The following is a 55903-nucleotide window of genomic DNA, read 5'->3' as shown; positions in this document are numbered from 1 at the left end:
TCCGCTTTGATTACGGCGGATGCGGCGCGAGCGAGGGCAGGTTCGAGGAACAGAGCTTCGCCGACTGGCGCGACGACGCGCTGGCGATGATCGATCAGGTCGCCGAAGGGCCGGTGGTGCTGGTCGGCTCGTCGATGGGCGGGTGGATCATGCTGTCGGCGGCGATCCAGCGGCCCGACCGCGTCGTCGCCTGCGTCGGCATCGCCCCCGCGCCCGATTTCACCGACTGGGGCTTTTCCACCGAGGAGAAGATGCGGCTCTTGCAGGAAGGGCGGATCGAGCGCGCCAACCCCTACGGCCCGCAACCGACCGTCTACACCAGCCGCTTCTGGCAATCGGGCGAGGCCAACCGGCTGATGTTCGGCGAGATCGCGATCGATTGCCCGGTGCGCTTCGTCCAGGGGCAGCGCGATCCCGACGTGCCGTGGCACCGCGCCGGGCGGCTCGCCGAGCTGATCCGTTCAGCCGATGTGCAGACCTGGCTGATCAAGGACGGCGACCACCGCCTGTCGCGCGACTCGGACATCGCGCTGATCGTCCGCGCGGTGGAGGATGTGTTGCGATGATCGCGCTGATCGCCCTGCTGCTCGCCGCCGAGGATCCCGCCGCGCATTGCGTGACGCTGACCCGCGGCGACCCGGCGGAAGCCGAGCGGATCGCCGAGCGCTGGTCGCTCGCCGGGGGCGGATCGAAGGCCAAACAATGCCTCGGGCTCGCGCTGACCGCGCAGTCGCGCTACGCCGACGCGGCGGCCGCGTTCGAGGCGGCGGCGCATCTCGCCGAGACCGAGAAGGACGCGCAGGCGGCGACCTATTGGGCGGAGGCGGGCAATGCGCGGCTCGCCGCCAATGATCCGATCAAGGCGCGCGCCGCGCTCGATGCCGCGCTGGCGCCGGGGGCGCTGACCGGGCTGCCGCTCGGCGAGGTGCATCTCGATCGCGCGCGCGCATTGGTCGCGACGGGGGACATGACGGGCGCGCGCGCCGATCTCGACGCGGCGACCCACGACGCGGCGGACGATCCGCTCGCCTGGCTGCTCTCCGCGACGCTGGCGCGGCGGATGAACGATCTGCCACGTGCCAAAAGCGATATCGCCGAGGCGTTGAAGCGCGCCTCGGACGACGCGCAGGTCCAGCTCGAAGCGGGCAATATCGCCGCGCTGGCGGGCGATGCGGCCGGCGCGAGGACCGCCTGGACCAATGCGCAACGGCTCGCGCCGAGCGCGCCGGCGGGGATTGCCGCCGGACAGGCATTGGCGCAATTCGATACCCCCACGGGAGCGAAATGATGAAATATCTCCACACGATGATCCGCGTCGCCGACCCGGACAAGACGATCGCCTTCTTCGAATTGCTCGGGCTGAAGGAAGTGCGGCGAATGGAGAGTGAGGCGGGGCGCTTCACCCTGATCTTCCTCGCCGCGCCCGAGGATATCGCCGCCAACGGCGAACGCGCGCGGGCCGAAGTCGAGCTGACTTACAATTGGCCGACCGAGGGCAAGGAACCGGAAATTTATACCGGCGGGCGCAACTTCGGCCATCTCGCCTATCGCGTCGACGATATCTACGCGACGTGCCAGCGGATCCAGGACGCGGGGCATATCATCCACCGCCCCCCGCGTGACGGGCATATGGCGTTCGTCAAATCGCCCGACGGCATCTCGGTCGAGCTGTTGCAGGACGGCGTGCTGCCGCCGCAGGAGCCGTGGGCGTCGATGCCCAATAGCGGGACGTGGTGAGAGTCGGTCCGGCAATTTCCCTTAGCGGCATATCGGCCGGCAGCGGGCCGCTCGCTATTCCTCCCCTGAAAGGGGAGGGGAACCAGCCGCAGGCTGGTGGAGGGGTGGACGCCGCAGGCGATGCCGCTCGAGGGGTATCGGCCCTACGCAACACCGCGCGGGGGGTATCAGCCGCAGGCGATGCCGCCCGCGGCTTCTACCCCTCCACCGTTGCTTCGCAACGGTCCCCCTCCCCCTCCGGGGGAGGAATGGTGAAACCGGCTGGTAATGGCCTTGAGTAAGCCCGACTTCTTCGCCGCGCTCGGCGCGCGCTATCCGGTGATCCAGGCGCCGATGGCCGGGTTCGGCGACGCGGCGCTTGCGATCGCGGCGATCCGCGGCGGCGGGGTGGGGTCGCTCGCCGGGGCGATGTTCGCCCCCGAGCGGTTGCTGAGCGAGGTGGCGACGGTGCGCGCCTCGGTCTCCGGCCCGCTCAACCTCAATTTCTTCTGCCACCACCCGCCGCAGGACGCCGACGACAGCGCGTGGCGCGCGTTGCTCGCGCCGCTCTATGCCGCCGAGGGGATCGAGCCGTCGGGCGACGCGCCCCCTGCGCGCCGGCCGTTCGATGCCGAGGCGGCGCATGTCGTCGAGGAAACCCGCCCCGAGATCGTCAGCTTCCACTTCGGCCTCCCCAGCCCCGATCTGCTCGCCCGCGTCCGCGCGACCGGCGCGCGCGTCATCGCCAGCGCGACCAATGTGGCGGAGGCGCGGCATCTGGCGACGGCCGGATGCGCCGCGATCATCGCGCAGGGGTTCGAGGCCGGCGGACATGCCGGGCATTTCCTCCACGGCCATCGCCCGGTCGGCACCTTCGCGCTGGTGCCGCAGATCGCCGATGCGGTCGACGTGCCGGTGATCGCGGCGGGCGGGATCGCCGATGCGCGCGGCGCCGCCGCCGCGATCATGCTCGGGGCGACCGGGGTGCAGGTGGGAAGCGCCTATCTGCCGACCGAGGAGAGCCTCGCCAGCGCCGTCCACCGCGCCGCATTGGGCGGGCCGGGGGCGGAGGACAGCGTGTTCACCAATCTGTTCTCCGGCGGGCTCGCGCGCGGCATCCGCAACCGGCTGATCGAGACCCTGGGCGCGGTCAACCCCGGCGCCCCGCCCTTCCCGACCGCCAGCGCCGCGCTCGCACCCTTGCGCAAACATGCCGAGAGCGCGGGGCGCGGCGATTATTCGCCGCTGTGGGCGGGGCAGGCCGCCCCGCTGTCCCACCAGCGCCACGCCGCCGCGCTGACCGAATTGCTCGGCGGCGCCGCGCTCGCCGCCCGAAGGAGCCTCGCATGACCAACTTCGACGTGATCCGCGTCCCCGTGCTCAACGACAATTACAGCTGGCTGGTGCACGATGCCGACAGCGGCGAGACGATGGTCGTCGACCCCGGCGAGGCGCAGCCGGTGCTCGATGCCGCCGCCGCGCGCGGCTGGACGATCGCGCAGGTGTGGAACACCCATTGGCACCCCGATCATGTCGGCGGCAATGACGCGATCGTCGCGGCGACCGGCGCCACGGTGATCGGCCCCGAGGCGGAGCGCGCCAAGATCGGCAAGCTCGACCGCGGCGTCGGCGAGGGCGATGTGGTGACGCTCGGCGCGCATCGCGCGACGGTGCTCGCGGTGCCGGGGCATACAGCGGGGCATATCGCCTTCCATTTCGCCGACGACGATGCGGTGTTCACCGGCGACACCTTGTTCGCGATGGGTTGCGGCCGATTGTTCGAGGGCGATGCGGCGCAGATGCTGACCAACATGCGCCGCTTCGCCGCGATGCCGCCCGAGACGCGGGTCTATTGCGGGCACGAATATACCCAGGCCAACGGCCGCTTCGCGCTGGTCGCCGAGCCCGGCAATGACGCGATCGTTGCGCGGATGGCCGAGGTCGACGCCGCGCGTGCGGCGGGCGAGGCGACCGTCCCGACGACGATCGCGCTCGAACGCGACACCAACCCGTTCCTGCGCGCGCCCGACGCCGAAACGCTCGCCGCGCGGCGGCGCGCGAAGGATGAATTTCGCGGCTGACCGTCCTATATTGTCGCCGCGGGGCATGAAGGAGTGTTGGTGATGCGTATGGTCCTTATTCCGCTGGCCGCCGCGGCGCTGGGCGCCGGTGCGGTCGCTATCGCGTCGTCGCCGTCGCAGGCCGATCGCGCGGCGAGCAACGAGGCCGCGTTCCAGAAGGAAGTCAGCGGCTTGACCCCGGGCAAGCCGGTCGACTGCCTCGATACGCGGTTCAACAACGCCTCGCTCAAGGCGATCGGGCCGCGGCTCATCTATCGCGTCAGCCCCAAGCTCGCCTATGTCAACGACACCGGCGGCGGATGCGAGGCGGTGGCGCGCGGCGATGCGTTGATCACCCGGCAATATAGCAGCCGGCTGTGCCGCGGCGACATCGCGCGGACGCGCGACATGACGACGCGGATCGATAGCGGCAGTTGCGTGATGGGCAGTTTCGTCCCCTATCGCGGCAGCTGAAATTCCGGCACGATATCCGCATGTAACAGGTCGCGCGCCGGATGATCCCGGCGCGCCGCCATGCGCTCGGAGATCATGATGACCAAAAGCAACGACCCCGGCCACGACGCGGTGGACGGGCGCACGGACCCACGCGTCGCGCCGCGCCCCGAGGTCGACCGGATCGGGGGTCGCAAGCTCAAGCCCGCGACGCTGATGATGGGGCACGGCTATGATCCGGCGCTGTCCGAAGGCGCGCTGAAGCCGCCGATCTTCCTCACCTCGACCTTCGTCTTCCCCAGCGCCGCGGCGGGCAAGCGCCATTTCGAGGGCGTCACCGGCAAGCGCCCCGGGGGCGCCGAAGGGCTGGTCTATTCGCGCTTCAACGGCCCCAATCAGGAGATATTAGAGGATCGCCTCGCGGTGTGGGAGGAAGCCGAGGACGCGCTGGCCTTCTCCTCGGGCATGTCGGCGATCGCCACTTTGTTCCTGTCGATGGTCAAGCCGGGCGACACGATCGTCCATTCGGGGCCGCTCTATGCCGCGACCGAGACGCTGATCGCGCGCATCCTCGGCCGGTTCGGGGTACATTGGCTCGATTTCCCGGCCGGGGCGACCCGCGCCGAGATCGACACCGTGCTGGGCAAGGCAGCATCGGGCAATGTCGCGCTGATCTATCTCGAAAGCCCCGCCAACCCGACCAATGCGCTGGTCGATGTCGAGGCGGTGGCGGCGAGCCGCGATGCGATCTTCGCCAATCACGCCGCCAAGCCACCGATCGCGATCGACAATACCTTCCTCGGGCCTTTGTGGCACAAGCCGCTCAAGCAAGGCGCGGATATCGTGGTCTATTCGCTGACCAAATATGCCGGCGGGCATAGCGATCTGGTCGCCGGCGGGGTGCTCGGGCGCAAGGAGCACATCGATACGATCCGGCTGATGCGCAACACGATCGGGACGATCTGCGACCCCAATACCGCGTGGATGCTGCTGCGCTCGCTCGAGACGCTCGAACTCAGGATGAGCCGCGCGGGCGAGAATGCCGCCAAGGTCTGCGCCTTCCTCGCCGAGCATCCCAAGGTCGAGCGCGTCGGCTATCTCGGCTTTCTCGAAGGCGGCAAGGACGAACGGCAGGCGGATATCTATCGCCGGCATTGCACCGGCGCGGGATCGACCTTCTCGCTCTACCTCAAGGGCGGCGAGGCGGAGGCGTTCCGCTTCCTCGACGCGCTGCGTATCGCCAAGCTCGCGGTGAGCCTCGGCGGCACCGAGACGCTCGCCAGCCACCCGGCGGGGATGACCCATTTGTCGGTGCCCGACGCGCGCAAACAGGCGCTGGGGATCACCGACAATCTGGTGCGCATCTCGATCGGGGTGGAGGATGCCGACGATCTGATCGCCGATTTCGCGCAGGCGCTCGACGCGATCTGAGCGGGTGCCTGCACTGTTACCCCGGTCTCACGACCGGGGTGACCCGTGACCCGTTCGCCCTGAGCTTGGCGAAGGGCTGCACTTTCTTCGTCGGCAGAAAAGGGCAGGGCTTCGACAGGCTCAGCCCGAACGAGGTTAGGCGGGCTCGGCGAAGCACAGGATCGACACCCCCGGCGGCATCGGGACGCGGCCGACGAGGTGGCGTTCGATGCGGAAGATCGTCTCGAACAAGCGGTTGACCGGCGCCGGCGGCGGGCTGTCGTCGCTGTCGTCGCGCCCGGTGAGCCGCCCGGCGACGCGCGCACCGGCGGCGAGCGGAAACAGCAGCGAATTGAAATAGCCGAGCTTGCGCGGGCGCAGCCCGGCGGCGGCGATCGCCTGTGCCAGCGTCGTCTTGGAATAGCGGCGGTGGTGGTGGTTCACCACGTCGTGCGCGCTCCACATCCATTGGTGTGCGGGCACGGTGATCAGGATTCGCCCGCCCGGCGCGAGCCGCTCGCGCATCGCGCGCAATGCCGCCACGTCATCCTCGATATGCTCGACCACGTCGAGCACCGCGATCAGATCGTAATGCGCCCTGGGCACGTCGGCGAGCGCGGGCAGCGGCGTGGCGCCAACCGGCTTGCCGAGTCGCTGGCTGGCGATGGCGCGCGCCGCGGGATCGATCTCGATCGCGTCGACCGCGCCGAAGCTGGCGAGCATCGGCAGATTGTGCCCGGTGCCGCAGCCGATCTCGAGGATCTTCGCGTCCCTGGGCAAATGCCCTTCGCGGGTGATGAAATCGGCGAGGATGTCGCGGCGCGCGCGATACCACCAATGCGTGCTGTCATGCTCCGCCATGCGGTCATAAACGCGGCGGTCCATCAGGCGAACACCCACAAACGATTGATGACGAAGGTGATGAGCGGGGTGAAGAACACCGCCGGCACCAGCGGCCACCACGTCGGGCCGTGCATCGGCCCGGTCAGCAGCCACACGAAGAAGGTGTTCATGCCGAGGCTCACCAGCGAGGTGGCGAAGAAACGCCCGCCGGTCCGCGCGAGATTGCCGCGCGTGCCGTGGCCGCGGAAGCTCCACCGGCTGTGCATGACATAGCCCGACAGCACCGCCGCGACATAGCCGAGCAGATTGGCCGCCACCGGCCAGGTCGCGCTGTTGGCGAGCGGCCATTCCTTCTGCCCATAAGTGGCGATCGGCCAATAGACCGCGGCGTAGATCAGCGTCGACAGCCCGCCGAAGAAGCCGAAGCGGACCAGCTGCCAGAAAATCTCGCGCGTCTCGGGTGATCGGATATGCTTCAGAACCGCTTCCACGCCTTGCCCTTTGCGCCGGCCGCGATACAGCGGCGAACCGGCAATTACCGGCCCCGCCGTCTAGTGGCGTCGGCCGATTGAGGAAAGTCCCCTTGATAAAGCGCGACGTCCCGTCGTCTCTCGCCCAGCTCGACCGGCATTGGCTGCGGCTGACGCTGCTCGCCTGGCTGGTCATCACGATCTGGTTCGTCGCGCAGCGCTGGTCGGCGATCCACTGGCTGTCGCTGGGCGACACCGACGACAATATGCGGCTGATGCAGGTCCGCGCATTGCTCGCCGGGCAGGGCTGGTACGATCTGCGCAACTACCGGCTCGATCCGCCGGTGGGCTTCAACATCCACTGGACGCGGCTTGTCGACCTGCCGATTGCCGGGCTGATCCTGCTGTTGCGGCCGTTCGTCGGCAATGCCGAGGCGGAGCGGCTGGCGTGCGGCATCGCGCCGCTGCTGCCGCTGTCGCTCGCGCTGGTCGGGCTGGCGGCGACGGTGCGGCGGCTGGTCGCGCCGCTGGCGTGGCCGCTGGCGATCGTGTTCATGCTGTGCTCGACCGTCGCGCTGCTGATGTTCATGCCCGAACGGATCGATCATCACGGCTGGCAGCTCGCGATGCTGAGCCTGACGGTCGCCGGGCTGTGCGACCCCAAGGGCGCGCGCGGCGGCGCGATCGTCGGCGTGGCCAGCGCGGTATCGCTGACGATCGGGCTCGAAATGCTGCCCTATGCGGTGATGGCCGGGGCGATCATCACGCTGCGCTGGGTGTGGCAGCCGGAGGCGCGCGACCGGCTCGCGACTTATGCGCTGACGCTCGCGGGCGGGTCCGCGGCGGGCTATGCCGCCTTCGCCTCTTACGCCAATCGCGTCGCGCGGTGCGACGCGCTGACCCCGGTGTGGCTCTCGGTGATGGTCGCCGCGGGCGCGATGCTGCTCGTGCTGGCGTTGGTCTCGCCGCAGCGGCGCGAGCTGCGTCTGGTGCTCGCGCTCGTCGCGGGCGGGGCGATCGCCGCCGGCTTCGCTTTGGTCTTCCCGCAATGCCTCGGCCGGCCCGAGCAGGTGTCGGACGAATTGTATCGCAACTGGCTGGGCAATATCCGCGAGGCCAAGCCGATCTACAAACACGCTTTCCGCACCGGTTTTCCGGTCGCCGCGCTGCCGGTGATGGGGCTGATCGGCGCGGGGCTGGCGACGTGGCGCGCGCGCCGCACCGCGGCGCTGGTCAATTGGGCGAGCGTGCTGCTGTTCGCTGCCTTCGCGGTCGCGATGCTGTTGTGGCAGATCCGCGCGGGGCCGGCGGCGCAATTGCTCGCGGTGCCCGGCGTTTCCGCGCTCGCCTGGCTGCTGCTGCCGCCGATGCTCACCCACCGGTCGATCTTCGTGCGGGTGCTCGGCCCGGCGCTCGGCTTCGTGCTGATCTCGGGGCTGTTCGCCGGGCTGGCGCTGCAATGGACGTCGATCGACAAGCCCACGCCCTATATCAACCGCGTCAACAAGGCGAACGGGCGCTGCGTGACGATGCCCGCAATGGCGCCGCTCAACCGCCTGCCGGCGCAGACCGTATTCACGTTCGTCGATCTCGGCCCGCGGCTGATCACGCTGACGCATCATTCGGCGATCGCCGGCCCCTATCATCGCAACGGCGACGCGATCCTCGATGTCCAGCACGCCTTCACCGGCTCGCCCGAGCAGGCGCGCGCGATCATGAAGCGGCACGGCGCGACCTTGCTGCTGCTGTGTCCGAACATGGCCGAATCGACGATCTATCGCGCGCGCGCGCCGGGCGGCTTCTACGCGCGGCTGGCCAATGGCGAACGCTTCCCGTGGCTGGTATCGGTGCCGCTGCCGGCGGACCTGCCGCTGCGCGCGTTCCGGATCGAATAGGGGCGCGGAGGTTCTCTCCCACCCGTTCGCCCTGAGCTTGTCGAAGGGCTGCCCTTCTTCCTTGGAAGAGAAGGGCAGGGCTTCGACAGGCTCAGCCCGAACGGGGAGAGGGAATCGCGCTAACGCCGCCCTCAGTGAAACTGCGCCTGCAGCCCGTCGATCACGAATTGCACCGCCAGCGCGGCGAGCAGCACCCCGAGCAGCCGCGTCACCACCGCCTCGATCTTCGGCCCGAGCACCCGCATCAGGCTCCCCGCGGCGAGCAGGGCGATCAGCGCGATCAGCAGATTGAGCCACATCGCCGCGAGCACGATCAGGCTGCGCTCGAGGCCGTCGCTCCGCGCCATCAGCAGCATCACCGAGGCGATCGAGCCCGGGCCGGCGATCATCGGCATCGCCATCGGGAAGATCGACACGTCCTCCGCCTCGGCCGGGGTGACCTTCGCGGCGCGGTCCTCGCGGCGCTGGGTGCGCTTTTCGAACACCATCTCCAGCGCGATGAGGAACAGCATTACCCCGCCCGCGATGCGGAAGCTCGCCAGCTCGATCCCGAGCCCGTGGAGCAGTTTCTCGCCGAACAGCGCGAACACCGTGAGGATCAGCGCCGCGACGCCGACCGCGCGGACCGCCATCGCGCGGCGATGCTCGGGCGTCGCCCCCGCGGTGAGCCCGGCGAAGATCGGCGCGCATCCCGGCGGATCGATCACCACGAAGAAGGTGACGAACGCCGAGAGGAACAGCTCGGTCATCAGATGGCGTAGGCCACGCCGAGCCGGCGGCTCGCCGACACCAGGGTGTTGCGCAACAGGCAGGCGATCGTCATCGGCCCGACCCCGCCCGGCACCGGGGTCATCGCGCCGGCGACCTCGGCGCAGGCCGGGTCGATATCGCCGACCAGCCCCGCATCGGTGCGGTTGATCCCGACGTCGATCAGCGTGGCGCCGGGCTTGACCCAATCGGGCTTGACCATCGCGGGGCGCCCCACCGCCGCGACGACGATATCGGCGCGGCGTACGACATCGGGCAGATCATGGGTGCGCGAATGCGCCACCGTGACGGTGCAGCTTTCGCGGATCAGCAATTGCGCCATCGGCTTGCCGACGATGTTCGAGCGGCCGATCACCACCGCGTCGCGCCCGGCGAGATCGCCGAGCTGATCCTTGAGCAACATCAGGCAGCCGTATGGGGTGCAGGGCACGAAGCCTTCGAGCCCGGTCGCCAAGCGCCCGGCGTTGACCGGGTGGAAACCGTCGACGTCCTTTTCGGGGTCGATGCTGGTGATCACCGCGCGTTCGTCGATATGCTTGGGCAAGGGCAATTGAACGAGGATACCGTCGACCGCCGGATCGGCGTTGAGCTGCGCGACCAAAGCGAGCAGCTCGGCCTCGCCGGTGCTGGCGGGCAGGCGATGCTCGAAGCTCTCCATCCCCGCCGCAACGGTCGCCTTGCCCTTCGAGCGGACATAGACCGACGATGCCGGATCGTCGCCGACCAGCACCACCGCCAGCCCGGGCCTGCGCCCGGCCTCCGCGAATATCCGTGCCGCGCCTTCCGCCACGCGGGCGCGCAGCCCGGCGGCGAATGCTTTTCCGTCGATCATCGTTGCCGTCATAGCGCCTCGCCATAAAGCGCGCGGGCGCGTTCGGCCAGCGCCCGCGTGTCCCCCGTGATCGCCAGCCGCTTGAGCCGCGCGGTTTCGCCGCCGGTCACCGTCACGTCGCGCTTCGCCACGCCAAAGGTCTTGGCGACCAACGCGATCAGCGCCGCATTGGCCGCGCCGTCGACCGGCGCGGCGGCGATGCGCGCCGCGAAATGCTCGTCCGTCCCGGCGGTCAACGCGTCGCGCCCGCCGCGCGGGGTGACGCGGATCGCGAGCGCGATGCCGCTATCGGTCTCGCGCCAGGCGCTCACAGCCGCTTGGCGCGCGCCGCCACGCCCTCCCCCGTCATTCCCGATCGGCGGCTCAGGCGCCGCCCAACACGATGCTGGCGGCGATATTGTTGAGGATGATGCGCAGGATCGCGATCGCCAGCAGCACCAGCGCCGGCGACAGATCGAGCCCGCCGAGATTGGGCAGGATGCGCCGGATCGGGCGGTAGAGCGGCTCGGTCAGCCGGTCGAAGCCATAAGCCAGGGTGCGGACGAAGTTCGACTGCATGTTGATCACGTTGAACGCGATCAGCAGCGACAGGACGAACTGGATCACGATCACCCACCAGGTGACATCGAGCAACACTTGCAGGATCTGGATGATGGTGAGCGTCAGCACGCGGCCCTCTTTACTTGTTGCGTTGCACCCCGACGCCTACCGCCCGGCGGAACAACTGTCGATGGGCAGCCGATATGGGGCGGCGTTCGCGCAAAGGAAAGGAGCCGCCGGCGCCACCGCCGACGACGGCTCTGTTGCAAGGCCAATGCGCCGCGATCAGGCCAACGCGCGCGCCGCGCGGCGGCGGTGGCGCATCGCGCCGGCGATCGCGCCGAAGCCGAAGATCATCATCGCCCAGGTCGACGGTTCGGGCACTGCGGCGGCGAGATTGTCGAACTCGAACGAATTGCCCGTCGAGGCAAAGGTCGCGCCGATGATCTTCGGCCCGCCGCTGGCGTTGAACGTGACAAGCCCGTTTCGCAGCGCATCGTTCGCGCCGCTGATCGTCGCTAACTTTCCGATGATCTCGCCACCCGTATAGGTGACATTGCTATTGTCGGACAGCAACAGCGTCAGCGTGTTGTAGCTGTCGACTGACCCGATGACGAACGAGAACAAGGTCGCCGGGGCGAAATCGACCGAATAGCTGCCCCCGGCGCGCAACGCAGCGAAATTGCCGGTGCTGCCGTAGAGCGGGCGCCTGCCCTTGGTGCTGAACGCGAACGCCTCGGTTCCGATCGAGGAATTCGGCGCGTAGCCGTCGAAATTCTCAATGATCGTCGCGCCCGCTGGCATCTCGCCCGAGCCCCCGACGAAAGTAACCGTCGGCGCCGCGAAAGCCGCCGGGGCGGCGAGCGCCAGCACGGCGGCGCTCAACATTGCGATCGTCTTCATCATGCGCTCCTTGAACCCCCGCACGAATACTTAATCTCCGATTTATTTAAGCGCGGGGCGGGGCGGGAGACCAATCAACTGTTGTAAATTCTTCGCCCTGTTTTGGGACGTTAACGGTAATCGCCGACCGAAATCGGGATTGCTTTTCCCGTCCCGACGGATCGGCGCGCGATAGCCGTCGCGCTGCCCTCACAAAAAAGCCGCCGACGCTGAGAGCGGCGGCTAAATCTTTTTTTGGCGGTCGTGCCGCGATCAGGCGAAGACGCGTGCGCCACGCCGGCGGTGGCGCATCGCGCCGCCAATCGCGCCGAAGCCGAAGATCATCATCGCCCAGGTCGACGGTTCGGGCACTGCGGCGGCGAGATTGTCGATTTCGAACGAGCTCTTTCCCGACATGAAGGTCGCCCCGACGATCTGCGGCCCGCCATTGGCATTATAGGTCACCACGCCGTTGCTCGTGGCGCTGGTGCGGTTGCCGCTCGCATAGGACAGCCCGCCGATGATCTCGCCCCCGGCATAGCTGACGCTGCTGCCGTCGGCCAGGAGCAGGTTCAGCGAGTTATAACTATCCAGCGATCCCAGCACGAAAGAGAACAGATTCGTCGGGCCGAAATTCACCGTATAACTGCCGTTGGCGCGTATCGCCGCGAAATTCCCGGTGCTGCCGAAAGCGGGACGCGCATTATTGGTGCCGGTCGGGTTGACGAACTGGGTATTGGTATCCGCCCACGAACCCGACGCATAACCCTCAAAATCCTGGAAAACCGTCGTTCCCGGCGCGGCCGTGCCCGTGCCGCCGGCAAAGCTGATCGTCGGCGCCGCATCCGCCGCCACCGACATGGCGGCCAGCGCAGCGGCCCCGAGCATTGCAATCGTCCTCATCACCCGACTCCTTGCGCAATCACGAAAGCCTAATCGGGTCTTCACTAGGTGATATGCAGCGGCGGAGGCCAATCAACTCTTGTAAAAATTCCTGACCCATTTTCGGACGTTAGAGATGATTGCGGCGTATAATCGCGCTTGCTTTCTCTTACCCGCGCCCGACTGGCGACGCCGTCGGACAAAACAAAGGAGCCGCCGGCGCGACCGCCGGCGGCTCCCCCGTTCTTACAATCGCGCCCCGATCAGGCGCGGACAGTCGCGCGCCGACGGTAGCGAACCGCCCCGCCAATCGCGCCGAAGCCGAGGATCATCAGCGCCCAGGTGGCCGGTTCGGGCACGCCGCCGCGCGCGAGATTGTCGATCTCGAACGAATTGCTCCGCGTGCTGAAGGTCGCGCCGACGATCAGCGGGCCGCCATTGGCGTTGTAGGTCACCACGCCGTTGCTCAGCGGGCTGTGCTGATCGCCGCTGATATACGGCAGGCCGCCGATGATCTGGTTGCCGAGATAGGTGACCGAGCTGTTATCGGCGAACAGCAGCGTCAGCTTGTTGAAGCTGTCGAGCGACCCGAGCACGAAGGAGAGGATGTTGGTCGCGGCGAAATTCACCGTATAGGTGCCGCCCCCGACGACCGACGCGAAATTGCCCGTGCTGCCAAAAGCCGGGCGGACCCCGAGGCTGCTGTTGGCATCGAAGGCATAGGTCTTGGTGCCGAGCAGCGTGCCCGGCGCATAGCTGTCGAAATTCTGGAAAACGGTCGTGCCCGCCGCCGTGGTGCCCGAACCGCCGTCAAAGTGAATCGTCGGCGCCGCATAGGCCGCCGGCGCCATGACCGCCAACACGGCGGCCCCCGTTAAAGCAATTATTCTCATCGTCTGCTCCCATTGCGCAAAGCTACGAGCTGGGACCTGATTCCGACTCGGCGGGGCAGCGTTTACCTTCTTTTTACGATTCCTAATTGGACGTTAACGACAATCGCACCCCAAAACAGGACGCGTTTCGAGTCACTTGCGACGAATCAACGTCCCCGCGCCGCGCCGCGTGAAGATTTCGAGCAACATGCCGTGCGGCACCCGCCCGTCGAGCACCACCGCGGCATCGACCCCGGCCTCGACCGCAGCGACGCAGGTTTCGAGCTTGGGGATCATCCCGCCCGAGATCGTCCCGTCGGCGCGCAGCCCGGCGATATCCGTCGGGGTGAGATCGGTCATCAGCTCGCCCTGCTTGTCGAGCACCCCCGCGACATCGGTGAGCAGGAAGAAGCGCGAGGCGCCGAGCGCGGCGGCGATCGCGCCGGCCATCGTATCGGCGTTGATATTATAGGTATGCCCGTCGGCGCCCGCGGCGATCGGCGCGATCACCGGGATGATCCCGTCCCTGACCAGCGAATCGATCAGCCGCCGGTCGACCGCCACCGGCTCGCCGACGAAGCCCAGATCGACGTTGCGCTCGATCCCCTGGAGCGGATCGGGCTGGGTGCGGCCGACCTTTTCCGCGCGGACCAGCCCGGCGTCCTTGCCCGAAATGCCGACCGCGCGGCCGCCGGCGTGGCTGATCCAGCTGACGATTTCCTTGTTGATCGATCCGGCGAGCACCATTTCGGCGACCTGCGCGGTTTCCGCATCGGTGACGCGCAGCCCGTCGACGAAGCGCGATTCGACCCCGAGCCGCTTGAGCATCGATCCGATCTGCGGCCCGCCGCCGTGGACCACCACCGGGTTGATCCCGACCGCCTTGAGCAGCACGACATCCTCGGCGAAATCGCGCTGCGCCTCGGGATCGCCCATCGCGTGCCCGCCATATTTCACGACGAAGGTCTTGCCGGCATAGCGCTGGAGATAGGGCAGCGCCTCGACCAGGGTTTCGGCCTTGGCGAGCAGATCGGGCGTGGGCGTGTGATCGGTCATGCGCGCGCGCTTAGGGTTCAAAGCCGATCAGGGCAACGCGCGATTGACTCCGCGCATCAGGCAACGGGCGCGCCGTCCAGCCTGCGCCCCAGCGCGACGAACAGATAGATCAGCCACGGCACGAGGATCACCGACAGCGTGACCTTGGCGAGCATCTGCCCGACGAGCAGCGCGCCGATCGGGAACACCCCCCAGAAAGCGATCGTGACGAACAGCAAGGTATCGACCACCTGGCTCAGCACGCTGGCGATTCCCGCGCGGAGCCACAAGAGGCGCCCGCCCTCGCCCTTCTTGAGCCAGGCGAAGATCGTGACGTTGAGCGTCTGCGAGGTGCCGTAGGCGACGATCCCGCCGAGCCAGATGCGCGGGGTGCCGGTCATCATCGTCTCGAACGCGGAGAGCCGCGCCGGCTCCATTTCCGGCGAGGCCGGCACCGCGAGCACGACGAGGGTGAGCAGCAGCGAAACGATCAGCGGCACGAAACCGATCCGCACCAGCCGGTTGGCGACGTCGCGCCCGTGCAGTTCGGCCACCGCGCTGGAGGTGACGACGAGCAGCAGGAAGGCGAAGATCCCCGCCTCCACTGCGAGCGGCCCGAGCGCGACCTGCTTGTTGCCGAGCACGCCCGCGATGCAGACCATGCCGCCGTAGAAGATCGAGAAGGCGAAAAGCGAAAGCGGGATGCCGCGGGAATTGCTCATCTTTGCCTGCTAGCAGAGCGAAAGCCGCGGAAAAAGGCGCGTTGGACACGACCAGAACAATTGACTTGTTGGAGAATGTTCTCCAAATGTTCTCGCCGCTCGAAGCAGCGGGGGCATAGATGATCGACAATATCGAGAGCGAGCGCCGGCGCGCCTTTGTGGTGTGGATGCGGACCGGGAGGTGGCCGGTTGCGCGCGGCGCAGACGGCAGGGAGGTCAAGTTCAATCCGTGGCACGACCCACGGACCGGACGCTTCACCTTTGCCGGGACTGGAAATTTTTTCGCACAGCGCTGGGACGGTGGCGGATTTACCGGCGGCGGGGCGGCGGCTTCGGCGGTGGCGGCGCTAGCGGGGATTGGGGACTTCCGGAAAAGCGGAAACAAGATGGGCGCGCGACCCGGGCGCGAGCGGGCACGCCGAGAGCGGTTATCACCAAGCCCGTCAACCGCGTTACGATCGTGCGCAATGGATATGCTTACCAACTCGACCCCAATGCGAAGGTGCGAGAGGTTTCAGGCGAGGTCGACATGGCGAAAAAACCGAGCCGCTCACGCTCGGCGCAAGCCCGTGCCGGTGGCGCCGACCGGCGGCCGACCGATGATGGTGGGCATTATGTCGGCGCACGCTTCAACGGCCCGACCGACGCGTTCAATCACTTTGCGCAGGACGCGAAAGTGAACCGCGGCCGTTATCGCGCGATGGAAGATCAATGGGCACGTGCGAAGGCCGAAGGGAAAAGGGTCTGGTTTAGGATCGTCCCGGTTTATGAGGGAGAATCACAGCGCCCATCCCTGATCAACGCGTGGTTCACAATCAATGACCGGGAGCACAGCATCCAGATCCCGAACGAAAGCGGAAAGAAAAGCGATGCAAAATAATGAAACCGAGCGCCTTCTCGCCGAGATCGGAAGCCTCCTTGCTGAGGATACCGAATATCCTCTCCACGCCACCCTATTGTACGCGCAACTCGATCGCGAGTACGTCGCTCCGTCGATTTATAAGAACCTTGGCGATCAGATTCTCTATCGATCACCTGACCTGAACAGCCTCGGCAGCGTGTTGTACGATCTTTGGGAGGCTCAGGATTCCGATCTGCGCTGGGCCGAGATCGAGTACCTTATCGAAAAGGGCAAATTTACCGCAAAATTCAACTATCCTGATGAAATGAGCGAGGAAGATTTGTATGATTTCGATCGACGCGAGCTTATCGTCCGCCAATATTTTGGCGACAAGCCAATCGTCTACCCTCCGATGCCCGACGATGATGCCACGCCGACCTACGAACTATGATCGCTACAATTCCAGCGTCATGAACCGATTGTGCGGGCTCGCGGGATAACCCCCGTAAGCCGCGCAATCGACGAACCCCGCCGCCTCGTACATCCGGTTCGCGGCGTCGAACATCGGCGCCGTCCCCGTTTCGAGGCTGACCCGCGTATAGCCGCGCGACCGCGCCAGCGCGATGAGGTGCGCGAGCATCGCCCGCCCCACCCCGCGGCGCAGATGCGCCGGCGCGGTGCGCATCGATTTGAGGTCGCCGTGTCCCGCATCGAGCGCGCGCAACGCGCCGATACCGAGCAATGCCTCCCCCTCCCACATCGCCCAGAAGCTGATGTCGGGGCGATCGAGCGCCGCCGCGCCCAGCGCATGCGCATTGTCCGCCGGGGTCGAGCCGCGCGCTTCGGCGAGGTGCAGTTCGATCAGCGCGCGGACCCGCGCATCGCCCAGCCCGCCCTCGCGCAGCTCCATCGCGTCAGATCCCGTCGATCATGCCGGCCAGCGTCTCGAGGCACGAGACGGCAAGGCCGCGCGACCGTTCCGGGCTCCAGCCGAACACCGGGTCGGCATTCACCGCATGATCCTTGAACGGCATTTCCAGCGTCACCGATACCGCGCCGAAGCGCTCGGCGAGCTGGTTGGTCGACATCGACAGATTGGCCTTGCCGGGCGCCGATTTCTCATAGCCCTTCTCGGTCTGGAAATCGGGAGTGGCGGCGGCGAGCCGGCGGCCGAATTCGTAGAATTTCTCGCCGTGCGCGTCGGTCCATGACGGGATGCCCTCGAACCCGGCGATGAAATTGGCGGCGATCGCCTCGTCGCCGTGGACGTCGATCGCGAAATCGACCCCGGTTTCGTCCATCGCCTTGAGGACGCACAATACCTCGGGGCTGCGCTCGGCGGTCGGGGCATGCCATTCGCGGTTGAGGTTCACCCCCGCGGCATTGGTGCGCAGATGCCCGCGGCGGGTGCCGTCCGGGTTCATGTTGGGGACGACATGGACGGTCGCCTTGGCGAGCAGATCGCGCGCGGCATCGCTGGTCAGCCAATCGAGCGCGCCGTCCATCCACCATTCGGCCATCGATTCGCCGGGATGCTGGCGGGCATAGAGCCACACCTGCCTGGCGCCGCTGCCGACGCGGAAATAATCGATCGGCTGGCCGTCGAGGCTGAGGCCGAGTTCGCGATGGACGACCCCCGGCCTGGCCGCGATACGCGCGATCAGATCGGCGTGCATCTCCATCGTATAGGGCGCGAAATAGGCGAACCAGGCGACCTGCGCGTCGCCGGTCCAGTCGAATTCGAGCGCGCCATGCGCGTAACGCGTCGGGATCATCCGCCATTGGCGGCGATCGGTCGAGACGCGCGCCTGATAACCCGGCCAGCCGAACGGGTAGGCCGAGCCCGCGGCATTGACGATGCGGAAGGTCACCTGCCGTCCGGCCAGCCCCGCGACGCGGAAATAGAACCATTGATAGAAATCGGACAGGTGATCGTTGACGATCTCCAGATCGATACGATCGCCGTCCTGCCCGATGACGCGGATATTGCCGCCGTCGAAGGCGGAATTGATGCTGAGGGTCATTTCACCTCGATAGTCCGCCCGCTCTCGCCGGGGAACCCCGTGAACAGCGCATGTGCGAGCCGCGCCGAGATCGCCTGGACGTCGGCATTGGGGGCGCTGGTGTCGGTCAGCGACTGCGCCTGCCCTTCCCACACCGCGTCGGCGCCGTGGCGGATGCGCACCGACAGCTCGGTGACGATCCCGACGCGCTCGCCCCCGCCGCCGACCGGGAAGCTCACCCCGCCGCCGAGCCCGACCCCGCCGCCGCGCCCGCCGCTGAACGATCCGCCGCCGATTCCGATCGTGAACGGAGAACGCTTGGGCGGCAGCGGACGCTCGGCGCGGGTGAAGGCGACGGTGGCGAGATACTCACCGCGCGTCCCGGGCGGCGGGCTGGTGAAGCCCTGGCGGAGCAATTCGGCCTCCACCGCCGCGGCATAGGTCTTATATTCGATGCTCGCGACGGTGCCGCCGGGGAGCGGCTCGACGGTGATCGTGCCGCGCGTCGCCATCGCATCATAATGATAGCGCGATACCTGCACCGGGAAGCTGGTCGGCGCGGTCGCGCACCCCGCCAGCCCGGCGGCGCCGAGCCCCACCACCATCGCGACGACCATCTTACGCATGCCCGAATCCTTCGTATCGGCCAAAAGCCCTGTTATCGGCCTCGTCTCGCGCGCTCCGGCTTGACTTGCAAGGCCCTCGGCACTAGGCGGCCACGCTTTCACGAGAACCTATTTTCAAGAAGCGAATCCACCATGAAGATCCGCAATAGCCTGAAGTCGCTCAAGGACCGGCATCGCGATAACCGCGTGATCCGTCGCCGCGGCCGTACCTACGTCATCAACAAGACGAATCGCCGCTTCAAGGCGCGTCAGGGCTGATCCAGCCCTGATTGCCGGTCGACGCGAGACGATGCCGCATCCCAGCAGCGTCATCTTCGACGTCGGCCACGTCCTGTACGATTGGGACCCGCGGGTCCTGTATCGGCGCCTCATCCCCGATGATGAGGCGCTTGACGTGTTCCTGCGCGACATCTGCACGCGCGAATGGCATTTCCAGCACGATATGGGCCGCGCCTTCGCCGACACCTCGGCGGAGCTGACCGCGCGTTTCCCCGATCATGCCGCGCTGATCGCGACCTGGGGACCGCGCTTCTCGGAGCAGATCCCGGGGCCAATGCCGGGGATGCCCGAATTGGTCGGCGATCTCGATTCGGCCGGCGTGCCGCTGTTCGCGATCACCAATTTCAGCCACGAATTCTTCCCGCCGTTCCGCGCGCAGGAAGCCGCGATGTTCGATCGCTTCCGCGATATCGTCGTTTCCGGCGAGGAGCGGCTGATGAAGCCCGACGCCGCGATCTACCACCTCGCGCTCGACCGATTCGGGCTGGCCGCGCAGGATGCGGTGTTCGTCGACGACCGCCAGGCCAATGTCGACGGCGCGGCGGCTGTTGGGATGCATGCGTTGCTGTTCACCGGCGCCGAGCGATTGCGCGCCGATCTCCGCGCGCTGGGCTTCGCCATTTAGCGCAGAAGCACTTGCAATCGGGCCGAAGAAGGCTTAGCGCCACCTCTTACCGGGAAATGTTATCTTATATCATGGAGTCGTCATGCGGCCCAGATTGCTTTCCGGTATCGCTTTCCTCGCGCTTTCCACCGCCTCGTCCGCTTATGCCGCGGACAATCCCCCGCCGGCCGACGCGACCGACGCCGGCCCCGCGGCGCCCAAGGACGTCGTCGTCACCGCGAAGCGGCTCGACGAAGCGCGCGCGCATATCCAGCCAAGCCTCGGCGCGACCAGCTATGGCATCGACACCGCCGCGATCAAGGCGCTGCCCGGCGGCGACAACCAGCAGTTCAACCAGATCCTGTTGCAACTGCCCGGGGTGGTGCAGGACGGCTTCGGCCAGTTCCACGTCCGCGACGATCACAACGGGCTGCAATATCGCATCAACGGCACCGTGCTGCCCGAGGGGCTGGCGGTGTTCGGCCAGACGCTGTCGCCGCGGCTGGTCAGCAAGGTCGATCTGCTGACCGGCGCGCTGCCGGCGCAATATGGCCTGCGCAGCGCGGGGATCATCGACATCACGACCAAGAGCGGGATGTTCTCCAACGGCGGCACGATGTCGATCTACGGCGGCAGCCACGACACGATCGAGCCGAGCTTCACCTATGGCGGGTCGAGCGGGCAGACCAATTACTTCGTCTCGGGCGATTATCGCCACGATGCGCTGGGGATCGAGAGCGTCGACGGGCGATCCACCCCGATCCACGACAATACCGATCAATATCAGGCCTTCGCCTATGTCGATCATATCCTGAACGATCACAATCGCGTGTCGTTTGTCGGGGGCTATTCGAACCAATGGTTCCAGATCCCCAACCCCGCGGGGCTCCAGCCCGACGGGACGTGGACGGTGGGCGGGCAATCGGCCTATCCCAGCGAAAAGCTCGACGAGCGCCAGCTCGAGCGGACCGCCTTCGGCCAGCTGAGCTGGCTCCACGACGACGAGCCGCTGACGATCCAGGCATCGCTGTTCGCGCGTTATTCCTCGCTGCGCTACCGCCCCGACGTGCTCGGCGAATTGCTGTTCAACGGCCAGGCGCAGGCGGCATTCAAGCAGGATCTGGCGATCGGCGGGCAGGTCGACGCGGTCTATCACCTCGGTGCCTCGCACACCTTGCGCGGCGGCGTGCTGCTGATCCACGATCACAGCACCAGCGACACGACCACCCATGTCTTCCCGGTCGATGATACCGGCGCACAGGCCGGCGAGCCGGTCTCGATCGTCGACGATAGCGCGAGCAACGCCACCACGTTCAGCGCCTATCTGCAGGACGAATGGAAGCTCGGGCCGACGCTGACGCTCAACCTCGGCGCGCGCTACGATCGCTATGCGGCGTTCCGCACCGAGCAGCAGCTCAGCCCGCGCGCCAATCTGGTGTGGCAGCCCAACGACACGCTGACCGCGCATATCGGCTATGCGCGCTATTTCGTCCCGCCGCCGTTCGAATTGGTCTCCTCGACCAGCATCGCCAAATTCGCCGGCACCAGCGCCGCGCCGGTCGTCCAGGACGACACCACCCCCTTCTCCGAGCGGCAGCATTATTTCGACGTCGGCTTCCAGGCCAAGCCGAGCGCCTATTTCACCTATGGCGTCGACGCTTACTACCGCATCTCGGAAAATCTGCTCGATGAGGGGCAGTTCGGCGCGCCGATCATCCTCACGCCGTTCAATTATGCCAAGGGTCGGATCGGCGGGGTCGAGGCGAACGCGACCTATATGCGCGGGCCGTGGAACCTCTACGCCAATTTCGCGGTGGCGCGCGCCAAGGGGCGGCAGATCGTCTCAAGCCAGTTCAGCTTCGCGCCCGACGAGCTCGCCTATATCAACAATCACTATATCTTCCTCGATCACGACCAGACCTATACCGGGTCGGCCGGGCTGACCTATTCGTTCAAGCACGGCATCCTCGCGGGAAGCGCACTGGGCGGGTCGATGATCTATGGCTCGGGGCTGCGCACCACCCCCGTGCTGGCCGACGGGACGTCGATCCCCAATGGCGGGCATCTCCCCGGCTATGCGCAGGTCAACCTGACCGCGAGCCACCATTTCGCGGGGCCGAACCTCGACGTGCGGGTCGATGTGATCAACCTCGCCGACCATAAATATGAGATCCGCGACGGCACCGGTGTGGGCGTCGGCGCGCCGCAATATGGCCCGCGGCGCGGGGTGTTCGTCGGGCTGACCAAGGCGTTCGGGGGGTGACTGCCATTCCTCCCCCGGAGGGGGAGGGGGACCGTTGCGCAGCAACGGTGGAGGGGTGGAAGCCGCGGGCGTCATCGCCTGGGGCCAATACCCCTCCACCAGCCTTCGGCTGGTCCCCCTCCCCTTTCAGGGGAGGAGTAGGAGCGGGCCGTACCGCGCAATGCGGCGAAACCGCATTTTCAACCGGGCCCTTACCCGTCATGCCCCTTCAATTCGTCGCCGATCAGCCGCACGACATGGAGCACGTTGGTCGATCCGGGCGTGCGGAACGGGACGCCGGCCATCACCACCACGCTGTCCCCCGCGGCGGCGATGCGGTGGCGCAGCGCCATGCGCTTCGACTTGGCGACCATCTCCTCGAACGATTCGACGTCGCGGGTATGCACCGCATGCGCGCCCCACAGGAGGCCGAGCCGTCGCGCGGTCTCCATCTTCGGGGTGAGGACGAGCAGCGGCACCGGCGTACGCTCGCGCGCGATGCGCCGCGCGGTCGAGCCCGAGGTGGTGAAACAGATCACCGCCTTGGCCGATACGGTGCGCGCGATGCTCTTGGCCGCCTCGGCCAAGGCATCGGCGGTGGTGGGATCGGGGCGCGTCTCGGTGAAATGGACGCGTTCGCCGTGCATCGGATCGCGCTCCACCGCCTCGCCGATCGCATTCATCATCGCGACCGATTCGATCGGCCAATCCCCTGCGGCGCTTTCCGCCGAGAGCATGATCGCATCCGCCCCGTCGTAGATCGCGGTGGCGACGTCGGACACTTCGGCGCGGGTCGGCGACGGCGATTTGATCATCGATTCGAGCATCTGCGTCGCCACCACCACCGGGCGGCCCATCCGGCGCGACACCTCGACGATGCGCTTCTGCAACGGCGGCACCGATTGCGGCGGCAGCTCGACCCCGAGATCGCCGCGCGCGACCATCACCCCGTCGCACATCTCGACGATCTCCTCGAGCCGCTCGATCGCCGCGGGCTTCTCGATCTTGGCGAGCAGCGCTGCCTTGCCGCCGATCAGCCGCCGCGCCTCGGCGAGATCCTCGGGCCGCTGGACGAACGACAGAGCGATCCAGTCCACCCCCTGCTCGCAGGCGAAGGCGAGATCGCTGCGATCCTTCACGGTCAGCGCCGCCATCGGCACCACCACGTCTGGGACGTTGAGCCCCTTGCTGTCGCTGAGCGCGCCGCCGACCTCGACGGTGGTGACGATGCGATCGGCATCATGCTCCACGACGCGCAGCACCAATTTGCCGTCGTCGAGCAACAATCGCGCGCCCGGCTCGATCGCCGCGAAAATCTCGCGGTGCGGCAGTTCGACGCGGGTCGCGTCGCCGGGCGCGGTGTCGCGATCGAGGACGAAGGTCGCCCCGGTTTCGAGCATCACCCGCCCGCCGGCAAAGCGCCCGACGCGCAGCTTGGGGCCCTGCAGATCGGCGAGGATCGTGGTGGGACGGCCGAAGCGCTTCTCCAGCCCGCGGATCGCCGCGATCACCGGAATCTTCGATTCCTGATCGCCGTGGCTCATGTTGATGCGAAAGGCATCCGCCCCCGCCTCGAACAGCGCAGCGATCATCTCTGGCGTGTTGCTCGCCGGCCCGAGGGTCGCAAGTATCCGAACCTTGCGGCTACGCGGGTTGATCGCTTTCGTCATCTGGCTCCTCGTCCCGATCGGGCGGTTGGATTAATGTTGGGGGAGCGGGCCGGTGCCGCACCGAAAATCCCGCTTGCGCGGGATTTCGGATGCGACCCTAAAGCCTAATCATGACCGATCAACCGTGGAGCAAGAATATGGACCCGATCGATGCGATCGACGACGCCACCGCTGCGGCGGCCTTTCGCCGACTGGTCCGCCACCTGCGGCATCGCGACGACGCGCAGAACGTCGATCTGATGGGGCTGGCGGGCTTCTGCCGCAACTGCCTGTCCGACTGGATCGGCGAGGCCGGCGCGCTCGAGCGCGAGGCGGCACGGACCGCGATCTACGGCATGCCTTATGCCGAGTGGAAGGCGCATCACCAGCAGGAGGCAACTCCGGAGCAGCTCCGCCGGATGGAGGAAAGCGTCGCGAAGAATGCGCGCGGCTAAGCGCCGCACCCACCGGGGGGTGACGAAGCCGCCAACGCGCTTGCCCAATCGGCCAGCTTTCCTCTAACTCATTGCTTCGGCAACGAAGGGATGCGCCGATGCATCCCCTGCCGAACGGGAGTTTGAGGGGAATGTTGAGGAAGTTGCTGATCGCGCTCGCGGTCACCACCGCGGCGCCCGCCGTCGCGCAGACCACCGCACCGACGAAGATCACCTATATCCACGCCGGCGCGCTGCTCGACCGGCCGGGCGAGGCGCCGCGCGGCAACAGCACGATCATCATCCGCGACGGGGTGATCGCCGAGGTGCGCGACGGCTTCGCGGTGCCCGCGGCCAATGCCAATCTGATCGAGCTGCGCGACAAATTCGTCTTGCCGGGGCTGATCGATCTCCACGTCCACCTCTGGGGGATCGGCGGCGATCCGATGCGCGCGCGGCTCGCGCGGCTCAACCAGGACGACGCCGACGACATGATGATGGCGGTGGTCAACGCGCGCAAGACGCTCGACGCCGGCTTCACCACGGTGCGCGATCTCGGCGGCAGCCCGCGCGGCGTCCGCGCGCTGCGCGACGCGATCGAGCGCGGCGATGTCGAGGGGCCGTCGATCGTCAACGCCGGCAATATGATCTCGATCACCGGCGGGCACGGCGACGGGATGAACGGGCTGGCCGAGGAATGGGCCGATGCGGTCCACCAGCACCAGATCAACACCTGCGACGGGCCGGACGATTGCCGCCGCGCGGTGCGCGCGCAGGTCGGGCTCGGTGCGCAGGTGATCAAATTCGCCGCGACCGGGGGCGTGCTGTCGAACGTCGCCGGCGGGCTCGGCCGCGCGATGACGCCGGAGGAGATGCGCGCGATCATCGACACCGCGCACGGCTTCGGGCGCAAGGTCGCCGCGCACAGCCACGCCGCCGAGGGAACCAAGGCCGCGCTCGAGGCCGGGGTCGACACGATCGAGCACGGCTCGTTCCTCGACGACGAGGCGATCAAGCTGTTCAAGGCCAAGGGCGCCTATCTTGTCCCGACGATGATCGCCCCGGTCACCGCGGTGCAGCAGGCGCGCAGCGGCGCGCTCCCCGCCAATACGATCCCCAAGGCCGAGGCCGCCGCCGCCGCGGCGATGGCGAGCCACAAGAAGGCGATCGCCGCCGGGGTGAAGGTCGCGTTCGGCACCGACACCGGAGTCTCCAAGCACGGCGACAATGCCAAGGAATTCGCGCTTTTGGTCAAGGCCGGGATGACCCCCGCCGCCGCGATCCGCGCCGCGACCGTCTCCGCCGCCGACGCGCTGGGGCGCGACGACCTGGGCGCGATCGTCCCCGGCAAGCGCGCCGACATCATCGCGGTTGACGCTTCCCCGCTGGAGGATGTGACGCGGCTCGAACATGTCGCATTCGTCATGCATCACGGGGTTGTCGCGCAGACGCCCGCTCCCTAATCCGCGCGGACAGATTTTGGAGTGATTCATGACCGACAATGTTTCCGCCGAGCAACTGCGCCTGTTCATCGAGCGTATCGAGCGGCTGGAGGAGGAGAAGAAGGCGTTCGCGGACGATATCCGCGACGTCTATGCCGAAGCCAAGTCGACCGGCTTCGACGCCAAGACGATGCGCGCGATCATCCGTTTGCGTAAGATGGAAAAGCATCACCGCGACGAGGCGGACGCGCTGCTCGAAACCTACCGGCAGGCGCTCGGTATCGTCTGAGCGCCGTTAGCAAAACGCGGTTTCACCGCATGTACGGCACCGGCGCGCTCCCCCACCCGGCCTCCCACGAGCATATCCAGATGGGAGGCCGGGCGGGGAACGGTCCGGCGCCGCACAATAACGAAGGAGAGGAATGCCATGCATATCTACGGGTCGACCGCGTCTCCCTTCGTCCAGCGCGTGCTGATGGCGGCGCGCGCCAAGGGGCATGAGATTGCGGTCAAGCCCCCGCTCGGCGGGCAGATGCAATCCCCCGAATTCCAGGCGATCAGCCCGATGGGGCGCGTCCCGGTGCTCGCGCTCGACGACGGCGGGCATTTGTGCGAATCGGCCGCGATCGTCGGCTATTTCGACGACACGCTCGACGGCCCCGCGCTGCTTCCCACCGACCCGCTGGCCCGCGCCCGCACGCGCGAACTCGTCTCGCTGGCGATCGGCGAGGTCGGGGTCGGGCTGCGTCCGCTGATGGTCCATCTCGTCTTCCGCATGGGCGACGCCCCCGATGTCGTCGCCGCCGCGCGCGCGACGATCGAAAAGGGGCTCGACGCGATCGAGAAATTGATCCCGGACGCCCCGGCGACAACCCCGACCCCGGCGGATTGCGCCCTGGTGCCGATACTGGCCCTGGCGCGGATCATCGATCCGATGGCGGGGACATGGGAGAGGGTGAAGGCGCACCCGCGGGTCGCGCATTATTTCGAGCGCGCGCTGGAACATCCGATCGCGCGCCGCACGATCGACGAGATGGAAGCCGGGTTCGCCGCGATCATGGCGCGCAACGCGGGATAGGGCACACGTCCCCTCCCCGTTCGGGCTGAGCTTGTCGAAGCCCTGTCCTTTTCTTCCGCGGAAAAGAAGTGCAGCCCTTCGACAAGCTCAGGGCGAACGGAGGTTGAGCCGCTAGTCCGCCGTGCGGCTGACGAGCAATTTGTCGATCCGTCGCCCGTCGAGATCGACCACTTCGAACCGCCAGCCCTGTTCGACGAAGCTCTCGCCTTCCGCGGGCAGCCGGCGCAGCACCGCGAGCGCGAGCCCGGCGACGGTGGCGTAATCGCGATCCTCCGGCAGATCGATCCCGAGCCGCTCCGCCAGCACGTCCGCCGCCGCAGTGCCCGCGACGAGCAGCGAGCCGTCGTCGCGCTCGACGATCGAGGGACCGTCCTCCAGATCGGCGTCCGAGGCGAATTCGCCCGCGATCGCCGCGAGCAGATCAGCCGGCGTGACGATCCCTTCGAAATGGCCGTATTCGTCATGGATCAGCGCCATCGGCACTTCGGCGCGGCGCAATGCGTCGAGCGCGTCCATCGCGTCGATCTGGTCGACCACCACCGGCGCCTTGCGCACCAGCCGGGCCAGATCGAGCACCTCGCCGCGGAACAATGCCGCGGCGATGTCGCGCGCCTGCACCACCCCGATCACCGCGTCGATCGACCCTTCGGCGACCGGCAGCCGGCTGTGCGTCGTCTCCAGCAGCCGCGCGCGGATCGCGGCATCGTCGAGCCCGGCATCGAGCCAGTCGACCTCGGTGCGCGGGGTCATCACCTCGCGCACCGGGCGATCGGCGAGCCGCACCACGCCGGAGATGATCGAGCGCTCATGCTCCTCGATCACGCCCGATTTGGAGGCTTCGGCGACGATCAGGTGGAGCTCCTCGGCGGTGACCTGATCCTCGCTGTCGCGGCTCAGCCCGAGCAGGCGGAAGACGAGCCGGCTGGTCGAATCGAGCAGCCACACGACCGGCTTGGTGAGCCGCGCCAGCCACGTCATCGGCACCGCCATCACCACCGCGATCGGCTCGGGCGAGCGCAACGCAATCTGTTTCGGCACCAGCTCGCCGACGATCAGCGAGGCGAAGGTGGTGAGGCCGATGACCAAGGCGAAGCCGAGGTTTTCCGCCGCGTTATGCCCCAGCCCCAGCGCCTCGAGCCGCGCCGCGGTGGGGTGGCCGAGGCTCGCGCCCGAATAGGCGCCGGCGACGATGCCGATCAGCGTGATGCCGATCTGGACGGTGGAGAGGAACTTGCCCGGATCGGCGGCGAGCGCGATCGCGGCACGCGCGCCGGGGCGGCCGGTACGCGCCATCGCCTCGAGCCGCGCCTTGCGCGCGGAGACGATCGCCAGCTCGCTCATCGCGAACACGCCGTTCAGCGCCACCAGCGCGAGGATGATCAGGACGTCGATCCAGGGGAACGGCGGTTGCATGGTCTCGGGACCATCTTTGGCGGTAAAATGCTGTGACGACAACCGGTGATCATCAGCATCTGTTCATCACGGCTACGGAACAAGCACCGGCAATCGCGGTTGTCTCCGCTCATATCGAACAAGGGGATCGTTATGTTCGTTCGTTCCAGGATCGCCGCTGGCGCCGCGCTCGTCGCGCTCGTCGCGACGACCGCCGCCTGCACCACCGACCCGGAGACCGGGCAGCAACGCATTTCCAAGACCGCGATCGGCGGGATCGGCGGTGCGCTCGGCGGCTATCTGCTCGGCGATCTGGTCGGCGGGCGGCACGATCGCACCGAGAAGATCGTCGGCGCCGGGCTCGGTGGGATCGCCGGCGCGGCGATCGGCGCCTATATGGACAAGCAGGAGCGCGAGTTGCGCCAGCGCACCGCGGGCACCGACGTACAGGTCGTCCGCCAGGGCGACGATCTGCTGCTCAACATCCCGTCGGGGGTGAATTTCGCGCATAATAGCGCGACGGTCGAGCCGCGCTTCCAGCAGACGCTCGACAAGGTTGCGGGGGTGCTGTCCGACGCGCAGAACAATCGCACCTATATCGACGTCTACGGCCATACCGATTCGACCGGCAGCGCGGCGTATAACCAGACCTTGTCGGAGCGGCGCGCGGCGGCGGTGGCGCTCTATCTCGAATCGCGCGGGGTGCAGGCGGCGCGCGTCGCGACGCGCGGCTTCGGGATGACCCAGCCGATCGCCTCCAACGAAACCGAGGAAGGCCGCGCGCAGAACCGCCGCGTCGAGATCAAGATCGTCCCGATCGCGCAAAGCGATATCGGATAAGCCGTCGCGCCCCCGTCATCCCCGCGCAGGCGGGGATCCATTCTGGCTGGCGGACCGACTCTTTCGCTGACCTGCGAGAATGGATTCCCGCCTTCGCGGGAATGACGTAAATCAGGGAGCGGGAGCGGCAACCCCATCTGCGAGGCGTTCGAGCAGCGGATGCGCCAGCAACGCCGCGTCGCTCGCGAGCAAGCCGATCTCGCGCCGGTGATCGAACTCCGCGAGCGGGCGCATCACCACCCCTTCGCCGCCGAACGACGCCGGCGCGACGGTGATCCCGAGCCCAGCCGCCACCAGCGCGCGCGCGCGGTCGTCGCTGGTGGTGCGTGCCGGAAAGAACGGCCGCACCCCGCGTGCGGTGAAATGCCGGCTCGTCTCGCCGAGCAATTCGCACTGGCGGCGGACGATCATCGGCTCGTCGACCAGTTCCTCCGCCGCGAGCAATTCGCGCGCGCTCAGCGGATGAGCCGCGGAAAGCGCGAGCAGATACGGCTCCTCGAACAGCACCCGCGCCGCGAAGCGCGGGTTGCCGCGCACGATCGTCAGCGCGGCGTCGATCCGCCCGCGGGTCAGCCGGTCGATCAATTCGCGCTCGCGCCCCTCGACCAGCTCGACCTCGCCCGCATCGCGCGGCAAGGCCGCGACGAAATCGGCGGTCCAGCGCGTCGGGGTGCTGGAGAGAATCCCGAGGCGCAGCCGCCCTGCCGCGCGCGCCGCCCCCGCCTCGCGCTCGGCCTGGAGGAATTCCGCCTCGATCCGCCGCGCACGCGCCACCAGCCGCGCGCCCGCCTCGGTCAGCGCGACGCGGCGGTTGCTGCGGGTAAACAATTGCCGCCCGAGCGACGCCTCCAATTTGGCGACCCCCGCCGAGAGCGTCGGCTGCGAGACATTGCACGACGCGGCGGCGCGCGAGAAATTGCCCTGATCGATCACCGCGAGGAAATAGCGCAGCAGATAGCGGTCTATCATAGATGCCATCTATAATGTGCCGCGCCACCTTTCAATTTTCCTCGCGCGCTTGGGGCGGGTAAACAAAGGCGCATTCTGGGCGGAGAGGTTAGAAGCGTGGAAGACCTGCATTCACTCGGCGAGACCGCCGACATGATCCGAGAGACGACGCGGCGTTTCGCCAGCGACCGGATCGCGCCGATCGCGGCATCGATCGACGCCGACGATTCCTTCCCCCGCCATCTGTGGCCCGAAATGGGCGCGCTCGGGCTCCACGGCATCACCGTCGAGGAAGAATATGGCGGGCTCGGCCTCGGCTATCTCGAACATGTCCTCGCCTGCGAGGAAGTCAGCCGCGCCTCGGCCTCGGTCGGCTTGAGCTATGGCGCGCATTCCAATCTGTGCGTCAACCAGATCCGCCGCTGGGGCAATGAGGAGCAGAAGGCGAAATATCTCCCCAAGCTCGTCTCGGGCGAACATGTCGGCAGCCTCGCGATGTCGGAGGCGTCGGCCGGATCCGACGTGGTGTCGATGAAGCTCAAGGCGACCCGCGTCGACGGCGGCTGGCGGCTCAACGGCACCAAATTCTGGATCACCAACGCGCCCTATGCCGACACCCTCGTCGTCTATGCCAAATCCTCCCCCGACGCCGGGTCGCGCGGGATCACCGCCTTCCTGATCGAGAAGGATTTCCCCGGCTTCTCGATCGGGCAGAAGATCGAGAAGGTCGGGATGCGCGGCTCGCCGACCGCCGAACTGGTGTTCGACGATTGTTTCGTCCCCGACGAGAATGTCATGGGGCCGGAGAATGGCGGGGTCGGCGTGTTGATGAGCGGGCTCGATTACGAGCGCGTCGTGCTGTCGGGGATCCAGCTCGGCATCATGCAGGCGTGCCTCGATGTCGTCCTGCCCTATGTCCGGGAGCGCAAGCAGTTCGGCAAGCCGATCGGCGCGTTCCAGCTGATGCAGGCCAAGGTGGCGGACATGTATGTCGCGCTCAATTCGGCGCGCGCTTACGTCTATACCGTCGCCAAGGCGTGCGATGCCGGGCGCACCACGCGGTTCGACGCGGCGGGCGCGATCCTGCTCGCCTCGGAAAGCGCGGTGAAAGTGGCGGGCGAGGCGATCCAGGCTTTGGGCGGCGCGGGCTACACCAAGGACTGGCCGGTCGAACGCTATTGGCGCGACGCCAAATTGCTCGATATCGGCGCCGGGACCAACGAGATCCGCCGCATGCTGGTCGGCCGCGAACTGGTGGGCGCGGCGTGAGCGCCCCCGTCCTCGACACCAAGCTGTCGCCGGACGGCGCCGACTTCCGCGCCAATGACGCGCATAATCGCGCCTTGGTCGAGCGGCTGCGCGCGGATGTCGCCAAGGCGGCGCTCGGCGGCAACGCGCGTAGCCGCGAGCGCCACACCGCGCGCGGCAAATTGCTGCCGCGCGATCGCGTCGAGCGGCTGCTCGATCCGGGCTCGCCGTTCCTCGAGATCGGCCAGCTCGCCGCCTGCGATCTCTATGACGGCGAGGTGCCGGGCGCGGGGATGATCGCCGGGATCGGCCGCGTCTCGGGGCGCCAGTGCATGATCGTGTGCAACGACGCGACGGTGAAGGGCGGGACCTATTATCCCCTCACGGTCAAGAAGCACCTGCGCGCGCAGGAGATCGCCGAGCAGAACCGGCTGCCGTGCATCTATCTCGTCGATTCGGGCGGGGCGAACCTGCCGCATCAGGCCGAGGTATTCCCCGATCGCGAGCATTTCGGGCGGATCTTCTTCAACCAGGCCAATATGTCGGCCAAGGGCATCCCGCAGATCGCCTGCGTGATGGGGAGCTGCACCGCGGGCGGCGCCTATGTCCCGGCGATGTCCGACGAGACGGTGATCGTGCGCAATCAGGGCACGATCTTCCTCGCCGGCCCGCCTTTGGTGAAGGCGGCGACGGGCGAGGAAATCTCCGCCGAGGAGCTGGGCGGCGCGGAGACCCACGGCCGCAAATCGGGGGTGGTCGATCATGTCGCCGAGAATGACGAACATGCGCTGACGATCGTCCGTGATATCGTCGCGACGCTCCAGCCCGAGACGCCCGCGACGGTCAACCGCCAGACCCCGCGCGCACCCAAATTCGCAGCCGAGGAATTGTACGGCGTTATCCCGCAGGACGTCCGCGCGCCTTATGACGTGCATGAGGTGATTGCGCGGCTGGTCGACGGCAGCGAATTCCACGAGTTCAAGGCGCTCTACGGCACCAGCCTGGTGTGCGGCTTCGCGCATATCTGGGGGCTGCCGGTCGCGATCCTCGCCAACAACGGCGTGCTGTTCAGCGAATCCGCGGTGAAGGGCGCGCATTTCATCGAGCTGGCGTGCCAGCGGCGCATCCCGTTGCTGTTCCTCCAGAACATCTCCGGCTTCATGGTCGGCGGAAAGTATGAGGCGGAGGGGATCGCCAAGCACGGCGCCAAGCTGGTCACCGCGGTCGCCACCGCCACCGTGCCCAAGATCACCGTGCTGATCGGCGGCAGCTTCGGCGCGGGCAATTACGGGATGTGCGGCCGCGCTTATAGCCCGCGCTTCCTGTTCACCTGGCCCAACAGCCGGATCAGCGTGATGGGCGGCGAGCAGGCGGCGAGCGTGCTCGCCACCGTCCACCGCGATGCGGAGAGCTGGACGCCCGAACAGGCCGAGGCATTCAAGGCGCCGATCCGCCAGCGTTACGAGGACGAGGGCAATCCGTGGCACGCCACCGCGCGGCTATGGGACGACGGGATCATCGATCCCGCGCAGACCCGCGACGTGCTCGGCCTCGCGCTCGCCGCGACGCTCAACGCCCCGATCCCCGAAGCGCCGCGCTTCGGCATATTCCGCATGTGATGGGAGAGGTGATGATCACCCCCTTGTTCGCCCTGCTGCTGCAGGTCACCCCCGTCGCCCCGATCGTCAAGGGCACCGCGCTGCCGCCGCCCGCCAACGACGATGCAGCGGTGATGGCGCCGATCCAGGCGTTGCTCGGCGCGATCGGCACGGGCGACGGCAATGCGGTGCTCGGCGTAACCCGCCCCGAAGGCAGCGCCACCGTCGCGAGCGAGGGTGCGCAACCCGGCGTACGCTCGTTCCGCTGGGCCGATTTCGCCGCACGGCTCAAGCCGTCGGGCGACAAGGTCGAGGAACGGCTCGGCACCCCGGCGATCGAGATCGACGGCAACGTCGCGATGGTCTGGGCGCCCTATACCGTCGCGGTCAACGGGCAGATTCATCACTGCGGCTATGATCATTTCGATCTGGTGCGCGAAGGAGGGACATGGAAGGTGCTCAACGTCACCTGGAGCCAGCGCACGACGGGGTGCGCGGCATGATCACGTCGCTCCTCATCGCCAATCGCGGCGAGATCGCCTGCCGCGTCATCCGCACCGCGCGCACGATGGGCATCCGCACCGTCGCGGTCTATTCCGACGCCGACGCCCGCGCGCTCCACGTCCGCATGGCCGACGAGGCGGTGCATATCGGCCCCTCGCCGGCGCGCGAAAGCTATCTCGTCGGCGAACACATCATCGCAGCGGCCAAGGCGACCGGGGCGGAGGCGATCCACCCCGGCTATGGCTTCCTCTCCGAAAACGCCGATTTCGCCGAGGCGGTGATCGCCGCCGGGCTGGTGTGGGTCGGGCCGAAACCCGCCAGCATCCGCGCGATGGGGCTGAAGGACGCCGCCAAGCGGCTGATGCAGCAAGCCGGCGTCCCCACCACCCCCGGCTATCTCGGCGACGACCAGAACCCCGATCGGCTCAAGGCCGAGGCCGATGCGATCGGCTATCCGGTGCTGATCAAGGCGGTCGCCGGCGGCGGCGGCAAGGGGATGCGCAAGGTCGATGCGGCGGCCGACTTCGCCGACGCCCTGCTGTCATGCCAGCGCGAGGCGGCATCGTCGTTCGGCGACGATCGCGTGCTGCTGGAGAAATATATCCTCTCGCCGCGGCATATCGAGGTGCAGGTGTTCGGCGACAGCCACGGCAATGTCGTCCATCTGTTCGAGCGCGATTGCTCGCTCCAGCGCCGCCACCAGAAAGTGATCGAGGAAGCCCCCGCCCCCGGCATGGACCCGGCGACGCGCGCGGCGATCTGCGACGCGGCGGTCAAGGCGGCGCGCGCGGTCGATTATGTCGGCGCGGGGACGATCGAGTTCATCGCCGACGCCTCGAGCGGGCTCCGCGCCGACGGCATCTGGTTCATGGAGATGAACACCCGGCTGCAGGTCGAGCATCCGGTGACCGAGGAGATCACCGGGGTCGATCTGGTCGAATGGCAGCTCCGCGTCGCGAGCGGCGAGCCTCTGCCCAAGCAGCAGGATGAGCTGTCGATCAACGGCTGGGCGATGGAAGCGCGGCTCTATGCCGAGGACCCGGCGAAGGGGTTTTTGCCCTCGACCGGGCGGCTGGAGATCTTCCGCGAGCATGAGGGTGTGCGGCTCGAAACCGGGGTCTATGAGGGCGCGGAGATCACCGGCTTCTACGATCCGATGATCGCCAAGATCGTCGTCCACGAGGAAACCCGCGAGGAAGCGTGCGAGGCATTGGCGCGGGCCTGTGCCGCGACCGACATCTTCCCGGTCAAGACCAACGCGCCGTTCCTGTGGCGCGCGCTCGACGACAAGGATTTCCGCGCCGGGCGGATCGACACCGGGTTCATCGCCGCCAAGGGCGATGCCTTGCTCCCCCCGGCCGAGCCGACCGACGATATGCTCAAGCAAGCGGCGGCCGCGTTGCTGGTGCAGGAATATTACGGCGAGCCGACATTGGTCTCGCCCGAGGACGGCGATCTGCTCGGCGCGTCGCAGCGCGAGCCGTGGCGCGGCGCGATCGGCTTCCGCCTCAATGCCGCGACCAATCTGCGCACCGCGGTCAATGTCGACGGGCGCGCGCATGTCGTCGATCTGCCCGCCGACTGGCGCAACGCGCCGGTCGTCGCCGAGCCGGTCGACGACGGCGTGGCGGTCAATGACGACGGCCTGTCGTTCCTCGCTGCCCCGGCGCGGGTGTCTGGCGCCGCCGCGGGCACCGCCGCCGACGGCGCGATCCTTTCCCCGATGCCTGGGCGGGTGATCGCGGTCGAGGTCGCCGCGGGCGACAGCGTGACGAAGGGGCAGAAGCTCCTCACGCTCGAGGCGATGAAGATGGAGCATTCGCTCGTCGCGCCATTCGACGGGACGGTCGCCGAACTGAACGCCACCACCGGCGGGCAGGTCAGCGAGGGCGCATTGCTCGCGCGGGTCGAGCGGGCGGGAGAATAATCATGGCGGGTCGCTATTTCGACCAATGGCAGATCGGCGACCGGATCGAGCATGAGATTCGCCGCACCGTCACCGAGACCGACAATCTCCTCTTCTCGACGATGACGCATAACCCGCAGCCGCTGCACCTCGATCTGGAGGCGGCGAAGGCGAGCGAGTTCGGGCAGATCCTCGTCAACGGCACCTTCACCTTCGCGCTGATGGTCGGGCTGTCGGTGGGGGATACGACGCTCGGCACGCTCGTCGCCAACCTCGGCTACGACAAGCTCGTCATGCCCAAGCCCGTGTTCATCGGCGATACGATGCGCGCGACCAGCGAGGTCATGGGCTTGCGCGAGAGCAAGTCGCGCCCCGATGCGGGGATCGTCACCTTCACCCACCAGTTGATCAACCAGCGCGATCAGGTGGTGTGCCAGTGCGAGCGCTCGGCGCTGCTCAAGCGGCGGCCGGGCTGATCCGTCCTAACGTCATGCCGGGCTTGACCCGGCATCCAGAATCGCAGGGGAAATCGCTTGTGGCTGTGGATGCCGGATCAAGTCCGGCATGACGACATAAAACGGGATGTCGGCCGCTCTAGCGCCGCGCCGCGAAGAAATCGCGCAGCAGCTCCCCCGCCTCACGATCGCCGATCCCGGCGAACACCTCCGGCCGGTGGTGGCAGGTCGGCTGCGCGAAGAATCGCGGACCGTGCTCGACCGCGCCGCCCTTGGGGTCGGCTGCGCCATAATAGAGCCGCGCGATTCGCGCGTGCGCGATCGCCCCGGCGCACATCGCGCACGGCTCCAGCGTGACCCACAGGTCGCAATCCTCGAGCCGCTCGCGCCCCAGCATCGCCGCCGCGGCGCGAATCGCCAGCATCTCGGCATGCGCGGTGGGATCGTGGAGCCGGCGCGGCGCATTGGCGGCGGTGGCGATCACCGCACCGTCGCGAATCACCACCGCGCCGACCGGGACTTCGCCCGCGGCAGCGGCCGCAGCGGCGGCATCGAGCGCGGCGCGCATCGGGGGCGGGAGCGGAAACATCGCCCCCCGCCTAATGCGCCGCGCCGCGCTCGGCCAGCGATCATGCGATATTGCCCGCCATCGGGTTGACGAAATCGCCGGGTCGCGGTAGGGGCGCCCACTTTCCGGGCAACCGAATTCAGGATCAAGATCATGTCGCGCATCTGCGAGCTGACCGGCAAGGGCCGGCAGGTGGGGCACAACGTTTCCCACGCGAACAACAAGACCAAGCGGACGTTCCTGCCCAACCTGCAGAACGTGACGCTGATCTCCGACACGCTGGAGAAGAGCGTGCGCCTGCGCGTCTCAACCCACGGCCTGCGCTCGGTGGAGCATAACGGCGGTCTCGACAATTGGCTGGTCAAGACCAGCGACGAGAAGCTGTCGCTGCGCGCCCGCCGCCTGAAGCGCGACATCGTCAAGAAGCGCGCCGCCGTCGCGGCCTGACGCTTCACGACGAATCGCTCGTCGTTACACGCGGCCCGTCCTCCCCAGCGGAGGGCGGGCCGTGTGGCGTTTTCCTTCCCACCGTTCGGGATTCGACAAGCTCGCCCGAACAGGGTGGCTAACGCAGCCGGAACTTCATCAGATAGCTCCGCCGGAACGCCATCTGATCATTGTCGGTGGTGATCCATAGCATCGTCGCGCCATTTTCGCGCGACACGGCAAGCCCTTCGCAATTCTCGCTGACCACCGGCGCCGCGAGCGTCGCAATCTCGCGCCCTGACGCGACCCCACCCGCGCGAATCGCCGCGCGCGGCACCAGCACCAGCTTCGCCGAAAAGCGCAGCCAGCCGAGATGCCGCCGGTTGAGCACCAAGAGATCGCCCGAGGGCAAGGCCGCCGCGTCGCTGGGATCATATCCCGCCGGCGGCCGATAGAAGAAGCGCGCCACCGGCGTCGCGCGCGAGGCCGGATCGCCGGCGAACAGCAACGCCGGGCGCAGCGCCCCGCGCCAGCGCTCGGCGATCACCACGAATCGCCCGTCGGGCAGCCGCGCGAGCGATTCGGCGCCGCTATTGTCCCACCATTTCGCCATCTCTCGCGGCGCGCGATGCGCCTCGCCGCGGCGGAGCGCGGCGTCGTAGCGCCAGATCGCATTGGCGCGCTCGAAGCCGACCCACGCCCGCCCGCTCGCCGGTTCGATCGCGAGCGATTCGCTGTCGCGATCCTCCTTGCTCCACCCGCTGCCCGGCCCGTCGCCGAGCGCGCCGGTCTCCGCCGCGGCCGCGCCGCGCGCGATGCGCAGCCGCAGCCAATTGCCCGAATCGCCCAGCAAGGTCGCCCGGCCGCGCTCGATCGCCAGCGCCGAAAACCCGCCGAACCCCGGCGCCGCGCTCGACAGCGTGACCGCGCCGACCGGCTCCAGCCGCCCGATACGCGCCGGCCAGCCGCCCTCGGGCACGTAGCGCACCACGCGCACCACCGCGCCGGGGGCGAGCCGCGTCACCGGATCGATCCCGCTCCAGCCGGGGACCACCGCGAGCACGGCAAGGATCGGGAACAACAAGGGGCGCATCCCGCCCCCGATAGCCGCGCGGACCCTGAACGGTCGATAACCGACGCATTCAGGATCGGTTCGCCGCGAATCGCGCAGATACGGTTTCAACGAAGCGGACCCTCCACTGGCGAGGCTTCGATCGGGAGACGTAAGATGTTCAAGAAACTGTCGCTGGCCGCTGTCGCGCTTTCGATCGGTGCGGCCGCCATGACCCCCACCGCCGCCAATGCGCAGCGTTATTACGATCGCGGCTACAACAACGGCTATTACGATCGCGGTTACGATCGCGGTTATTACGATCGCGGCTACAATGCGCGTCGTTACGACGACAACCGCCATTATTACCGCAACCGTCGCTGCTCGAACGGCGGCACCGGCACGGTGCTCGGCGCGATCGCCGGCGGGTTGCTCGGCCGCACGATCGACAATAGCGGCGATCGCCTCGCCGGCACGTTGATCGGCGGCGTCGGCGGCGCGCTCGCCGGCCGCGCGATCGAGCGCTCGGACAATCCCCGTTACTGCCGCTGAAGTTGAGCGGCAGCCCGGTTAACTCGCGTAGCGTATCGAGTTCCCTCCAGTAGCTTACCGAGGGCGCGGGCCCGACTTCCCCCTTAACCGGGAGACGTCGGGCCCGTTGTCGTTTGCGCGCGGCTTCGCTATATCGCGCGCATGCGCCGCCTCATGCGATCCCGGCCGACCACTACCACCCCCGGCTTCCCGGGGGCCCTGACGCGCGTCGGCTGACCGCGATCGGGCGCCTCCCCGGGGAACGGGGAGAGCAAGGCGCCCGCCCTCTCCTTCCTGCCGCTTTCCCCCGGGCGCCACGATGTGCATAAGCCCGCCAGAACCGACAGGACCTCACATGAACGACATGATTTCGATCTCGCTGCCCGACGGCTCGGTCCGCGCGATGCCGCTCGGCACCACGCCGGCGGATGTCGCCGCGGCGATCGGGCCGGGGCTCGCCAAGGCGGCGCTCGCCGCGCGGGTCGACGGCGAATTGCGCGACCTCAACCGCCCGATCGAGCATGACGCCAAGCTCGCGCTGGTCACCGCGCGCGACGAGGCCGACGCGCTCGAGCTTGCGCGGCACGATTATGCGCATGTGCTGGCCGAAGCGGTGCAGGAACTGTTTCCGGGGACGCAGATCACCTTCGGCCCGGCGACCGACGACGGCTTCTATTACGATTTCGCCCCCAAGGACCGCCCGTTCACCGAAGAGGACCTGCCCGCGATCGAGGCGCGGATGCGCGCGATCATCGCCGCGGACAAGCCGTTGCGCCGCGAGGTGTGGTCGCGCGAACAGCTGATCAGCCGCTGGAAGCAGCAGGGCGAGACGTTCAAGGCCGAATGGGCCGCCGAGCTCCCCGACGCCGAGGAGCTGACGGTCTATTGGTCGGGCGACGACTGGCTCGACATGTGCCGCGGCCCGCACCTCCCCTCGACGGGCAAGCTCGCGCCGGACGCATTCAAGCTGACGCGCGTCTCGGGCGCTTATTGGCGCGGCGACCAGAAGAACGCGATGCTCTCGCGCATCTACGGCACCGGCTGGCTCAACAAGAAGCAGCTCGACCAGCATCTCTTCCGGCTGGAGGAGGCGGCCAAGCGCGATCACCGCAAATTGGGGCAGGAGATGGATCTGTTCCACCTCCAGGCCGAGGCGCACGGCAGCGTCTTCTGGCACCCCAAGGGCTATATCATCTGGCGCGAGCTGGAAGCCTATATGCGCCGCGCGATCGACGGCGCGGGCTATCGCGAGGTCAAGACGCCGCAGGTGATGGACGCGCGCCAGTGGGAGCAATCGGGCCATTGGGGCAAATATCGCGAGAATATGTTCGTCATCCCCGACGAAGTGCCCAATACCGAGGATGAAGGCCCGATCGTCTCGGACAAGGCCGAGTGGATGGCGCTCAAGCCGATGAACTGCCCGGCGCACATCCTGATCTTCAAGCAGGGGATCAAATCCTACCGCGATCTGCCGCTGCGCCTGTACGAGAACGGCTGCTGCCACCGCAACGAGCCGCACGGCGCGCTCCACGGGCTGATGCGCGTGCGCCAGTTCACCCAGGACGACGCGCATATCTTCTGCCGCGAGGACCAGATCGTCGACGAGGTGCGCGCCTTCTGCAACCTCGCCGATCGCATCTACAAGGATTTCGGTTTCACTTATTCGATCAAGCTCGCGCTGCGCCCCGACAAGAGGTTCGGCACCGACGAGATGTGGGATCAGGCCGAGAACGAGCTGCGCGACGCGGTCGCGGCCGCGGGGCTCAACACCGCCGAATATGGCTGGGAGGAATTGCCCGGCGAGGGCGCTTTCTATGCGCCCAAGCTCGAATGGCACCTGACCGACGCGATCGGGCGGACGTGGCAGGTCGGCACGATCCAGTCGGACCGCGTGCTCCCCGAACGGCTCGACGCGAGCTATATCGCGGAGGACGGCCAGCGCCACCGCCCGGTGATGCTCCACCGCGCGATCTTCGGCTCGTACGAGCGGTTCATCGGCATCCTCGTCGAGCATTTCGCGGGCAAATTGCCGGCCTGGCTCGCCCCGGTGCAAGCGGTGGTCGCGACGATCGTGTCCGATGCCGACGATTATGCCGAGCAGGTCGCCGCCGAGCTGCGCAAGGCCGGGCTGCGCGTCGAGACCGATCTGCGCAACGAGAAGATCAATTATAAGGTGCGCGAGCACAGCCTGGCCAAGGTTCCCAACCTGCTCGTCGTCGGCAAGCGCGAGGCGGACGAAGGCACCGTCGCGCTGCGCCCGCTCGGCGAAGGCGCGAAACAGGAGGTGCTGACGCTCGCCGCGGCGATCGAGCGGCTGCGCGACGAGGTGCTGCCGCCCGACCTGGGCTGAAGCACCGCGGACCAAATCAGGATCGCCTAGCCCCGTTCGCCTGAGCCTGTCGAAGGGCGTCCCGCCGCCCCAGAATTGGGGCCGCCCTTCGACAAGCTCAGCGCGAACGGGGCAGGTCTTGCTCGGAATGCGTAGGGCAGTCGCATTGTCATTCTGTGACCAAAACGACGCAGCCACTGTAATAAAATGTGTCGGAGATGATGGGGTGGTGACACGCACCCCGATCACCGCATAACCTGTCCGAAGCGGCCATATAATTTGTTCAGAGCCGCAAACCGGGAGATGGATTATGCGCAGTGCTGTTCTGCCGCGTCTTTTGTCGTGCGCGGCGCTCTTGGCCTCGACCCCCGCCCTCGCCCAGCAACAGCCCAATCCGGCGGCCGCGCCGCGCGCGAGCGACAATCCCGGCGACATCATCGTCACCGCGACGCGCCGCGCCGAGGCGCTGTCCAACGTGCCGATCGCGATCTCCGCGGTGTCGGGCGAGACGCTCCAGAATACCGGCGCGACCGATGTGCGCGCGCTCAACCAGGTCGCCCCGTCGCTGCTCGTCTCGGGCGCGACGAGCGAGGTCAATTTCACCGCGCGCATCCGCGGGATCGGCACGGTGGGCGAGAATCCGGGGCTCGAAAGCTCGGTCGGGCTGTTCATCGACGGCGTCTATCGCAGCCGCACCGGGGTCGGGCTGTCCGAACTCGGCGATATCGAACGGATCGAGGTGCTGCGCGGGCCGCAGGGCACGCTGTTCGGGCGAAACTCCACCGCGGGGCTGATCAATATCGTCACCAAGGGGCCGGAGCTCGACGGTTTCCACGCCAAGGGCGCGGTGAGCTACGGCAATTACGATTATTGGCGGGTCGACGGCGCGCTCAACGCGCCGCTGTCGAGCAACGCCGCGGTCCGGCTCGACGGGGTATGGCAGAAGCGCGATGGCTATCTCAAGGCGCTTACCCCCGGCGAACCCGATATCAACGACCGCGATCGCTGGCTCGCGCGCGGCCAGTTCCTGTTCGAGCCGTCGACCGATCTCAAGATCCGGCTGATCGGCGATTATTCGAAGCGCAACGAGAATTGCTGCGGCGGCGTGCTGCTCGGCCCGACGCGCAATTTGACGCGGCAGCCCAACGGATCGGTCGCGGTCTCGCCCAATAGCTTGCTGCCCTTGCTCCAGGCGCTCGGCGCGAGTTACCCGGCGATCCCCGGCGGCGAGCGTTTCGTCTACGGCGTGCCCAATTCGCCCGGGGTGCCCTATACCTCGAAAAGCGAGGATTGGGGGCTTTCGGGCGAGATCAACTACAAGCTCGGCAGCGTCAACCTGACCTCGATCACCGCCTATCGCGATTACAAGAACAAGCAGGGGCAGGACGGCGATTTCAACGCGCTCGATATCCTCAACCGGCAGAATCTCGATCGCCGCTTCCGGCTGTTCAGCCAGGAATTGCGGCTGCAGGGCGAGGCGTTCGACGGCCGGCTCAACTGGCTGGTCGGTGGCTATTATTCGAGCGAGCGGCTCGATGTCTCCGACGACATCAAATATGGCAAGGATTACGAGCGCTACGCCAATTGCCTGCTGATGGCGCAGGCGCTGCCGAGCGCGCTGCTGCCGAGCAACCAATATTGCGTCAACGTGCCCGTGGTGCAGCGGACGATCGCCGCGCTGCCGCCCGGCACCGCCCGCTCGACCTTGCAGGCGCTGATCGCCAATCCGGCGCGCCCCGGCTTCGGCAGCCTCGCTGCGGTGCTCGGCCAGCCCAATATCGCGATCAACGGCACCGGCAGCAACGGCTCCAATTTCCGCCAGAACAGCTCGAACTATGCGATCTTCACCCACAATACCTTCGATGTGGTGCCCGACAAATTGATGCTGACGATCGGCGCGCGCTACACCTGGGAGCGCAAGAAGCTGCAAGGCGTGGCGATGCAGAACGACACGCTCTGCCCGCTGATCGTCAATTCGCCGTTCCAGTCGCTCGCCGCCTTGCCCTGCGTGATCAACGGCACCGCGCCGAGCATCGCGGCGGGGTCCCCCGGCACGCGCTTCAGCGACGGCGAATGGACTGGCACCGCGGTCTTGTCGTTCAAGCCGGTCGACACGCTGATGATCTACGCCTCGGCATCGAAGGGCTATAAGGCGGGCGGGTTCAACCTCGATTATTCAGCGCTCGATCGCACCTGCAACACCGCGTTCGACGCCGCCTGCGCGGCGCGGCTGGCGCTGCCGGCCAATATGCCGGGCAACGGCCGTCCCGAGGCCGCCGATCTCGCCTTCGCCAGCGAGAAGGTCAACGCTTATGAAATCGGCCTCAAATGGAAAGGGCCCGGGGTCGATATCAACCTCGCCGGCTTCTACCAGGAATATAGCGACTATCAGCTCAACACCTATAATGGCGTGAACTTCGAGGTCACCAACATCCAGTCGTGCCGCGATAGTCTGCAGGGCGCGGATCGCGATGCCTCGGCGCTGACCGGCGGCTGTTCGCCCGATCGGCTGCGCCCCGGCGTGATCTCCAAGGGGTTCGAGATCGAGGCGTTCCTGCGCCCGATCCGGCAGGTCTCGGTCAATATGGCGCTGACCTATACCGACGCCAAATATCGCGACAATCTGGTCGGCACCGGCGGGCGCCCGCTGTCGCCGGTGCTGTTCCAGCTCCCCGGCAACAGCGTGTCGAACGCGCCGCGCTACACCGTCACCACCGGGGTGAGCTGGTCGCCGCAGGTCAGCGACAAGCTTTCCGCGCTCTTCTACCTCGACGCGCGGCTGCAGAGCGACACCAACACCGGCTCCGATCTCGATCTCGAAAAGGTGCAGGACGCCTTCGTCGTGGTGAACGGCCGCATCGGCCTCTACGGCCCCGACAAGAAATGGGGCGTGGAGTTCTGGGCGCAGAACATCTTCAACCAGCGCTATTTCCAGATCGGCGCCGACATGCCGCTGCAAGGCAGCGGGACGTGGCGCTCGGTCGCCGCACCGGCGTCGAGCGGCTTCGCGGGCTCAGCCAACCAATTGTTCGTCGGATTCCCCGGCGAACCGCGCATGTACGGCGTCACCTTGCGCGGCGCGTTCTGACCGCCATTGCGCCGAGGACACGGCCGTCGCGACAAATATCGCGGCGGCCGTTTCGCATCTTTCGGTTTGGCCCGGGAAGCCTTATATCGCGCGCGATGAATCAGCAGGAGAAGTACCTATCCGTCCGCCCATGATGCGCCGCCCGATGCAGGCGCCGCCGATGAATGGCCCCCGTTTCAACGAGTGGATTCAAAGCCCCAAGGTCCGTGTGATCGACCATGAGGGCGAGAATCTCGGCGTGATGTACACGCGCGAGGCGATCGAACAGGCCCGCGAGGTCGGCCTCGACCTGGTCGAGGTGTCGCCCAACGCCGATCCGCCCGTGGCCAAGTTCCTCGATGTCGGCAAATATAAATACGAGGCGCAGAAAAAGGCGAACGCCGCCCGCAAGTCTCAGAAGACGCAGGAGATCAAGGAGATCAAAATGCGTCCGAACATCGACGACCACGATTACGACACCAAGATGAAGAAGGTCGTCGAGTTCATCGAGGAGGGCGATAAGGTCAAGGTGACGATGCGCTTCCGCGGGCGCGAGCTGAGCCACGGCCAGCTCGGCATGGCGGTGCTCCAGCGCGTCGCCGAAGCGGTTGCAGAAATCGCCAAGGTCGAAGCCTATCCGCGCATGGAAGGCCGCCAGATGCTGATGGTGCTGGCGCCGAAGTAAGGCCCGGTTCGGCAATCCCCAAGAATTGCCGAATCCCATTCACCACGCCCACGTCATTCCCGCGAAGGCGGGAATCCATTAGCGCCGCGGTTCCGATTCTATCGAGAGGCCAGCGACAATGGATTCCCGCCTTCGCGGGAATGACGGAGGGCCGCTAGGCCGCCAGTTCCGCCGTCACCCCCGCCGCCGCATCGAGCAGCCGTTTCTCCAGCGCCTTGACCCGCGCGCCGGCGGTGATCTTGTCCCCGGTCAGATCGGTCAGGTAGAAAGTATCCACCGCGCGCTCGCCATAAGTCGCGACATGCGCCGAATGGATCGTCACCTTCGACTGGAACAACGCGTGCGCGAGCTGGTTGAGCAGCGCCGGCCGATCGCGCGCATTGATCTCCACCACGGTGAAGCGGTTGGAAGCGTGATTGTCGACCAGCACATTGGGCACGATGCGGAAGGCGTCGGCGCGGACGCGCGGCGGCGCCTTGGCCTTCAGCCGGTCGATCAATTTGCCGCGATTGGCCAAAGCATCCTCGATCGCGGTGCGTAGCCGGTTGAGCTGCCCCGCCTCCTCGAACGGCCGCCCGAGCGGATCCTGGACGAGGAAATTGTCGAGCGCCATCCCGTCGCGCGTGGTGTGGATCCGCGCGTCGATGATATTGCCCCCGGCGAGGTGGATCGCCCCCGCGATGCGATAGAAGATCCCCGGGTGATCGGCGGCATAGACCGTCACCAATGTCGCATCGCGCCCCGGATAGATTTGCGCGTCGATCGCGAGCTGCGCATCGCCCGCCGCGGTGATGAAGCGCGCATTATACGCCAGCACATCCTCGGGCTCCGCGATCCAATAAGGCTCGGGCAGCCGCCGGGCATAAGCGCGCAGCGCCTTTTCGTCCCACCCCAGGCTCCGTGCGAGATTGGCCTGTTTCTGCTCGAGCCGCTCGCTGCGCCCGCGCTGCTTGTGGCCGAGCCGCAGCACTTCCTCCGCCGCCTCGTAGAGATCGGTGAGCAATTGCCGCTTCCACCCGTTCCACGTCCCCGGCCCGACCGCGCGGATATCGACCACGGTGAGCGCGAGCAGCATGCGCAGCCGCTCGGGCGACTGCACGACGGCGGTGAAATCGAGGATCGTCTTGAAATCCGAAAGGTCGCGCTTGAACGCGGTCGCCGACATCAGCAGGTGGTAACGCACCAGCCACGCCACCGTCTCGGTCTCCGCCGGGGTCAGCCCGAAGCGCGGGCACAGCCGCTCGGCCACCTGCGCGCCGAGCACCGAATGATCGCCCCCGCGCCCTTTGGCGATATCGTGCAGCAATACCGCAGCATAAAGCGCGCGGCGCGACACGATCTGGCGGAAGATCGCGGTCGAGAGCGGATGCTCGTCGGAAAATTCGCCATGCTCGATCTGGCTCAGCAAGCCGATCGCGCGGATCGTATGCTCGTCGACGGTATAATGGTGGTACATGTCGAACTGCATCTGCGCCACGACGCGCCCGAAATCGGGGACGAAACGGCCGAACACCCCCGCCTCGTTCATCCAGCGCAGCACCAGTTCGGGGTCGCGCGGGCTCGCCAGCACGTCGAGGAACAAGGCGTTGGCGCGCGGGTCGTCACGGATGTCGTCGACCAATTTGGCGTCGCGGTTCGCCGCGCGCATCGCCAGCGGGTGGATTTCCAGCCGGTGCAGATCGGCGAGCTGGAAAATCTCGATCAGCCGCACCGGATCCTCGGCGAAGAAATCGTCGCGCGGCAGCGCCAGCCGCCCGCGATCGAGCACGAAGCCGCCCAGCTTGCGCGGTCGCCGGCGGATCGTCGGCAACCCGAAGCGGCGCCCGCGCGCGGCGAATTGCTCGTCGAGATGCGCGATGAACACCCCGGTCAGCGTCCCCACCGTCTTCGCCTGCAGGAAATAATATTGCATGAAGCGCTCGACCCCCGAGCGCCCCGGCCGTTCGGAAAAGCGCATCCGCTCGGCGATCTCGCGCTGGACGTCGAAGGTCAGCCGGTCCTCGGCGCGCCCGGTGATGAGATGCAGGTGGCAGCGCACCGCCCACAGGAAATTGTCGGCGCGGTGGAACTGGCGATATTCGGCCGCGGTGAGCAGCCCCTTGCCCACCAGCTCGGCGGCGCGATCGACGTCGTAGATATATTTGCCGATCCAGAACAAGGCATGGAGATCGCGCATCCCGCCCTTGCCCTCTTTGACGTTGGGCTCGACGACATAGCGCGAATCGCCCATCTTGATGTGGCGCTGGTCGCGCTCGGCAAGCTTGTCGGCGATGAACTGGCGCTCGGTGCCGCGCTGCACCTCGGCCTTGAAGCGCAGCGCCGCTTCGTCGGCGAGCGCCTCGTCGCCCCATACGTAGCGCGCCTCGAGCAAGGCAGTGCGGATCGTCACGTCGCTCTTCGCCTGGCGCACCATTTCGTCGAGCGAGCGGCTCGAATGCCCGACCTTCAGCCCGAGATCCCACAAGGCATAGAGCATCGATTCGATCACCTGCTCGGCCCAGGGGGTCTGCTTCCACGGGGTGAGGAAGGCGATGTCGACATCCGAATGCGGCGCCATCTCGCCGCGCCCGTAGCCGCCGACCGCGAGTATCGCGAGCCGCTCGGCCGCGGTGGGGTTGCTCAGCGGATAGAGCCGCTGGGTCACCGCGTCGAACAGCACGCGGATCAATTGGTCGATCAGGAACGCCTGGCCGTTCGCCGCCTCCAGCCCGCGCGTCGGACGCTCGGCGAGCCGCCGCGCGATCTCCGCCCGGCCCGCGTCGAGCGCGAGCTTGAGCTCGGCGGTCACCGCACGGCGCAAGGTCCCTGGATCGGCGATGTCGAGCGCGGCAACGCGATCGGACAAGGCACGCCGGTCGATGATCGCGCGGCGGTGCGGCAGGTTATCGAAACGGCTCGACATATCGCGCCGGGTTACAGGAAAGCGCGGGGATGGTCGAACCTTCCTTCGTCATTCGCGCCGCCACTCCCCTCCCTTGAACAAGGGAGGGGCTGGGGGTGGGTTGGCAGGGGGCACCCGATCCGCCTCCTCGCCGGCCAACCCGCCCCCGACCCCTCCCTTCCATGTAGGGGAGTGCGAAAGCGCGGGCCACGACGCGGGCGTGAATCCCGCGTCGTCGGACGGGTTCGCTGGCGCGATCCGCCGGCCGTGCCGGGTGCTGCCGCGTCGCGGCACCGGCGCGCGGTGCGCGCCTGCACCCGTCAGTACATATGCTGCCCGCCGTTGATGCTCAGCGTCGATCCGGTGACGAACCCCGCCTCCTCCGAGCACAGGAAGGCGACGCCGCGCGCGATTTCCTCGGCCTGGCCCAAGCGGCCGACCGGGATCTTGGCGACGATCTTCTCGAGCACGTCGGCCGGCACCGCCGCGACCATATCGGTGTCGATATAGCCCGGCGCGATCGCATTGACCGTGACCCCGGCGCGCGCGCCTTCCTGCGCCAGCGCCTTGGTGAAGCCGTGGATGCCCGATTTCGCCGCAGCATAATTGACCTGGCCATATTGCCCGGCCTGCCCGTTGATCGACCCGATGTTGACGATCCGCCCCCATTTGCGGTCGCGCATCCCCGGGAACACCGCCTTGGCCATGTTGAAGCAACCGCCAAGGTTGGTGTCCATCACGTCCTTCCACATCTGGTAGGTCATCTTGAGGATCGTGCCGTCGCGGGTGATGCCGGCATTGTTGACCACGATGTCGATCGGGCCGAGTTCCGCCGCGACGCGCGCGCAGCCCTCCTGGCACGCATCGTAATCGGCGACGTCCCATTTATAGGCGGGGATGCCGGTCCGCTCGGTAAACTCCTTCGCACGGCTGTCGTTGCCGGCGTAATTCGCCGCCACCGTGACTCCCTTGTCGCGTAACGCGACGCTGATCGCTTCGCCGATCCCTCGCGTCCCACCGGTCACCACCGCAACACGTGCCATCGGATTCTCCCTCGTCACAGCCGAGCCCAAGGCTACGGGCGGGGAACCCAACCTTCAAGCTCCCGCGCGAGGATTGCCTGTAACATTTCCACACCGGGCGCGGACGCGTTGAGGCACGGCAGATAAGCGAACGACCGCCCGCCGGCGCCGAGGAAGGTCTCGCGCCCGCGGATCGCCAGTTCCTCCAGCGTCTCGAGGCAATCGGCGGAGAAGCCCGGCGCGACCACCGCGACCCGCGTCACCCCCTGCTCCGGCAGCGCGGCGAGCGTCGCATCGGTCGCCGGTTCGAGCCAGCGCGCGCGGCCGAAGCGCGACTGGAAGGTCACCGTCACTTGCCGCCCCAATGCCTCGCCGAGCAGCCGCGCGGTCTTGAGGCATTGGCAATGATAGGGATCGCCGAGCGCGAGCGTCCGCGCGGGCATGCCGTGGAAGCTGACGACCAAGGCCTCGGGCGCGAAATCGAGCCGCGCCAGCTCGGCCTCCACCGATTGCTTCAATGCCGCGATATAGGCCGGATCGTCGTGATAGGGCGGCAAGGTGCGGATCGCCGGTTGCCAGCGCATCGCGGCGAGCGCGGCGAAGGCGCGGTCGTTGGCGGTAGCGGTCGTCGCGGCGCAATATTGCGGGTAGAGCGGCGCGATCAGGATGCGCTCGCACCCCGCCGCCTTGAGCGCGGCGAGCCGATCGCCGATCGCGGGATTGCCGTAGCGCATCGCCCAATCGACCATCACCGCCGGGTCGAAGGCGTCGCGCAGCGCGGTCGCCTGCGCACGGGTGATCGCGGCGAGCGGCGAGCCTTGCGCGCTCCACACCTGCTGATAGGCATGCGCCGATTTGCGCGGCCGCGTCGTCAGCACCGCGCCGCGCAGGATCGGCTGCCACAGCCATTGCGGCAGCTCGACGACGCGCGGATCGGAGAGGAATTCGGCGAGATAGCGCCGCACCGCCTTGGGGTCGGGCGCATCGGGGGTGCCGAGGTTGATCAGCAGCACGCCGACGCGCGGCGGCGCGACCGGGGGATGATCGGCCGGGATCATGCGATCGCTCCGAACGGCAGGGTGCGCAGCCGCTTGCCCGCCACGGTGGCGAGCGCGTTGACCACCGCCGGGGCGACCGCGACCATCCCGAGGTCGCTGACCCCGCCGGGATCGGCATTGCTCGGAAGCAGCTCGACGGTGATGTCGGGCATGTCGGCGAGCCGCGGCAGCCCGAGGTCGCCCAGCCGGCGCGCGGTGACAAGGTTGCGATCGATCTCCACCGCGCTGGCGGTGGCCGCGGCGAGCCCGAAGATCAACCCACCCTCGATCTGCTGGCGGATCAGATCGGGGTTGACCTGCCGCCCGCAATCGACCGCCGCGACCAGCCGCTCGACCCGCGGGCTGCCCGAGACGTCGATCGACGCCTCCGCCATCACCGCGATATAGCTTCCCGCCATCGCGTGGCAGGCGATTCCCTGCCCGCTGCCGTCGCCGCCGCCGTCCCACCCGCCGAGCGACGCCGCGGTCGACAGGCAACGCGCGAGCCGCGCGTCGCGCAGCATCCCGATCCGCCACGACATCGGCTCCGCCCCGGCGCGATGCGCCAGCTCGTCGATGAAACATTCGGTGAAGAAACAGGTATAGCCGTGCGCGCCGCCGCGCAGATGCCCGCTGGGCAGCCCGATCTCCGCCGGATGATGTTCGACGAGGCATCCGCCGGTGCGGTACGACGGCACCGCCCCCGCGACCGCATAGCCGTCGGCGGCCTCGGGCAAGGCGCGTGCGGCCGCGACCACGGCGTCGCCCGGCATCAGCCGCATCGCGAGTTCGCGTCCGGTGGCGGGGGCGGCGATCTGTGCGCGCCAGCCGAGGATCGCGCCGTTGCCGCCGAGCCGCGCGGTCATCCGCGCGCGTGCCGGGGCGCGGACGCAATCGCGCGCCAGCGCCTCGCGCCGCGACCAGACGAGCTGCACCGGGCGCTTGGTCTTCGCCGCGACGATCGCCGCCTGCGCCGCGATATCGCATTCGAGCGCCGCGCCGAACGATCCGCCGATCAACGTCGGGTGGAGCACCACCGCCCCCGGCGCGATGCCGATCGCGCGCGCCGCCGCCTCGCGCGCTAGCCCGGGCGCCTGCGTCCCCAGCCACAATTCCAGCCGGTCGCCGTGATACCAGGCGGTCGCGCACGGCGGCTCGATCGCGGCGTGGAAAACGGGGGCGACATGATAGTCCGCGGTGACCCGGCCGGGGCCGTCCATCACCGCGGCGATGTCCCCCGTTTTGGCGAAGCGTTGCCCCGGCCGCGCCAGCGCCGCATCGAGCGCCGCCGCGATATGGCGATCGTCGACCGGGGCGCCGCGGGTCGCGAACCGCGGCGCGAGCGCGGTCAGCGCGCGATTCGCCGCCCACCAATTGCTCGCCAGCGTCGCGACCCAGCGCTCGTTCTCGATCACCGCGATCGTCCCTGGCACCCGCTGGGCGGCCGCCTTGTCGATCCGCACCAATCGGGAATCGCCGACCGGCCCCTGCATGATGCTGGCGAACACCATATCGGGCAATCGCACGTCGGCGGCGAAGGTCGCCGAGCCGTCGACCTTGGCCGGCACGTCGAGCCGCGGCACCGCCCGACCGGTCAGCCGCCCTTCGTCGCCGATCCGCATCGGCAGCTCGGCGGGCAGATCGAACGCTACCGCCTCCGCCGCCAGATCGGCGAAGCGCAACTTGTTTTTCCCCGCGGTGACGAAGCCGGCGTTCGTCTCGCACGTCTCCCAATCCGCGCCCCAGCGCTTCGCCGCGGCCTTGCACAGCAGCACCCGCGCTGCCGCTCCCGCCGCGCGCAGCGCGGGCTCGAACTGGCGGATCGAGGTCGACCCGCCGGTCAGCATCAGCGCGCCGCGCACGGCATGTTCGCGGCGCAACGCTTCGGGAATGCGATCATAGCTGCCGGCGAACAGGATGTCGGCGGCGAGCGGGTTGGCGTAGAGCGGGTTGAGCGGCGCGGGCTCGACCCCGATCGTGCGCCAGTCGGCGCCGAGCTCGTCGGCGAGGATCTGCGGCAGCGCGGTCCACACCCCCTGCCCGTGCTCGGCCTGCGGCACCGCGACGGTGACCTGCCCGTCGGTCGCGATCTTGAGCCACGCATTGTAGATCGTCTCGCCCGGCGCTGCGACGAGATTGGGCGCGAAGCTGCGCGGCCACACCGCCCAGGCGACCAGCAGCCCCAGCCCGGCCCCGCCGGTAACGAGCAGATTGCGTCGCGTGACCATCGCGTTAGCCACTAGGCGGGTGGCTCGACATCCGCCAGTCTTCTCGCGTCACCCCTTTGTGCTCCCGCCTTCGCGGGGACAAAAGGGGCCAGAGCATCCGCCTCTGCCTACCACCCCGGCGAAGGCCGGGGTCCAGCATCGGGCCGGTCGTAACTGGACCCCGGCCTTCGCCGGGGTGGTAAGCGCACGTGAACGGATCAGGCCGCCACCAGGGCACGATATTTCGCGCGCAGCGATACCTTGTCGATCTTCTCGGTCCCCAGCCGCGGCAGCGGATCGGCGACGATCCAGATCCTCGCCGGCACCTTGAACGCCGCGATATGCTTGAGGAGAAAGTCGGTCAGCTCTTCGGACGACAATGAAGCACCCTCGGCCGGATGGACCACCGCGCCGGGCACCTCGCCGAACTTCTCGTCGGCCAGCCCGAACACCGCCGCCTCAGCCACCGCAGGATGCTCGTAGAGCGCCGCCTCGACCTCCTGGCAGCTGATATTCTCGCCGCCGCGAATGATGATGTCCTTCTTGCGGTCGACGATGAACAGATAGCCGTCCTCGTCGAGATAGCCGATGTCGCCGGTGCGGAAATAGCCGTCGGCGGTGAAGGCCTCGGCGGTCGCGTCGGGGCGGCCCCAGTAGAGTTCGAAATTGGCCACCGAGCGGATACACACCTCGCCGCGCTGCCCCGTCGCGAGCGGCCGCCCGGCATCGTCGAGGATCGCGAGATCGACCAACGGCAGGGTCGGCCGCCCCGCCGAATTGGGCTTGGCGAGATAATTGTCGCGCAGATTGCCCGTTCCCACCCCGTTGGTTTCGGTGAGCCCGTAACCGATCAGCGGCGCGCCCTGCATCTCCTCGTGGATGCGGCGGACATGCTCCACCGGGCGCGGCGCGCCGCCGGCGGCGATGTCGGTCATCGTCGACAGATCATATTTGTGCCGGTTGGGGTGGGTGAGCATCTCGAAGCTCATCAGCGGCACCCCGACGAAATAGGTGATCTTCTCCTTCTCGATCAGCCGCATCGCCTCTTCGGCATCCCATTTCGGCATCAGCACCAACTTGCGCCCGATCGCGAGCGACATCAGCATCACCGGCACCTCGGCGGTGACGTGGAACAAGGGCACGTTGAGCAGGGTGGAGGGCTGGAGCGTGCTCACCTCGCCGTCCTGCGTCGCGATCGCCAGCATCATCATCGCCGAGGAGAGATAGTTGAACACCCCCTGCACCACCTGACGATGCGTCGAGAGCGCGCCCTTCGACCGCCCGGTCGAGCCCGAGGTGAACAGGATCGTCGCATGATCGTCCGGGCCGATCGCGGGGAGCGCGCCGACATCGCGGGTGGTGACCCCGGCCAACGCCCCGGCCAGCGGCAACGTATCGTCGAAGGTGACGACCTGCGCGCGGAGCCCCGCGATCGTCGCCAGCCGCGCGGCGCGCGGGCCGTCGGCGAAGACCAGCGAGCAATCGACATCCTCGATCGCCTCGCGGAACTCGTCGGCCTGCCACCAGCCGTTGAGCAAGGTGGCGACCCCGCCGGCCAGCAGGATGCCGAAATAGAGCGTGATCCACGCCGGCGAGTTGCGCGCCGCGATCCCGACGCGATCGCCCTTCTTCACCCCGAACCCGCCGACCAGCGCCGCGGCCACCTGGGTCGCGGCGGCATATACCGCGCCGAAGGTCAGCCGCTCGTCCCCCGCGACGAGGAATTCGGTCGCCTGATGCTCGTTGCAGAAATGCGCGACATAGGCCCCCAGCGTCGGCGGCGCGGCGGCGATCACCGGCAGCTTGCGGCCGAATCGCTCGATCTCCGTCAGCGCAAGCGGACCTCCCTCGGCGGTCATCGCAGCCATCACCGCGTCCATCTTGAGGTCCAGCTCGGTTTTCATGCGCCTCTCCGCTTGGTCTTGTCTCGTCGGGCCACTATGCAGGCTCCAAGCACGAGGGAAAAGCCTTGATCCTGTCTTTGTCAGCCGCCGCCGCCAGCCATATCCAGTTCACCGATCTGGGGCTCCACCCGGAGATTTTCTCGATCGGCTTCTTCACGCTGCGCTGGTACAGCCTCGCCTATATCGCCGGGATCGTCGTCGGCTGGTGGTATCTCTTGAAGCTGCTCGCCCAGCCGGGCGCGCCGATGGCGCGGCGCCATGCCGACGATCTGGTGTTCTACGCGACGCTCGGCATCATCCTCGGCGGGCGGATCGGCTATGTATTGTTCTACGCCCCCGATATGCTGCTCCACCCGATCCGCATCCTCCGATTGTGGGACGGCGGCATGTCGTTCCACGGCGGGGTGATCGGCACGACGATCGGGATCGTCGTCTTCGCGCGGAAGAACGGGCTCAACTGGCTGCGCATCCACGATTATGTCGCGTGCGTCGCGCCGTTCGGGCTATTCTTCGGCCGGCTCGCCAATTTCGTGAACGGCGAATTGTGGGGCAAGCCCAGCGACGTCCCCTGGGCGATCGTCTTTCCGCATACCGTCCCCGCCGGGATGATCGAGCCCGCGCGTCACCCGAGCCAGCTCTACGAGGCGGGGCTCGAGGGCGTCGTGCTGTTCCTCGTCCTGTGGTTCTTCTTCTGGCGCACCAAGGCGCGCTACGAGCCGGGCAAGCTCGTCGGCATCTTCGTGCTCGGCTATGGCCTCGCGCGCTTCTTCGTCGAATTCTTCCGCGAGCCCGATGCGCAATTCGCCGGCACCTTCTTCGCCACCACGATCCATATGGGGCAGATCCTCTGCCTGCCGATGATCGCGGGCGGGCTGTATCTGATCGCCACCGCCCCGGCGCGCCGCCGCCGCGTCGAGCCGATCGCGGGGAGCGACAGCGTCGCGTGACCCGGCCCACCGACGAAGCCCCGCTTCCCGAGCGGCTGGCGCGCGCGATCACGCTCGGCGGGCCGATCCCGGTCAGCCAATTCATGGCCGCCGCCAATGCGCATTATTATGCGACGCGCGATCCGCTGGGCGCGGCGGGCGATTTCACCACCGCGCCCGAGATCAGCCAGATGTTCGGCGAGCTGATCGGGCTATGGGCGGCCGATCTGTGGGACCGCGCCGGGCGCCCGGCGGACGCGCTCTGGGTCGAGCTCGGCCCGGGACGCGGTACGCTGACCGCCGACGCGCTGCGCGCGATGCGCGCGGCGGGTTTCATCCCCCCGGTCCATTTCGTCGAAACCAGCCCGGTGCTGCGCGCCGAACAGGCGAAGCGCGTCGCCGATGCCGTGTGGCACGATGACGTCGAGGACCTTCCCAGCGATCGCCCGCTGATCATCGTCGCCAACGAATTCTTCGATGCGCTGCCGATCCGCCAGCTCGTCCGCGCCGCGAACGGGTGGCACGAGCGGCTGGTGGCGTGTCAGGACGTGCTGTTCCTGCCGATCGCGGGCAAGCAGGTGCCGGATAGCGTGATCCCCGAGGGGCTGCGCGATGCCGCCCCCGGCGCGATCATCGAAACCTCGCCCGCGTCGGTCGGCATCATGCGCGTGCTCGCCGCGCGGATCGTCGCGCAGGGCGGCGCCTTGCTCGCGATCGATTATGGCTATCAGGGCCCGGCGATCGGCGACACGCTCCAGGCGGTGCGCGGCCATGCCTTCGCCAATCCGTTCGACGAGCCCGGCGAGCGCGATCTCACCGCGCATGTCGATTTCGCGACGCTCGGGCTGGTCGGCCACGCCAGCGGGGCGATCGCCAGCGGGCCGGTCGATCAGGGAGACCTGCTCCGCGCGCTCGGCATCGACGCACGCGCCGCGGCGCTGGCGCAGAAGGACCCGCGCGTCCTCGCCGACCGCGACCGGCTGGTCGAGGATATGGGGACATTGTTCAAGGCGCTCGCCATCCGCCACCCCGATTGGCCGCAACCGGCAGGATTCGCATGATCGACTATCGCACCCCGACCTCCGCCGACGGCCCCGCACTCGATGCGATGGCGCAGAAGATCTGGCACGACACCTTCGCGCCCTTCACCGCGCCGCAGAATATCGCCGCCTATCTGTCCGAGGCTTACGGCCCGAACGGCAAGTTGATCCGCGATCTCACCAACCCGGCGGTCAGCTGGCGCATCGCCTGCGACGGCGCGGCGATCGTCGGCTATGCCAAGCTCGTCCCGCCGTTCCTCCCCGATCCGGCGATGACCGCGGGGGCGGTCCAGCTCAGCCAGCTTTATGTCGCCGGCACCCACCACGGCGCGGGAATCGCGCAGGCACTGATGAACTGGTCGATCGAGACCGCGCGGGCGCGCGGCGCGACGGCGCTGCTGCTCACTGTCTATGAGGCCAATCCGCGCGCGATCCGCTTCTACGAGAAGCACGGCTTCGTCCATATCGGCGATTATGCCTTCCCGGTCGGCGATCAGGTCGATCGCGATCTGATCATGCGGCTGGCGCTGTGAGCGCGATGGCAAACAGCGTCGAGGTCAACCGCGCCGCCGCGCTCGCCGGGGTGGCGCACGGCTTTCTCGGGCGGCGCGGCGGCGTGTCGACCGGCGTCCACGGCGGGCTCAACGTCGGCACCGGTTCGACCGACACCCCCGCGGCGCTCGCCGAGAACCGCCGCCGCGCGACCGAGGCGGTGTTGCGCGGCGCAACTTTGGTGACGCTCTATCAGGTCCATTCCGCC

Annotated in this window: 56 protein-coding genes (2 of these 56 cut by a window edge); 32 read left to right on the top strand and 24 right to left on the bottom strand. The window is 67.6% G+C overall.

The features are described from left to right. The 7 genes from NED98_RS19070 to NED98_RS19040 form a co-directional block, all read left to right on the top strand. Positions 1 to 566: the 3' portion of an alpha/beta hydrolase gene (locus NED98_RS19070; protein ID WP_179513236.1), read on the top strand. 139 nt of this gene lie to the left of the window's left edge; the window shows 566 of its 705 coding nt (coding positions 140-705); its start codon lies beyond the left edge, outside the window; the stop codon is at positions 564 to 566. Then, positions 563 to 1288, top strand: coding sequence for a tetratricopeptide repeat protein (locus NED98_RS19065; protein WP_265314065.1), 726 nt, complete (start codon positions 563 to 565; stop codon positions 1286 to 1288). The genes NED98_RS19070 and NED98_RS19065 overlap by 4 nt, the downstream gene beginning before the upstream one ends. Then, positions 1285 to 1737, top strand: coding sequence for a VOC family protein (locus NED98_RS19060; protein ID WP_179513234.1), 453 nt, complete (start codon positions 1285 to 1287; stop codon positions 1735 to 1737). The genes NED98_RS19065 and NED98_RS19060 overlap by 4 nt, the downstream gene beginning before the upstream one ends. Before the next feature lie 273 nt (positions 1738 to 2010). After that, a complete protein-coding gene (locus NED98_RS19055; RefSeq protein WP_265314064.1) occupies positions 2011 to 3066 on the top strand; it encodes an NAD(P)H-dependent flavin oxidoreductase in 1056 nt (351 codons plus the stop codon). After that, on the top strand, positions 3063 to 3797 hold the full coding sequence (gene gloB / locus NED98_RS19050) for a hydroxyacylglutathione hydrolase (protein WP_179513232.1): 735 nt from the start codon (positions 3063 to 3065) through the stop codon (positions 3795 to 3797). The genes NED98_RS19055 and gloB overlap by 4 nt, the downstream gene beginning before the upstream one ends. A gap of 42 nt (positions 3798 to 3839) precedes the next feature. After that, complete coding sequence (locus tag NED98_RS19045) at positions 3840 to 4250, top strand: hypothetical protein (protein WP_265270174.1); 411 nt, start codon at positions 3840 to 3842, stop codon at positions 4248 to 4250. Positions 4251 to 4328: 78 nt separating this feature from the next. Beyond that, positions 4329 to 5660: a cystathionine gamma-synthase family protein gene (locus tag NED98_RS19040; protein ID WP_432423346.1), complete on the top strand. Its 1332-nt coding sequence runs from the start codon at positions 4329 to 4331 to the stop codon at positions 5658 to 5660. 135 nt (positions 5661 to 5795) lie between these two features. On the opposite strand, the gene NED98_RS19035 is transcribed toward NED98_RS19040, so the two are convergent. Both NED98_RS19035 and NED98_RS19030 read right to left on the bottom strand, forming a co-directional pair. Further along, positions 5796 to 6524 carry a class I SAM-dependent methyltransferase gene (locus NED98_RS19035; RefSeq protein ID WP_265270177.1) on the bottom strand — a complete coding sequence of 243 codons (729 nt, stop codon included), beginning with the start codon at positions 6522 to 6524 and terminating at the stop codon, positions 5796 to 5798. Continuing rightward, complete coding sequence (locus NED98_RS19030) at positions 6524 to 6973, bottom strand: GtrA family protein (protein WP_265270179.1); 450 nt, start codon at positions 6971 to 6973, stop codon at positions 6524 to 6526. Before NED98_RS19030 ends, NED98_RS19035 begins: the two co-directional genes overlap by 1 nt. A 92-nt stretch (positions 6974 to 7065) precedes the next feature. On the opposite strand from NED98_RS19030, the gene NED98_RS19025 reads away from it, so the two are divergent. Beyond that, positions 7066 to 8847 (top strand): AcrB/AcrD/AcrF family protein, encoded by a 1782-nt coding sequence (locus NED98_RS19025; RefSeq protein ID WP_265314062.1) that lies wholly within the window; start codon positions 7066 to 7068, stop codon positions 8845 to 8847. A 131-nt stretch (positions 8848 to 8978) separates the two neighbouring features. On the opposite strand, the gene NED98_RS19020 is transcribed toward NED98_RS19025, so the two are convergent. From NED98_RS19020 to NED98_RS18980, 9 genes are all read right to left on the bottom strand, one after another. After that, a complete protein-coding gene (locus NED98_RS19020; RefSeq protein ID WP_179513229.1) occupies positions 8979 to 9596 on the bottom strand; it encodes a MarC family protein in 618 nt (205 codons plus the stop codon). Beyond that, positions 9596 to 10459 carry a bifunctional methylenetetrahydrofolate dehydrogenase/methenyltetrahydrofolate cyclohydrolase FolD gene (gene folD / locus NED98_RS19015; protein ID WP_265314061.1) on the bottom strand — a complete coding sequence of 288 codons (864 nt, stop codon included), beginning with the start codon at positions 10457 to 10459 and terminating at the stop codon, positions 9596 to 9598. The genes NED98_RS19020 and folD overlap by 1 nt, the downstream gene beginning before the upstream one ends. Next, positions 10456 to 10758 (bottom strand): DUF167 family protein, encoded by a 303-nt coding sequence (locus NED98_RS19010; RefSeq protein ID WP_265270185.1) that lies wholly within the window; start codon positions 10756 to 10758, stop codon positions 10456 to 10458. The genes folD and NED98_RS19010 overlap by 4 nt, the downstream gene beginning before the upstream one ends. A gap of 52 nt (positions 10759 to 10810) precedes the next feature. Beyond that, positions 10811 to 11116, bottom strand: a complete 306-nt coding sequence (locus tag NED98_RS19005; RefSeq protein WP_432423345.1) for a YggT family protein — start codon at positions 11114 to 11116, stop codon at positions 10811 to 10813. A 156-nt stretch (positions 11117 to 11272) separates the two neighbouring features. Beyond that, on the bottom strand, positions 11273 to 11890 hold the full coding sequence (locus NED98_RS19000) for a PEPxxWA-CTERM sorting domain-containing protein (protein WP_265314060.1): 618 nt from the start codon (positions 11888 to 11890) through the stop codon (positions 11273 to 11275). 252 nt (positions 11891 to 12142) lie between these two features. After that, complete coding sequence (locus NED98_RS18995; protein ID WP_265314059.1) at positions 12143 to 12772, bottom strand: PEPxxWA-CTERM sorting domain-containing protein; 630 nt, start codon at positions 12770 to 12772, stop codon at positions 12143 to 12145. Between the two features lie 242 nt (positions 12773 to 13014). After that, positions 13015 to 13614: a PEPxxWA-CTERM sorting domain-containing protein gene (locus tag NED98_RS18990; RefSeq protein ID WP_265270189.1), complete on the bottom strand. Its 600-nt coding sequence runs from the start codon at positions 13612 to 13614 to the stop codon at positions 13015 to 13017. Positions 13615 to 13776: 162 nt separating this feature from the next. Continuing rightward, the gene (gene argB / locus NED98_RS18985; protein WP_179513225.1) at positions 13777 to 14679 is read right to left on the bottom strand and encodes an acetylglutamate kinase; all 903 of its coding nucleotides are present in this window, start codon (positions 14677 to 14679) and stop codon (positions 13777 to 13779) included. A gap of 56 nt (positions 14680 to 14735) precedes the next feature. After that, positions 14736 to 15380: a queuosine precursor transporter gene (locus NED98_RS18980; RefSeq protein WP_265314058.1), complete on the bottom strand. Its 645-nt coding sequence runs from the start codon at positions 15378 to 15380 to the stop codon at positions 14736 to 14738. Positions 15381 to 15543: 163 nt separating this feature from the next. Here NED98_RS18980 and NED98_RS23210 point away from each other — a divergent pair, with 163 nt between their 5' ends. Both NED98_RS23210 and NED98_RS18970 read left to right on the top strand, forming a co-directional pair. Then, positions 15544 to 16260 (top strand): DNA/RNA non-specific endonuclease, encoded by a 717-nt coding sequence (locus tag NED98_RS23210; RefSeq protein ID WP_349293276.1) that lies wholly within the window; start codon positions 15544 to 15546, stop codon positions 16258 to 16260. Further along, complete coding sequence (locus NED98_RS18970; RefSeq protein WP_265314057.1) at positions 16250 to 16672, top strand: hypothetical protein; 423 nt, start codon at positions 16250 to 16252, stop codon at positions 16670 to 16672. Before NED98_RS23210 ends, NED98_RS18970 begins: the two co-directional genes overlap by 11 nt. A 3-nt stretch (positions 16673 to 16675) precedes the next feature. Here the strand turns inward: NED98_RS18970 and NED98_RS18965 are convergent, their stop codons facing one another. From NED98_RS18965 to NED98_RS18955, 3 genes are read right to left on the bottom strand one after another with little or no spacing between them, the layout of a single operon-like run. Then, positions 16676 to 17131, bottom strand: a complete 456-nt coding sequence (locus NED98_RS18965; protein ID WP_265314055.1) for a GNAT family N-acetyltransferase — start codon at positions 17129 to 17131, stop codon at positions 16676 to 16678. 4 nt (positions 17132 to 17135) lie between these two features. Then, positions 17136 to 18245: a M14 family metallopeptidase gene (locus tag NED98_RS18960; protein ID WP_265314054.1), complete on the bottom strand. Its 1110-nt coding sequence runs from the start codon at positions 18243 to 18245 to the stop codon at positions 17136 to 17138. After that, positions 18242 to 18850, bottom strand: a complete 609-nt coding sequence (locus NED98_RS18955) for a hypothetical protein (protein ID WP_265270197.1) — start codon at positions 18848 to 18850, stop codon at positions 18242 to 18244. Before NED98_RS18955 ends, NED98_RS18960 begins: the two co-directional genes overlap by 4 nt. Before the next feature lie 132 nt (positions 18851 to 18982). Here NED98_RS18955 and ykgO point away from each other — a divergent pair, with 132 nt between their 5' ends. The 3 genes from ykgO to NED98_RS18940 all read left to right on the top strand — a co-directional run bounded on the left by ykgO (position 18983) and on the right by NED98_RS18940 (position 21996). Next, positions 18983 to 19108, top strand: a complete 126-nt coding sequence (gene ykgO, locus NED98_RS18950) for a type B 50S ribosomal protein L36 (RefSeq protein ID WP_003046794.1) — start codon at positions 18983 to 18985, stop codon at positions 19106 to 19108. A gap of 31 nt (positions 19109 to 19139) precedes the next feature. Next, positions 19140 to 19754 carry an HAD family hydrolase gene (locus NED98_RS18945; protein WP_265270198.1) on the top strand — a complete coding sequence of 205 codons (615 nt, stop codon included), beginning with the start codon at positions 19140 to 19142 and terminating at the stop codon, positions 19752 to 19754. Between the two features lie 82 nt (positions 19755 to 19836). After that, positions 19837 to 21996 (top strand): TonB-dependent receptor, encoded by a 2160-nt coding sequence (locus NED98_RS18940; RefSeq protein ID WP_265314053.1) that lies wholly within the window; start codon positions 19837 to 19839, stop codon positions 21994 to 21996. 191 nt (positions 21997 to 22187) lie between these two features. Here the strand turns inward: NED98_RS18940 and pyk are convergent, their stop codons facing one another. Further along, positions 22188 to 23645, bottom strand: coding sequence for a pyruvate kinase (gene pyk / locus NED98_RS18935; RefSeq protein ID WP_179513218.1), 1458 nt, complete (start codon positions 23643 to 23645; stop codon positions 22188 to 22190). 110 nt (positions 23646 to 23755) lie between these two features. Here pyk and NED98_RS18930 point away from each other — a divergent pair, with 110 nt between their 5' ends. From NED98_RS18930 to NED98_RS18915, 4 genes are all read left to right on the top strand, one after another. Then, entirely contained in the window at positions 23756 to 24079 is a 324-nt protein-coding gene (locus NED98_RS18930; protein ID WP_432423344.1) for a DUF1244 domain-containing protein, read from the top strand. Between the two features lie 131 nt (positions 24080 to 24210). Further along, positions 24211 to 25521, top strand: a complete 1311-nt coding sequence (locus NED98_RS18925; protein WP_179513217.1) for a metal-dependent hydrolase family protein — start codon at positions 24211 to 24213, stop codon at positions 25519 to 25521. A 28-nt stretch (positions 25522 to 25549) separates the two neighbouring features. Continuing rightward, a complete protein-coding gene (locus NED98_RS18920) occupies positions 25550 to 25789 on the top strand; it encodes a DUF2312 domain-containing protein (RefSeq protein ID WP_179513216.1) in 240 nt (79 codons plus the stop codon). Positions 25790 to 25927: 138 nt separating this feature from the next. After that, a complete protein-coding gene (locus NED98_RS18915) occupies positions 25928 to 26578 on the top strand; it encodes a glutathione S-transferase family protein (protein WP_179513215.1) in 651 nt (216 codons plus the stop codon). A gap of 111 nt (positions 26579 to 26689) precedes the next feature. On the opposite strand, the gene NED98_RS18910 is transcribed toward NED98_RS18915, so the two are convergent. Then, entirely contained in the window at positions 26690 to 27991 is a 1302-nt protein-coding gene (locus tag NED98_RS18910) for a hemolysin family protein (RefSeq protein ID WP_265270203.1), read from the bottom strand. A 132-nt stretch (positions 27992 to 28123) separates the two neighbouring features. Here NED98_RS18910 and NED98_RS18905 point away from each other — a divergent pair, with 132 nt between their 5' ends. Further along, on the top strand, positions 28124 to 28810 hold the full coding sequence (locus tag NED98_RS18905; RefSeq protein ID WP_265270205.1) for a YiaD family glycine zipper/OmpA-like lipoprotein: 687 nt from the start codon (positions 28124 to 28126) through the stop codon (positions 28808 to 28810). A gap of 111 nt (positions 28811 to 28921) precedes the next feature. Here the strand turns inward: NED98_RS18905 and NED98_RS18900 are convergent, their stop codons facing one another. Beyond that, complete coding sequence (locus NED98_RS18900) at positions 28922 to 29779, bottom strand: LysR family transcriptional regulator (RefSeq protein ID WP_432423349.1); 858 nt, start codon at positions 29777 to 29779, stop codon at positions 28922 to 28924. Between the two features lie 132 nt (positions 29780 to 29911). On the opposite strand from NED98_RS18900, the gene NED98_RS18895 reads away from it, so the two are divergent. Genes NED98_RS18895 through NED98_RS18875 form a run of 5 tightly spaced genes read left to right on the top strand, consistent with a single transcriptional unit; the run spans position 29912 to position 35490 of the window. Further along, on the top strand, positions 29912 to 31027 hold the full coding sequence (locus NED98_RS18895; RefSeq protein WP_265270287.1) for an isovaleryl-CoA dehydrogenase: 1116 nt from the start codon (positions 29912 to 29914) through the stop codon (positions 31025 to 31027). Further along, positions 31024 to 32625, top strand: a complete 1602-nt coding sequence (locus tag NED98_RS18890) for a carboxyl transferase domain-containing protein (protein ID WP_265314050.1) — start codon at positions 31024 to 31026, stop codon at positions 32623 to 32625. Before NED98_RS18895 ends, NED98_RS18890 begins: the two co-directional genes overlap by 4 nt. Before the next feature lie 11 nt (positions 32626 to 32636). After that, positions 32637 to 33107, top strand: a complete 471-nt coding sequence (locus tag NED98_RS18885; RefSeq protein ID WP_265314049.1) for a nuclear transport factor 2 family protein — start codon at positions 32637 to 32639, stop codon at positions 33105 to 33107. Beyond that, complete coding sequence (locus NED98_RS18880) at positions 33104 to 35035, top strand: acetyl/propionyl/methylcrotonyl-CoA carboxylase subunit alpha (protein ID WP_265314047.1); 1932 nt, start codon at positions 33104 to 33106, stop codon at positions 35033 to 35035. The genes NED98_RS18885 and NED98_RS18880 overlap by 4 nt, the downstream gene beginning before the upstream one ends. Before the next feature lie 2 nt (positions 35036 to 35037). Beyond that, positions 35038 to 35490 (top strand): MaoC family dehydratase, encoded by a 453-nt coding sequence (locus tag NED98_RS18875; RefSeq protein ID WP_265314046.1) that lies wholly within the window; start codon positions 35038 to 35040, stop codon positions 35488 to 35490. Between the two features lie 118 nt (positions 35491 to 35608). On the opposite strand, the gene NED98_RS18870 is transcribed toward NED98_RS18875, so the two are convergent. Continuing rightward, on the bottom strand, positions 35609 to 36037 hold the full coding sequence (locus NED98_RS18870; protein WP_265314076.1) for a nucleoside deaminase: 429 nt from the start codon (positions 36035 to 36037) through the stop codon (positions 35609 to 35611). Positions 36038 to 36190: 153 nt separating this feature from the next. Between NED98_RS18870 and rpmB the strand changes: the two genes are divergently transcribed. Continuing rightward, a complete protein-coding gene (gene rpmB, locus NED98_RS18865) occupies positions 36191 to 36484 on the top strand; it encodes a 50S ribosomal protein L28 (protein ID WP_179513207.1) in 294 nt (97 codons plus the stop codon). Positions 36485 to 36602: 118 nt separating this feature from the next. Here the strand turns inward: rpmB and NED98_RS18860 are convergent, their stop codons facing one another. Next, the gene (locus tag NED98_RS18860; RefSeq protein WP_432423343.1) at positions 36603 to 37547 is read right to left on the bottom strand and encodes an esterase-like activity of phytase family protein; all 945 of its coding nucleotides are present in this window, start codon (positions 37545 to 37547) and stop codon (positions 36603 to 36605) included. A gap of 144 nt (positions 37548 to 37691) precedes the next feature. On the opposite strand from NED98_RS18860, the gene NED98_RS18855 reads away from it, so the two are divergent. The 4 genes from NED98_RS18855 to infC all read left to right on the top strand — a co-directional run bounded on the left by NED98_RS18855 (position 37692) and on the right by infC (position 44126). After that, complete coding sequence (locus NED98_RS18855) at positions 37692 to 38066, top strand: glycine zipper 2TM domain-containing protein (protein ID WP_179513205.1); 375 nt, start codon at positions 37692 to 37694, stop codon at positions 38064 to 38066. Between the two features lie 343 nt (positions 38067 to 38409). Then, complete coding sequence (gene thrS, locus NED98_RS18850; RefSeq protein ID WP_432423348.1) at positions 38410 to 40395, top strand: threonine--tRNA ligase; 1986 nt, start codon at positions 38410 to 38412, stop codon at positions 40393 to 40395. A 289-nt stretch (positions 40396 to 40684) separates the two neighbouring features. After that, positions 40685 to 43462 (top strand): TonB-dependent receptor, encoded by a 2778-nt coding sequence (locus NED98_RS18845; protein WP_265314043.1) that lies wholly within the window; start codon positions 40685 to 40687, stop codon positions 43460 to 43462. Positions 43463 to 43592: 130 nt separating this feature from the next. Then, entirely contained in the window at positions 43593 to 44126 is a 534-nt protein-coding gene (gene infC / locus NED98_RS18840) for a translation initiation factor IF-3 (protein ID WP_179513202.1), read from the top strand. 154 nt (positions 44127 to 44280) lie between these two features. Here infC and NED98_RS18835 read toward each other — a convergent pair whose 3' ends face one another. The 5 genes from NED98_RS18835 to NED98_RS18815 all read right to left on the bottom strand — a co-directional run bounded on the left by NED98_RS18835 (position 44281) and on the right by NED98_RS18815 (position 53177). Beyond that, positions 44281 to 47028, bottom strand: a complete 2748-nt coding sequence (locus NED98_RS18835; RefSeq protein ID WP_265270218.1) for a [protein-PII] uridylyltransferase — start codon at positions 47026 to 47028, stop codon at positions 44281 to 44283. Between the two features lie 299 nt (positions 47029 to 47327). Next, the gene (phbB, locus tag NED98_RS18830; RefSeq protein WP_179513200.1) at positions 47328 to 48050 is read right to left on the bottom strand and encodes an acetoacetyl-CoA reductase; all 723 of its coding nucleotides are present in this window, start codon (positions 48048 to 48050) and stop codon (positions 47328 to 47330) included. 32 nt (positions 48051 to 48082) lie between these two features. Beyond that, positions 48083 to 49087, bottom strand: coding sequence for a ferrochelatase (hemH, locus tag NED98_RS18825; RefSeq protein WP_179513199.1), 1005 nt, complete (start codon positions 49085 to 49087; stop codon positions 48083 to 48085). After that, positions 49084 to 51294: a molybdopterin cofactor-binding domain-containing protein gene (locus NED98_RS18820; protein ID WP_265314042.1), complete on the bottom strand. Its 2211-nt coding sequence runs from the start codon at positions 51292 to 51294 to the stop codon at positions 49084 to 49086. The genes hemH and NED98_RS18820 overlap by 4 nt, the downstream gene beginning before the upstream one ends. 197 nt (positions 51295 to 51491) lie before the next feature. Continuing rightward, positions 51492 to 53177 (bottom strand): class I adenylate-forming enzyme family protein, encoded by a 1686-nt coding sequence (locus tag NED98_RS18815; RefSeq protein WP_265314041.1) that lies wholly within the window; start codon positions 53175 to 53177, stop codon positions 51492 to 51494. A gap of 65 nt (positions 53178 to 53242) precedes the next feature. Between NED98_RS18815 and lgt the strand changes: the two genes are divergently transcribed. The 4 genes in view from lgt to pgeF are tightly spaced (at most 5 nt apart) and all read left to right on the top strand, a layout consistent with a single transcriptional unit that may run on beyond the window. Next, a complete protein-coding gene (gene lgt / locus NED98_RS18810) occupies positions 53243 to 54124 on the top strand; it encodes a prolipoprotein diacylglyceryl transferase (RefSeq protein WP_265314040.1) in 882 nt (293 codons plus the stop codon). Next, positions 54121 to 55164 (top strand): class I SAM-dependent methyltransferase, encoded by a 1044-nt coding sequence (locus NED98_RS18805; protein WP_265314039.1) that lies wholly within the window; start codon positions 54121 to 54123, stop codon positions 55162 to 55164. The genes lgt and NED98_RS18805 overlap by 4 nt, the downstream gene beginning before the upstream one ends. Then, complete coding sequence (locus NED98_RS18800) at positions 55161 to 55676, top strand: GNAT family N-acetyltransferase (protein ID WP_265314038.1); 516 nt, start codon at positions 55161 to 55163, stop codon at positions 55674 to 55676. The genes NED98_RS18805 and NED98_RS18800 overlap by 4 nt, the downstream gene beginning before the upstream one ends. Before the next feature lie 5 nt (positions 55677 to 55681). Then, positions 55682 to 55903: the beginning of a peptidoglycan editing factor PgeF gene (gene pgeF, locus NED98_RS18795; protein WP_265314075.1), read on the top strand. Its footprint extends 546 nt past the window's final position; only the first 222 of its 768 coding nucleotides appear in the window; its start codon is at positions 55682 to 55684; the stop codon falls past the right edge of the window.

The organism is Sphingomonas lycopersici, assembly GCF_026130605.1.
Lineage (GTDB): Bacteria > Pseudomonadota > Alphaproteobacteria > Sphingomonadales > Sphingomonadaceae > Sphingomonas > Sphingomonas lycopersici.
Note: the sequence above shows the minus strand (reverse complement) of the source record. Positions and strands in the feature narration are given on the sequence as shown.

Bases quoted from the DNA above. Each gene is read 5' to 3' on its own strand.
- NED98_RS19065 (WP_265314065.1), top strand. From the start codon at position 563: ATGATCGCGCTGATCGCCCTGCTGCTCGCCGCCGAGGATCCCGCCGCG.
- NED98_RS19060 (WP_179513234.1), top strand. From the start codon at position 1,285: ATGATGAAATATCTCCACACGATGATCCGCGTCGCCGACCCGGACAAG.
- gloB (WP_179513232.1), top strand. From the start codon at position 3,063: ATGACCAACTTCGACGTGATCCGCGTCCCCGTGCTCAACGACAATTAC.
- NED98_RS19045 (WP_265270174.1), top strand. From the start codon at position 3,840: ATGCGTATGGTCCTTATTCCGCTGGCCGCCGCGGCGCTGGGCGCCGGT.
- NED98_RS19040 (WP_432423346.1), top strand. From the start codon at position 4,329: ATGACCAAAAGCAACGACCCCGGCCACGACGCGGTGGACGGGCGCACG.
- NED98_RS19035 (WP_265270177.1), bottom strand. From the start codon at position 6,524: ATGGACCGCCGCGTTTATGACCGCATGGCGGAGCATGACAGCACGCAT.
- NED98_RS19020 (WP_179513229.1), bottom strand. From the start codon at position 9,596: ATGACCGAGCTGTTCCTCTCGGCGTTCGTCACCTTCTTCGTGGTGATC.
- folD (WP_265314061.1), bottom strand. From the start codon at position 10,459: ATGACGGCAACGATGATCGACGGAAAAGCATTCGCCGCCGGGCTGCGC.
- NED98_RS19000 (WP_265314060.1), bottom strand. From the start codon at position 11,890: ATGAAGACGATCGCAATGTTGAGCGCCGCCGTGCTGGCGCTCGCCGCC.
- NED98_RS18995 (WP_265314059.1), bottom strand. From the start codon at position 12,772: ATGAGGACGATTGCAATGCTCGGGGCCGCTGCGCTGGCCGCCATGTCG.
- argB (WP_179513225.1), bottom strand. From the start codon at position 14,679: ATGACCGATCACACGCCCACGCCCGATCTGCTCGCCAAGGCCGAAACC.
- NED98_RS18980 (WP_265314058.1), bottom strand. From the start codon at position 15,380: ATGAGCAATTCCCGCGGCATCCCGCTTTCGCTTTTCGCCTTCTCGATC.
- NED98_RS18970 (WP_265314057.1), top strand. From the start codon at position 16,250: ATGCAAAATAATGAAACCGAGCGCCTTCTCGCCGAGATCGGAAGCCTC.
- NED98_RS18965 (WP_265314055.1), bottom strand. From the start codon at position 17,131: ATGGAGCTGCGCGAGGGCGGGCTGGGCGATGCGCGGGTCCGCGCGCTG.
- NED98_RS18960 (WP_265314054.1), bottom strand. From the start codon at position 18,245: ATGACCCTCAGCATCAATTCCGCCTTCGACGGCGGCAATATCCGCGTC.
- NED98_RS18955 (WP_265270197.1), bottom strand. From the start codon at position 18,850: ATGCGTAAGATGGTCGTCGCGATGGTGGTGGGGCTCGGCGCCGCCGGG.
- ykgO (WP_003046794.1), top strand. From the start codon at position 18,983: ATGAAGATCCGCAATAGCCTGAAGTCGCTCAAGGACCGGCATCGCGAT.
- NED98_RS18945 (WP_265270198.1), top strand. From the start codon at position 19,140: ATGCCGCATCCCAGCAGCGTCATCTTCGACGTCGGCCACGTCCTGTAC.
- NED98_RS18940 (WP_265314053.1), top strand. From the start codon at position 19,837: ATGCGGCCCAGATTGCTTTCCGGTATCGCTTTCCTCGCGCTTTCCACC.
- pyk (WP_179513218.1), bottom strand. From the start codon at position 23,645: ATGACGAAAGCGATCAACCCGCGTAGCCGCAAGGTTCGGATACTTGCG.
- NED98_RS18930 (WP_432423344.1), top strand. From the start codon at position 23,756: ATGACCGATCAACCGTGGAGCAAGAATATGGACCCGATCGATGCGATC.
- NED98_RS18925 (WP_179513217.1), top strand. From the start codon at position 24,211: ATGTTGAGGAAGTTGCTGATCGCGCTCGCGGTCACCACCGCGGCGCCC.
- NED98_RS18920 (WP_179513216.1), top strand. From the start codon at position 25,550: ATGACCGACAATGTTTCCGCCGAGCAACTGCGCCTGTTCATCGAGCGT.
- NED98_RS18915 (WP_179513215.1), top strand. From the start codon at position 25,928: ATGCATATCTACGGGTCGACCGCGTCTCCCTTCGTCCAGCGCGTGCTG.
- NED98_RS18910 (WP_265270203.1), bottom strand. From the start codon at position 27,991: ATGCAACCGCCGTTCCCCTGGATCGACGTCCTGATCATCCTCGCGCTG.
- NED98_RS18905 (WP_265270205.1), top strand. From the start codon at position 28,124: ATGTTCGTTCGTTCCAGGATCGCCGCTGGCGCCGCGCTCGTCGCGCTC.
- NED98_RS18900 (WP_432423349.1), bottom strand. From the start codon at position 29,779: ATGATAGACCGCTATCTGCTGCGCTATTTCCTCGCGGTGATCGATCAG.
- NED98_RS18895 (WP_265270287.1), top strand. From the start codon at position 29,912: ATGATCCGAGAGACGACGCGGCGTTTCGCCAGCGACCGGATCGCGCCG.
- NED98_RS18885 (WP_265314049.1), top strand. From the start codon at position 32,637: ATGATCACCCCCTTGTTCGCCCTGCTGCTGCAGGTCACCCCCGTCGCC.
- NED98_RS18880 (WP_265314047.1), top strand. From the start codon at position 33,104: ATGATCACGTCGCTCCTCATCGCCAATCGCGGCGAGATCGCCTGCCGC.
- NED98_RS18875 (WP_265314046.1), top strand. From the start codon at position 35,038: ATGGCGGGTCGCTATTTCGACCAATGGCAGATCGGCGACCGGATCGAG.
- NED98_RS18870 (WP_265314076.1), bottom strand. From the start codon at position 36,037: ATGCGCGCCGCGCTCGATGCCGCCGCTGCGGCCGCTGCCGCGGGCGAA.
- rpmB (WP_179513207.1), top strand. From the start codon at position 36,191: ATGTCGCGCATCTGCGAGCTGACCGGCAAGGGCCGGCAGGTGGGGCAC.
- NED98_RS18855 (WP_179513205.1), top strand. From the start codon at position 37,692: ATGTTCAAGAAACTGTCGCTGGCCGCTGTCGCGCTTTCGATCGGTGCG.
- thrS (WP_432423348.1), top strand. From the start codon at position 38,410: ATGATTTCGATCTCGCTGCCCGACGGCTCGGTCCGCGCGATGCCGCTC.
- NED98_RS18845 (WP_265314043.1), top strand. From the start codon at position 40,685: ATGCGCAGTGCTGTTCTGCCGCGTCTTTTGTCGTGCGCGGCGCTCTTG.
- infC (WP_179513202.1), top strand. From the start codon at position 43,593: ATGATGCGCCGCCCGATGCAGGCGCCGCCGATGAATGGCCCCCGTTTC.
- NED98_RS18835 (WP_265270218.1), bottom strand. From the start codon at position 47,028: ATGTCGAGCCGTTTCGATAACCTGCCGCACCGCCGCGCGATCATCGAC.
- phbB (WP_179513200.1), bottom strand. From the start codon at position 48,050: ATGGCACGTGTTGCGGTGGTGACCGGTGGGACGCGAGGGATCGGCGAA.
- hemH (WP_179513199.1), bottom strand. From the start codon at position 49,087: ATGATCCCGGCCGATCATCCCCCGGTCGCGCCGCCGCGCGTCGGCGTG.
- NED98_RS18820 (WP_265314042.1), bottom strand. From the start codon at position 51,294: ATGGTCACGCGACGCAATCTGCTCGTTACCGGCGGGGCCGGGCTGGGG.
- NED98_RS18815 (WP_265314041.1), bottom strand. From the start codon at position 53,177: ATGAAAACCGAGCTGGACCTCAAGATGGACGCGGTGATGGCTGCGATG.
- NED98_RS18800 (WP_265314038.1), top strand. From the start codon at position 55,161: ATGATCGACTATCGCACCCCGACCTCCGCCGACGGCCCCGCACTCGAT.